This window comes from Serratia nevei, from assembly GCF_024160145.1.
GTDB lineage: Bacteria > Pseudomonadota > Gammaproteobacteria > Enterobacterales > Enterobacteriaceae > Serratia > Serratia nevei_A.
On record NZ_JAMYWQ010000006.1, the window covers coordinates 1 to 55,121 of the forward strand.

The 55,121-nt window shown below is 61.8% G+C and carries 57 protein-coding genes and 1 pseudogene (1 of these 58 running past the window's edge); 42 read left to right on the plus strand and 16 right to left on the minus strand.

The window, feature by feature from the left end; genetic code table 11:
• Positions 1 to 149 (plus strand): transposase (locus tag M6G53_RS06345; RefSeq protein ID WP_253330089.1); only part of this gene is annotated, 149 nt, incomplete at its 5' end.
• Between the two features lie 53 nt (positions 150 to 202).
• On the opposite strand, the gene fadL is transcribed toward M6G53_RS06345, so the two are convergent.
• On the minus strand, positions 203 to 1,525 hold the full coding sequence (gene fadL / locus M6G53_RS06350; protein WP_253329892.1) for a long-chain fatty acid transporter FadL: 1,323 nt from the start codon (positions 1,523 to 1,525) through the stop codon (positions 203 to 205).
• Between the two features lie 404 nt (positions 1,526 to 1,929).
• Between fadL and M6G53_RS06355 the strand changes: the two genes are divergently transcribed.
• From M6G53_RS06355 to fadJ, 3 genes are all read left to right on the plus strand, one after another.
• Positions 1,930 to 2,226 (plus strand): YfcZ/YiiS family protein, encoded by a 297-nt coding sequence (locus M6G53_RS06355; protein WP_197658651.1) that lies wholly within the window; start codon positions 1,930 to 1,932, stop codon positions 2,224 to 2,226.
• 198 nt (positions 2,227 to 2,424) lie between these two features.
• Positions 2,425 to 3,735, plus strand: a complete 1,311-nt coding sequence (gene fadI, locus M6G53_RS06360; protein ID WP_033653729.1) for an acetyl-CoA C-acyltransferase FadI — start codon at positions 2,425 to 2,427, stop codon at positions 3,733 to 3,735.
• Entirely contained in the window at positions 3,735 to 5,900 is a 2,166-nt protein-coding gene (fadJ, locus tag M6G53_RS06365) for a fatty acid oxidation complex subunit alpha FadJ (protein WP_253330092.1), read from the plus strand. Before fadI ends, fadJ begins: the two co-directional genes overlap by 1 nt.
• A gap of 22 nt (positions 5,901 to 5,922) precedes the next feature.
• Here fadJ and M6G53_RS06370 read toward each other — a convergent pair whose 3' ends face one another.
• A complete protein-coding gene (locus M6G53_RS06370) occupies positions 5,923 to 6,159 on the minus strand; it encodes a hypothetical protein (protein WP_253329894.1) in 237 nt (78 codons plus the stop codon).
• A gap of 129 nt (positions 6,160 to 6,288) precedes the next feature.
• Here M6G53_RS06370 and sixA point away from each other — a divergent pair, with 129 nt between their 5' ends.
• Positions 6,289 to 6,771, plus strand: a complete 483-nt coding sequence (gene sixA / locus M6G53_RS06375) for a phosphohistidine phosphatase SixA (protein WP_004936230.1) — start codon at positions 6,289 to 6,291, stop codon at positions 6,769 to 6,771.
• 68 nt (positions 6,772 to 6,839) lie between these two features.
• Here the strand turns inward: sixA and smrB are convergent, their stop codons facing one another.
• A complete protein-coding gene (smrB, locus tag M6G53_RS06380; RefSeq protein WP_253329896.1) occupies positions 6,840 to 7,370 on the minus strand; it encodes an endonuclease SmrB in 531 nt (176 codons plus the stop codon).
• 170 nt (positions 7,371 to 7,540) lie between these two features.
• Here smrB and prmB point away from each other — a divergent pair, with 170 nt between their 5' ends.
• From prmB to M6G53_RS06410, 6 genes are all read left to right on the plus strand, one after another.
• Positions 7,541 to 8,473 carry a 50S ribosomal protein L3 N(5)-glutamine methyltransferase gene (gene prmB / locus M6G53_RS06385; protein ID WP_025160157.1) on the plus strand — a complete coding sequence of 311 codons (933 nt, stop codon included), beginning with the start codon at positions 7,541 to 7,543 and terminating at the stop codon, positions 8,471 to 8,473.
• A 65-nt stretch (positions 8,474 to 8,538) separates the two neighbouring features.
• Positions 8,539 to 9,624, plus strand: coding sequence for a chorismate synthase (aroC, locus tag M6G53_RS06390; RefSeq protein ID WP_033635387.1), 1,086 nt, complete (start codon positions 8,539 to 8,541; stop codon positions 9,622 to 9,624).
• Positions 9,625 to 9,629: 5 nt separating this feature from the next.
• Positions 9,630 to 10,457, plus strand: a complete 828-nt coding sequence (gene mepA / locus M6G53_RS06395; protein WP_038876512.1) for a penicillin-insensitive murein endopeptidase — start codon at positions 9,630 to 9,632, stop codon at positions 10,455 to 10,457.
• A 3-nt stretch (positions 10,458 to 10,460) separates the two neighbouring features.
• Positions 10,461 to 11,267, plus strand: coding sequence for a sulfite exporter TauE/SafE family protein (locus M6G53_RS06400; RefSeq protein ID WP_253329898.1), 807 nt, complete (start codon positions 10,461 to 10,463; stop codon positions 11,265 to 11,267).
• Positions 11,268 to 11,367: 100 nt separating this feature from the next.
• Positions 11,368 to 11,916 carry an elongation factor P hydroxylase gene (locus M6G53_RS06405; RefSeq protein ID WP_162215436.1) on the plus strand — a complete coding sequence of 183 codons (549 nt, stop codon included), beginning with the start codon at positions 11,368 to 11,370 and terminating at the stop codon, positions 11,914 to 11,916.
• A 32-nt stretch (positions 11,917 to 11,948) separates the two neighbouring features.
• Complete coding sequence (locus M6G53_RS06410) at positions 11,949 to 12,230, plus strand: YfcL family protein (protein ID WP_197827778.1); 282 nt, start codon at positions 11,949 to 11,951, stop codon at positions 12,228 to 12,230.
• Between the two features lie 41 nt (positions 12,231 to 12,271).
• Here the strand turns inward: M6G53_RS06410 and mnmC are convergent, their stop codons facing one another.
• Entirely contained in the window at positions 12,272 to 14,293 is a 2,022-nt protein-coding gene (gene mnmC / locus M6G53_RS06415) for a bifunctional tRNA (5-methylaminomethyl-2-thiouridine)(34)-methyltransferase MnmC2/FAD-dependent 5-carboxymethylaminomethyl-2-thiouridine(34) oxidoreductase MnmC1 (RefSeq protein WP_253329900.1), read from the minus strand.
• Between the two features lie 170 nt (positions 14,294 to 14,463).
• On the opposite strand from mnmC, the gene fabB reads away from it, so the two are divergent.
• Both fabB and M6G53_RS06425 read left to right on the plus strand, forming a co-directional pair.
• Positions 14,464 to 15,684, plus strand: a complete 1,221-nt coding sequence (gene fabB, locus M6G53_RS06420; RefSeq protein ID WP_123892230.1) for a beta-ketoacyl-ACP synthase I — start codon at positions 14,464 to 14,466, stop codon at positions 15,682 to 15,684.
• Positions 15,685 to 15,898: 214 nt separating this feature from the next.
• The gene (locus tag M6G53_RS06425; protein WP_253329902.1) at positions 15,899 to 16,120 is read left to right on the plus strand and encodes a putative periplasmic lipoprotein; all 222 of its coding nucleotides are present in this window, start codon (positions 15,899 to 15,901) and stop codon (positions 16,118 to 16,120) included.
• Positions 16,121 to 16,182: 62 nt separating this feature from the next.
• Here the strand turns inward: M6G53_RS06425 and apbE are convergent, their stop codons facing one another.
• Entirely contained in the window at positions 16,183 to 17,214 is a 1,032-nt protein-coding gene (gene apbE / locus M6G53_RS06430; RefSeq protein WP_253329904.1) for an FAD:protein FMN transferase ApbE, read from the minus strand.
• 154 nt (positions 17,215 to 17,368) lie between these two features.
• Here apbE and M6G53_RS06435 point away from each other — a divergent pair, with 154 nt between their 5' ends.
• The gene (locus tag M6G53_RS06435) at positions 17,369 to 18,481 is read left to right on the plus strand and encodes an SLC13 family permease (RefSeq protein ID WP_253329906.1); all 1,113 of its coding nucleotides are present in this window, start codon (positions 17,369 to 17,371) and stop codon (positions 18,479 to 18,481) included.
• Here M6G53_RS06435 and pepT read toward each other — a convergent pair.
• Entirely contained in the window at positions 18,478 to 19,725 is a 1,248-nt protein-coding gene (pepT, locus tag M6G53_RS06440) for a peptidase T (RefSeq protein ID WP_253329908.1), read from the minus strand. The genes M6G53_RS06435 and pepT overlap by 4 nt on opposite strands.
• 217 nt (positions 19,726 to 19,942) lie before the next feature.
• On the opposite strand from pepT, the gene M6G53_RS06445 reads away from it, so the two are divergent.
• Both M6G53_RS06445 and M6G53_RS25575 read left to right on the plus strand, forming a co-directional pair.
• Complete coding sequence (locus M6G53_RS06445; RefSeq protein WP_253329909.1) at positions 19,943 to 20,839, plus strand: endonuclease/exonuclease/phosphatase family protein; 897 nt, start codon at positions 19,943 to 19,945, stop codon at positions 20,837 to 20,839.
• Between the two features lie 33 nt (positions 20,840 to 20,872).
• A pseudogene (locus M6G53_RS25575) lies at positions 20,873 to 20,959 on the plus strand (rhodanese-like domain-containing protein); the annotation flags it as partial.
• Between the two features lie 4 nt (positions 20,960 to 20,963).
• Here the strand turns inward: M6G53_RS25575 and flk are convergent.
• Positions 20,964 to 21,992, minus strand: a complete 1,029-nt coding sequence (gene flk, locus M6G53_RS06450) for a flagella biosynthesis regulator Flk (RefSeq protein WP_253329911.1) — start codon at positions 21,990 to 21,992, stop codon at positions 20,964 to 20,966.
• 205 nt (positions 21,993 to 22,197) lie between these two features.
• Here flk and M6G53_RS06455 point away from each other — a divergent pair, with 205 nt between their 5' ends.
• Genes M6G53_RS06455 through M6G53_RS06470 form a run of 4 tightly spaced genes read left to right on the plus strand, consistent with a single transcriptional unit; the run spans position 22,198 to position 25,852 of the window.
• Positions 22,198 to 22,560, plus strand: coding sequence for a hypothetical protein (locus tag M6G53_RS06455; protein ID WP_047730175.1), 363 nt, complete (start codon positions 22,198 to 22,200; stop codon positions 22,558 to 22,560).
• Positions 22,561 to 22,609: 49 nt separating this feature from the next.
• Positions 22,610 to 24,643 (plus strand): protein-disulfide reductase DsbD family protein, encoded by a 2,034-nt coding sequence (locus tag M6G53_RS06460; RefSeq protein WP_253329913.1) that lies wholly within the window; start codon positions 22,610 to 22,612, stop codon positions 24,641 to 24,643.
• Positions 24,643 to 25,359: a DsbA family protein gene (locus M6G53_RS06465; RefSeq protein WP_253329914.1), complete on the plus strand. Its 717-nt coding sequence runs from the start codon at positions 24,643 to 24,645 to the stop codon at positions 25,357 to 25,359. The genes M6G53_RS06460 and M6G53_RS06465 overlap by 1 nt, the downstream gene beginning before the upstream one ends.
• The gene (locus M6G53_RS06470; RefSeq protein ID WP_253329915.1) at positions 25,352 to 25,852 is read left to right on the plus strand and encodes a protein disulfide oxidoreductase; all 501 of its coding nucleotides are present in this window, start codon (positions 25,352 to 25,354) and stop codon (positions 25,850 to 25,852) included. Before M6G53_RS06465 ends, M6G53_RS06470 begins: the two co-directional genes overlap by 8 nt.
• Here the strand turns inward: M6G53_RS06470 and pdxR are convergent.
• Positions 25,849 to 27,315 (minus strand): MocR-like pyridoxine biosynthesis transcription factor PdxR, encoded by a 1,467-nt coding sequence (gene pdxR / locus M6G53_RS06475; protein ID WP_253329916.1) that lies wholly within the window; start codon positions 27,313 to 27,315, stop codon positions 25,849 to 25,851. The two genes, M6G53_RS06470 and pdxR, sit on opposite strands and share 4 nt — an antisense overlap.
• A gap of 173 nt (positions 27,316 to 27,488) precedes the next feature.
• Here pdxR and M6G53_RS06480 point away from each other — a divergent pair, with 173 nt between their 5' ends.
• Positions 27,489 to 28,484 (plus strand): DMT family transporter, encoded by a 996-nt coding sequence (locus tag M6G53_RS06480; protein ID WP_253329917.1) that lies wholly within the window; start codon positions 27,489 to 27,491, stop codon positions 28,482 to 28,484.
• 156 nt (positions 28,485 to 28,640) lie between these two features.
• On the plus strand, positions 28,641 to 29,270 hold the full coding sequence (locus M6G53_RS06485; RefSeq protein ID WP_253329918.1) for a CatB-related O-acetyltransferase: 630 nt from the start codon (positions 28,641 to 28,643) through the stop codon (positions 29,268 to 29,270).
• A gap of 34 nt (positions 29,271 to 29,304) precedes the next feature.
• Here the strand turns inward: M6G53_RS06485 and M6G53_RS06490 are convergent, their stop codons facing one another.
• Genes M6G53_RS06490 through M6G53_RS06500 form a run of 3 tightly spaced genes read right to left on the minus strand, consistent with a single transcriptional unit; the run spans position 29,305 to position 32,261 of the window.
• Entirely contained in the window at positions 29,305 to 30,822 is a 1,518-nt protein-coding gene (locus M6G53_RS06490; RefSeq protein WP_253329919.1) for a tripartite tricarboxylate transporter permease, read from the minus strand.
• A gap of 11 nt (positions 30,823 to 30,833) precedes the next feature.
• A complete protein-coding gene (locus M6G53_RS06495) occupies positions 30,834 to 31,265 on the minus strand; it encodes a tripartite tricarboxylate transporter TctB family protein (RefSeq protein ID WP_049200155.1) in 432 nt (143 codons plus the stop codon).
• Positions 31,266 to 31,280: 15 nt separating this feature from the next.
• Positions 31,281 to 32,261 carry a Bug family tripartite tricarboxylate transporter substrate binding protein gene (locus M6G53_RS06500; RefSeq protein WP_253329920.1) on the minus strand — a complete coding sequence of 327 codons (981 nt, stop codon included), beginning with the start codon at positions 32,259 to 32,261 and terminating at the stop codon, positions 31,281 to 31,283.
• A gap of 308 nt (positions 32,262 to 32,569) precedes the next feature.
• Between M6G53_RS06500 and tctD the strand changes: the two genes are divergently transcribed.
• Positions 32,570 to 33,244, plus strand: a complete 675-nt coding sequence (gene tctD, locus M6G53_RS06505) for a transcriptional regulator TctD (RefSeq protein ID WP_253329921.1) — start codon at positions 32,570 to 32,572, stop codon at positions 33,242 to 33,244.
• Positions 33,231 to 34,649 carry a sensor histidine kinase gene (locus M6G53_RS06510; protein WP_253329922.1) on the plus strand — a complete coding sequence of 473 codons (1,419 nt, stop codon included), beginning with the start codon at positions 33,231 to 33,233 and terminating at the stop codon, positions 34,647 to 34,649. Before tctD ends, M6G53_RS06510 begins: the two co-directional genes overlap by 14 nt.
• Here the strand turns inward: M6G53_RS06510 and M6G53_RS06515 are convergent.
• Positions 34,646 to 35,566, minus strand: coding sequence for a DMT family transporter (locus M6G53_RS06515; protein WP_253329924.1), 921 nt, complete (start codon positions 35,564 to 35,566; stop codon positions 34,646 to 34,648). The two genes, M6G53_RS06510 and M6G53_RS06515, sit on opposite strands and share 4 nt — an antisense overlap.
• Before the next feature lie 117 nt (positions 35,567 to 35,683).
• Between M6G53_RS06515 and M6G53_RS06520 the strand changes: the two genes are divergently transcribed.
• The 15 genes from M6G53_RS06520 (at position 35,684) to hisP (ending at position 49,996) form a co-directional block, all read left to right on the plus strand.
• A complete protein-coding gene (locus M6G53_RS06520) occupies positions 35,684 to 36,457 on the plus strand; it encodes an AraC family transcriptional regulator (RefSeq protein ID WP_253329926.1) in 774 nt (257 codons plus the stop codon).
• Between the two features lie 53 nt (positions 36,458 to 36,510).
• Positions 36,511 to 37,632, plus strand: a complete 1,122-nt coding sequence (gene pdxB / locus M6G53_RS06525) for a 4-phosphoerythronate dehydrogenase PdxB (RefSeq protein WP_253329928.1) — start codon at positions 36,511 to 36,513, stop codon at positions 37,630 to 37,632.
• Between the two features lie 110 nt (positions 37,633 to 37,742).
• On the plus strand, positions 37,743 to 38,753 hold the full coding sequence (locus M6G53_RS06530) for an aspartate-semialdehyde dehydrogenase (protein WP_253329930.1): 1,011 nt from the start codon (positions 37,743 to 37,745) through the stop codon (positions 38,751 to 38,753).
• Entirely contained in the window at positions 38,753 to 39,574 is an 822-nt protein-coding gene (truA, locus tag M6G53_RS06535; protein WP_253329937.1) for a tRNA pseudouridine(38-40) synthase TruA, read from the plus strand. The genes M6G53_RS06530 and truA overlap by 1 nt, the downstream gene beginning before the upstream one ends.
• Positions 39,575 to 39,652: 78 nt before the next feature.
• The gene (locus M6G53_RS06540; RefSeq protein ID WP_253329938.1) at positions 39,653 to 40,315 is read left to right on the plus strand and encodes a DedA family protein; all 663 of its coding nucleotides are present in this window, start codon (positions 39,653 to 39,655) and stop codon (positions 40,313 to 40,315) included.
• A 232-nt stretch (positions 40,316 to 40,547) separates the two neighbouring features.
• The gene (gene accD, locus M6G53_RS06545; protein WP_253329939.1) at positions 40,548 to 41,456 is read left to right on the plus strand and encodes an acetyl-CoA carboxylase, carboxyltransferase subunit beta; all 909 of its coding nucleotides are present in this window, start codon (positions 40,548 to 40,550) and stop codon (positions 41,454 to 41,456) included.
• Positions 41,457 to 41,647: 191 nt separating this feature from the next.
• Positions 41,648 to 42,913, plus strand: coding sequence for a bifunctional tetrahydrofolate synthase/dihydrofolate synthase (gene folC, locus M6G53_RS06550; protein ID WP_253329940.1), 1,266 nt, complete (start codon positions 41,648 to 41,650; stop codon positions 42,911 to 42,913).
• On the plus strand, positions 42,914 to 43,666 hold the full coding sequence (gene dedD / locus M6G53_RS06555) for a cell division protein DedD (protein ID WP_253329941.1): 753 nt from the start codon (positions 42,914 to 42,916) through the stop codon (positions 43,664 to 43,666).
• Between the two features lie 234 nt (positions 43,667 to 43,900).
• Entirely contained in the window at positions 43,901 to 44,401 is a 501-nt protein-coding gene (gene cvpA / locus M6G53_RS06560) for a colicin V production protein (protein ID WP_004936119.1), read from the plus strand.
• Positions 44,402 to 44,422: 21 nt separating this feature from the next.
• On the plus strand, positions 44,423 to 45,940 hold the full coding sequence (purF, locus tag M6G53_RS06565; protein ID WP_019453742.1) for an amidophosphoribosyltransferase: 1,518 nt from the start codon (positions 44,423 to 44,425) through the stop codon (positions 45,938 to 45,940).
• Between the two features lie 132 nt (positions 45,941 to 46,072).
• A complete protein-coding gene (locus tag M6G53_RS06570) occupies positions 46,073 to 46,645 on the plus strand; it encodes a UbiX family flavin prenyltransferase (protein ID WP_253329943.1) in 573 nt (190 codons plus the stop codon).
• Positions 46,646 to 46,948: 303 nt separating this feature from the next.
• On the plus strand, positions 46,949 to 47,731 hold the full coding sequence (gene hisJ / locus M6G53_RS06575; RefSeq protein WP_253329944.1) for a histidine ABC transporter substrate-binding protein HisJ: 783 nt from the start codon (positions 46,949 to 46,951) through the stop codon (positions 47,729 to 47,731).
• An 82-nt stretch (positions 47,732 to 47,813) separates the two neighbouring features.
• Complete coding sequence (locus M6G53_RS06580; RefSeq protein ID WP_253329945.1) at positions 47,814 to 48,500, plus strand: histidine ABC transporter permease HisQ; 687 nt, start codon at positions 47,814 to 47,816, stop codon at positions 48,498 to 48,500.
• Entirely contained in the window at positions 48,497 to 49,201 is a 705-nt protein-coding gene (locus tag M6G53_RS06585) for an ABC transporter permease (protein WP_253329946.1), read from the plus strand. Before M6G53_RS06580 ends, M6G53_RS06585 begins: the two co-directional genes overlap by 4 nt.
• A 21-nt stretch (positions 49,202 to 49,222) precedes the next feature.
• Positions 49,223 to 49,996 carry a histidine ABC transporter ATP-binding protein HisP gene (hisP, locus tag M6G53_RS06590; RefSeq protein WP_253329947.1) on the plus strand — a complete coding sequence of 258 codons (774 nt, stop codon included), beginning with the start codon at positions 49,223 to 49,225 and terminating at the stop codon, positions 49,994 to 49,996.
• Between the two features lie 7 nt (positions 49,997 to 50,003).
• Here hisP and M6G53_RS06595 read toward each other — a convergent pair whose 3' ends face one another.
• The 3 genes from M6G53_RS06595 to yfcG form a co-directional block, all read right to left on the minus strand.
• The gene (locus M6G53_RS06595; protein ID WP_253329948.1) at positions 50,004 to 50,918 is read right to left on the minus strand and encodes a TIGR01777 family oxidoreductase; all 915 of its coding nucleotides are present in this window, start codon (positions 50,916 to 50,918) and stop codon (positions 50,004 to 50,006) included.
• A gap of 16 nt (positions 50,919 to 50,934) precedes the next feature.
• Complete coding sequence (gene folX, locus M6G53_RS06600) at positions 50,935 to 51,306, minus strand: dihydroneopterin triphosphate 2'-epimerase (RefSeq protein ID WP_025303682.1); 372 nt, start codon at positions 51,304 to 51,306, stop codon at positions 50,935 to 50,937.
• A gap of 111 nt (positions 51,307 to 51,417) precedes the next feature.
• Complete coding sequence (yfcG, locus tag M6G53_RS06605) at positions 51,418 to 52,047, minus strand: GSH-dependent disulfide bond oxidoreductase (protein ID WP_048234482.1); 630 nt, start codon at positions 52,045 to 52,047, stop codon at positions 51,418 to 51,420.
• A gap of 234 nt (positions 52,048 to 52,281) precedes the next feature.
• Between yfcG and yfcE the strand changes: the two genes are divergently transcribed.
• Together yfcE and yfcD are read left to right on the plus strand one after the other, a co-directional pair.
• On the plus strand, positions 52,282 to 52,833 hold the full coding sequence (yfcE, locus tag M6G53_RS06610; protein WP_253329949.1) for a phosphodiesterase: 552 nt from the start codon (positions 52,282 to 52,284) through the stop codon (positions 52,831 to 52,833).
• A 99-nt stretch (positions 52,834 to 52,932) separates the two neighbouring features.
• Positions 52,933 to 53,478 carry an NUDIX hydrolase YfcD gene (gene yfcD, locus M6G53_RS06615; RefSeq protein WP_253329950.1) on the plus strand — a complete coding sequence of 182 codons (546 nt, stop codon included), beginning with the start codon at positions 52,933 to 52,935 and terminating at the stop codon, positions 53,476 to 53,478.
• A 54-nt stretch (positions 53,479 to 53,532) separates the two neighbouring features.
• Here yfcD and M6G53_RS06620 read toward each other — a convergent pair whose 3' ends face one another.
• Positions 53,533 to 54,552, minus strand: coding sequence for a LacI family DNA-binding transcriptional regulator (locus M6G53_RS06620; RefSeq protein ID WP_055317046.1), 1,020 nt, complete (start codon positions 54,550 to 54,552; stop codon positions 53,533 to 53,535).
• 310 nt (positions 54,553 to 54,862) lie between these two features.
• Here M6G53_RS06620 and M6G53_RS06625 point away from each other — a divergent pair, with 310 nt between their 5' ends.
• Positions 54,863 to 55,121 carry the 5' portion of a PTS sugar transporter subunit IIA gene (locus tag M6G53_RS06625; RefSeq protein ID WP_253329951.1) on the plus strand. Its footprint extends 185 nt past the window's final position, so only the first 259 of its 444 coding nucleotides appear in the window; it begins with the start codon at positions 54,863 to 54,865; its stop codon lies off the right edge, out of view.

Sequence of the window (55,121 nt, forward strand, 5' to 3'; positions counted from 1 at the left end):
TCGCGAGTGCCAGACACCGGTTGAATACCAGCGTGCTGGAAGGGATGAACAATAAGATAAAGGTGATGAAGCGGATGGCTTATGGATACCGGGATAACGCTTACTTCTTCCTGAAAATCAAAGCAGCATTCCCCGGTAAAACGCGATGAACCAAAAAAAAGCGCCCCGGAGGGCGCTTTGGCATCCATATCAAACCGCGAGATTAGAAGCGGTAGTTGAAGTTGGCGCCGTACAGCCAGGCTTTACCTTCGGATCTGAAGGTGTATGGGCCTTCGTTGATGGTCACTTTCTGGCCGTGCATGTAGGAAACACCGACGTCAACCGAGGCGTCTTTGTTGAACGCGTAGGAAGTACCGGCGCTCAGCCACAGACGATCCTGATCCGGGATGGAGATCGAGCGGTTCTGGGCCGGTACCGGGCTGTCATCGAAGGCGATACCGCCGCGGAAGGTCCAGTTGTCGTCATAGAAGTAGGTGGTGCCCAGTGCGATGCGGTAAGCGTCACGGAAGCCTTCATGCTTCTCGAACAGGGTTTTACCGTTGCTGCCGGTCGCTTTCAGCTGTTGGAACTGGCTCCAGGTCGTGTAGGCCAGGCTGTAGTGAATGGCCCATTTTGGCGCAACCTTGTTGTAACCCGACAGTTCCCACATTTCCGGCAGGTTCAGGTCCAAAGAACCTGGGATGGTGTTACCGTTGGTGCCTAAAGGCAGACCGTAGGAACCCAGCAAGTCGTTGTAGGCCGATGGCAGGCTGCTTTTGTAATCGCCGTCAAACTTGATTTTGACTTCGGAGCGATAGGTGAAGCCGTAACGGTTGTTTTCGTCCACTTCATACAGGATGCCGGCGTTCCAGCCGTAACCCCATTTGTCGCCTTTCAGATGCGAAATCTGGGTATCGGCCGGGATCTGTGAAACCGGGCCGACCAACGGCGTCGGCAGCTTACCTGAACCGGCAAGCAGCTGCGGCAATTCGCCAGCGTAGCGTTCCAGTTTGGCTTTGGCGTACACCGCATCGAAGCCCAGACCGAAGCTAAAGTGCTGATTCAGGCGGTAAGCGCCGCTCAGGTTCAGGTTCACCGTTTGCAGATCGGTTTTACCGCCATAAGCGCCGGCGGTGTAACCGTCGTTGAATTCGGTCGCCAGACCGAAGTTGCTGGTGACCGAGGCGCCAACGGCGAATTGGTCGTTAAGAGGTTGCACATAATGCAGGTTCGGCACCCAGGCGGTCGGCGCGATGTTTTTCGCATCCAGGCTGGCCCCCGAAGGGGATTTGCCGGAAATGTCTACGTCCGGATCGATAAAGACCGCCCCGATCGAGAGTTCCGGGCGGGTATACATCGTCAGGAGGGCTGGGTTGCGGCTGGCGGAAGCCGCCGTATCCGCCATGGCGCCTTCGCCAGAATACGCACGCCCTAAACCAGCTGATGAAAACTCATTCAGCTGGAATCCTGCGGCAGACACGTTTGAAGAAATAATTGCCACTGCAGCTGCGAGAGCTGATTTAGTGAATAGGTTTTTCTGGCTCATGACCAAAACCTCATTATGTGTTTATTATTTAAACTATGTTACGCAAAGTAACAAGGAGCGCGGGATTGTAGGGTCCGTTATCATTCAGACAAATCAGACCAGTGGCTGAAGTATAGGTCTGACCTGTGAAAATGTTGCAAGTTTGTTTTTGAAATATTTCCGCTCTGATATCAAAAAAGAGATCTGCTTAACAAAAAGCCGACGGAGAATAACAAAATTCTGACTGTTTCTTAGCAGGCGCACATTTTTATTTGTGATTTCCATCACTTAAAGTACCCATTAAAAGTAAGTGCTAGTGATCGCCGGTGCGGCAGAGTAAAATACCCGCAGAATTTTGTGGCTTTGTGCCGGTGAGTAAAACGGCAATCTGGGCTGATAACCGAGGCCCTTGAGGAGAACTAATCATGTCAGATGCAATTAATAAATGCAGTGCCCAGGAAACGGCCGCGTGCTGTTGCGTGGATGTCGGCACCGTGATGGATAACACCGATTGCACCGCGTCCTACAGCCAGGTGTTCAGCAATCAACAAGATGCGCAAGCGATGCTGGCGGCCCTGAGCGAAAAGGCGCGTGCGGTAGAATCCGATCCCTGTGACATCAGCAGTAGCATTAAACCGGTTGACGGCGGCGTGCAATTGGAGGCCGATTTCACCTTCGCTTGTCAGGCGGAAACTCTGATCTTCCAGCTCGGCCTGCGTTAACTCCCCGTTTTATCCCCCGGCGCCGCCTGCCGCGCGCCGGGGATGACCTTCCCCACACCGCCTCCGATAGAAAGTGCGCCTGCTCGCAGTTTTGATCTCTGCCGGTTTGCCAAATGTAACCGTTTGGTTAACAATGACCTCATCAGGTCAGACCTCTTTCTGCCCATTGCGCTGACGTTATTTTCTTCAGGAGCATTTATGAGTAAGGCACTGCCGTTGGTGACCCGTCATGGTGACCGCATTGCGATTGTGAATGGACTGCGTACCCCCTTTGCCAAACAGGCGACTGCCTACCACGGCATTCCGGCGGTGGATTTAGGGAAAACGGCGGTGAGCGAGCTGTTGGCGCGCAGCGGCATCGATCCACAGCTTATCGAACAGCTGGTGTTCGGCCAGGTGGTGCAAATGCCCGAGGCGCCGAACATCGCGCGTGAAATCGTGCTCGGCACCGGCATGAGCGTCCATACCGACGCCTACAGCGTATCGCGCGCCTGCGCCACCAGCTTCCAGGCGATCGCCAACGTGGCGGAGAGCATCATGGCCGGCAGCATCAGCGTCGGCATCGCCGGCGGCGCGGACTCTTCTTCCGTCTTGCCGATCGGCGTCAGCAAGGCGCTGGCGCGCACGTTGGTGGACGTCAACAAGGCGCGCACGCTGTCGCAGCGTCTCAAACTGTTCAGCCGGCTGAAGTTCCGCGATCTGATGCCGGTGCCGCCGGCGGTAGCGGAGTATTCCACTGGCCTGCGCATGGGCGATACCGCCGAACAGATGGCGAAGAGCCACGGCATCACCCGCGAGGCGCAGGATGCGCTGGCGCACCGTTCCCATGAGCTGGCGGCCAAGGCCTGGCAGCAGGGGTGGTTGCGCGATGAGGTGATGACCGCCTACGTGCCGCCTTATCGCGCGCAGCTTTCTGAAGACAACAACATTCGCAAAGACTCCAGCCTGGCTTCCTACGCCAAGCTGAAACCAGCGTTCGATCGCAAGCACGGCAGCGTTACCGCAGCCAACAGCACGCCGCTGACCGACGGCGCGGCGGCGGTATTGATGATGAGCGAATCGCGCGCCAAAGAGCTGGGGCTGCAGCCGCTGGGCTATTTGCGCAGCTTCGCCTTCGCCGCCATCGACGTATGGGAAGACATGCTGCTGGGGCCATCTTACGCCACGCCGCTGGCGCTGGATCGTGCCGGCATCGGCCTGGCCGATCTGACGCTCATCGACATGCATGAAGCCTTCGCCGCGCAAACGCTGGCCAACCTGAAGATGTTCGCCAGCGAAGAGTTCGCCCGCGAGAAGCTCGGCCGCAGCCAGGCGATCGGCGAAGTGGACATGGACAAATTCAACGTCCTGGGCGGTTCTATCGCCTATGGCCACCCGTTCGCCGCCACCGGCGCGCGCATGATCACTCAGACGCTGCATGAGCTGAAACGGCGTGGCGGCGGGCTGGGCCTGACCACCGCCTGCGCCGCCGGCGGATTAGGGGCCGCGATGATCGTGGAGGTGGAATGATGAGCTTTGAAAACGCATTGCATGAACAGCGCGCCAAACCGTCGGCCTTTCAACTGACGATTCGCCCCGACAACATCGGCGTGATCACCATCGACGTACCGGGCGACAAGGTGAATACGCTCAAGGCCGAGTTCGTCGAACAGGTGAACGACGTGCTGATCCGGGCGCAGCAGCATACTGCGCTGGAAGGGGTGGTGATCGTCTCCGGCAAGCCGGACTCGTTTATCGCCGGCGCCGACATCACCATGATCGCTGCCTGCACCAGCGCCAAAGAGGCGGAAACGCTGGCCAAAAAAGGGCAGAGCACGCTGGCGCAGATCGCCGCTTTCCCGGTGCCCGTGGTGGCGGCCATTCACGGCGCCTGCCTGGGCGGTGGCCTGGAACTGGCGCTGGCCTGCCACGGCCGCGTCTGTTCGCTGGATGACAAAACCGCGCTCGGCCTGCCGGAAGTGCAGCTGGGCCTGCTGCCGGGCTCCGGCGGCACGCAGCGCCTGCCGCGTCTGATCGGCGCCGCCAAGGCGCTGGACATGATCCTGACCGGCAAGCACATTCGCGCCCGCCAGGCGCTGCGCATGGGGTTGGTGGACGACGCCGTGCCGCAGTCGATTTTGTTGCAGACCGCCATCGAGCGGGTGAAACAGGGCTGGAAACACCAACGCGTGCTGCCGTGGCAGGATCGCCTGCTCAACGGCCCGCTGGGCAGAAATCTGCTGTTCAGCATCGTGCGCAAGAAAACGTTGGCGAAAACCCACGGCAACTACCCGGCGGCGGAGCGCATCATTCAGGTGGTGCGCTCCGGGCTGGATCACGGCAGCGCCAGCGGTTATGAGGCTGAAGCGCGCGCCTTCGGCGAACTGGCTATGACGCCGCAGTCGGCGGCGCTGCGCAGTCTGTTCTTCGCCTCCACCGCGCTGAAAAAAGAGCGGGGCGGCAATGCGCAGCCGCGCGCCCTGCATCGCGTCGGCATTCTCGGCGGCGGCCTGATGGGCGGCGGTATCGCCTGCGTCACCGCCACCCGCGGCGGTTTACCGGTTCGTATCAAAGACATCAATGAAACCGGCATCAATCACGCGCTGAAATACAGCTGGGACGTGCTCGGCAAGCGGGTACGCAGCAAGCGCATGAGCCCGGCGGAGCGGCAAAAACAGATGATGCTGATCTCCGGCTCTACCGATTACACCGGCTTTGAACAGGTGGATATCGTGGTCGAGGCGGTGTTCGAGGATCTGGCGCTGAAGCAGCAGATGGTGGCCGAGGTCGAAGCGAACTGCGCGGCGCATACCGTGTTCGCCTCCAACACCTCCTCGCTGCCTATCGGCCGCATCGCCGAAAAGGCCCAGCGGCCGCAGCAGGTGATCGGCCTGCACTACTTCAGCCCGGTGGACAAAATGCCGTTGGTGGAAGTGATCCCGCATGCCGGCACCAGCGAAGAGACCGTTGCCACCACCGTGGCGCTGGCGCACAAGCAGGGCAAGACCGCCATTGTGGTGGGCGACAGCGCCGGTTTTTACGTCAACCGCATCCTGGCGCCTTACATCAACGAAGCGGCGCGCTGCCTGCTGGAAGGCGAGCCGATTGAGTCGCTGGACAAGGCGCTGGTGGACTTCGGTTTCCCGGTCGGCCCGATCGCCCTGCTGGATGAAGTGGGCATCGACGTCGGCACCAAGATCATTCCGGTTCTGGTCGAGGCGCTGGGGCCGCGTTTCGCCGCGCCGGCCGCGTTCGATGCGGTGCTGAAAGACGGGCGCAAAGGGCGCAAGAACGGCCGCGGCTTCTATCTCTACCCGAGCGAGGGGCAGCAGCGGCAGCGGCGCAAACGTGCGGACACTTCATTGTATACGCTGCTCGGCGTTACGCCGAAGGCGCACATGCTGCCGGCGACCATCGCCCAGCGCTGCGTGATGATGATGCTGAACGAAGCGGCCCGCTGCCTGGATGAAGGTGTGATCCGCAGTGCGCGCGACGGCGATATCGGCGCGGTGTTCGGTATCGGCTTCCCGCCGTTCCTCGGCGGCCCGTTCCGCTATATGGACGAGCTCGGTGCCGAGAAAGTAGTGAAGACGCTGGAATACCTGCGCCAGCAGCACGGCGAGCACTTCGCGCCGTGCGAACGCCTGCAGCGCATGGCGCGGCAGGGCGAACGTTTTTACCCGCTGGGGAGCTGAACGCAGGGCGGCCCGATTTGCACTATAGTTGCAACAGGGCCGCGTTGTGATCGCCATCACTCCTTGCAACAGCTTCAGCCGGTGAGGCTGTACAGCGAGGCAGCGGCAGCGGTAAGTTAGCTTGACCGTCATCAATAAATTTCATGGCGGCAAGGTTAAAATTTAACCCGTTGAATTGCTTGTTCTGTGAGCAATCGAGGTTTGCGTGGGGAGGATTGCTGTAAAAAACAGCGTTTTCTTTAGGTAAACTTTCAGGCAAAATGCCCGGCCGCCATAAAGAGACGGCGCGTTATCGTTTTAAAGCTTTGGCTTTGGGTTGTAAAACTCGGCGGTACAGCACGCACGGCGTTTCTGTATAGCGTTACTTTGTCAACAACAGCGGTGCAATATGCAAGTTTTGATTATGCGTCACGGAGAGGCGGCGCTCGAGGCAGCCAGCGATGCGGTAAGGCCCCTTACCCTGTGCGGGCGCGACGAGTCCCGTCAGATGGCGGCCTGGTTGAACACCAAGTCTGTGGATATTGAACGCGTGCTGGTCAGCCCCTATCTGCGGGCTGAACAGACGCTGGCGACGGTGCGTGAAGCCTTGACGCTGCCGGAGGGCGAAGAAGTGCTGCCCGAGCTGACGCCGGGCGGCAACGCCGAACAGGTCGGCAGCTATCTGCAGGCGCTGGCGATGCAAGGGGTGAGCTCGGTGCTGATCGTGTCGCACCTGCCGCTGGTGGGGTATCTGGTGGCCGAACTGTGTCCGGGCGAGTGCCCGCCGATGTTCGCGACCTCAGCGATTGCCAACGTCGATCTGCCGGCGGACGGCAGCTACGGCAAGTTTGAATGGCAGGTCAGCCCGTCGCAGGTGATGGCCAAAGTGTGAACCGCAGATTCGCTGCGGAATAAACTCAGGGCGATGTCTGACATCGCCCTGAGTCGTTTCTGCGACGGCTATTCGGCCAGCTCTACCAACAGCAGGATGGCGGCGTTGCCGCCCCATTCCTTCGGCGCCTGGTGGAACGCCAGCACGTCGGGATGCTGCGCCAGCCACAGCGGCGTTTGCTGTTTGAGGATGTGCTTGCCGTGCCCGTGCATCACGCAGGCGCAGTGCACGTGTTCGCGTTTGCAGGCGGCGATCAGCGCCCCCAGTTCCTGCTTGGCCTGCAGCTGGGTCAGGCCGTGCAAATCGAGAAACAGCTCCGGCGAATAATCGCCGCGCCGCAGCTTCTTCAGCTCATAAGGGCTGCTGCCGGGGCGTATGTAGCGCGTCGGGCCTTCCTCTTCCAGCTGCGGCTGGTATTCATCTGAAAAATAATAGCTGGCATCGACCTGCTCCTGCAGCAGCCGCTGCGGGGCAATCTGTTTGACCTTGGGCTTCGGCGGGCGGTGGACGATGGTGTCCTGGCGCAGTTTTTTCGCGCCCGCCACCGACTCTCTGAAGAGCTGTTGTTCGTCTTTGCTCAGAGGGGGCTTGTTCTTCATGCTGCATTCACCGGAAATCGTTTATTTCGCTAGTTTACCTTGTGAATGCGCGCTGTCGACGCAAAACTCGGGCCAGAGTGAAAAGCGCGAGGGGCAAGCGTGATTTGTCGCGGGCTTCATGGCAAACTAGGCGGCTAAATCATGAAACACAGCGCCTGCCGGAGGGCAAATTGGACAAAATTTTCGTCGACGAAGCAGTGAATGAACTGCACACCATTCAAGATATGCTGCGCTGGACGGTAAGCCGCTTCAACGCCGCCAATATCTATTATGGTCACGGAACCGACAATCCGTGGGACGAAGCGGTGCAATTGGTGCTGCCAAGCCTGTTCCTGCCGTTGGACATTCCGGAGGACATGCACACCGCCCGTCTGACCTCCAGCGAGCGTCATCGCATCGTTGAACGCGTGATCCGCCGCGTCAACGAGCGCATCCCGGTCGCCTATCTGACCAATAAGGCCTGGTTCTGCGGCATGGAATTCTACGTCGACGAGCGCGTGCTGGTGCCGCGTTCGCCGATCGGCGAGTTGATCAACGATCGCTTCAGCGCGCTGATCCCGCATCCGCCGCGTCATATCCTCGACATGTGCACCGGCAGCGGTTGCATCGCCATCGCCTGCGGCTACGCTTTCCCGGAAGCGGAAGTGGACGCGGTGGACATCTCCAGCGAGGTGCTGGCGGTGACCGAGCGCAACATTCAGGCGCATGGCGTCGAACACCAGGTGATCCCGATCCGTTCCGATCTGTTCCGCGACGTTCCCGCGATCCAGTACGATCTGATCGTCACCAACCCGCCGTACGTCGATGCGGAAGACATGTCCGATCTGCCGCAGGAGTTCCGCTTCGAGCCGGAACTGGGCCTGGCAGCAGGCAGTGACGGCCTGAAACTGGTGCGCCGCATCCTGGCCTGCGCGCCGGATTACCTGACCGACGACGGCGTGCTGATTTGTGAGGTGGGCAACAGCATGGTGCATCTGATGGAGCAATATCCGGACATTCCGTTCACCTGGCTGGAGTTCGAAAACGGCGGCGACGGCGTGTTCATGCTGACCAAACAGCAGTTGGTGGATTGCAAGGATCACTTCAGCCTCTATCGCAGCTAAACCGCATTTCCAGGGCCCGCACGGCGGGCCTGATAACGATAAAAGACTAACGGTAAGGAGCCGTGATGGCAGGAAACAGTATTGGGCAGATTTTCCGCGTCACCACCTTCGGTGAATCTCACGGGGTGGCGCTGGGTTGTATCGTCGACGGCGTGCCGCCCGGCATCCCGCTCACCGAAGCCGACTTGCAACACGATCTGGACCGCCGTCGTCCGGGCACCTCGCGCTACACCACCCAGCGTCGCGAACCGGATCAGGTGCGCATTCTCTCCGGCGTATTCGAAGGCGTGACCACCGGCACCAGCATCGGGTTGATCATCGAAAACACCGATCAGCGCTCACAAGACTACAGCGCCATCAAAGACGTGTTCCGTCCGGGGCATGCCGACTACACCTACGAACAAAAATACGGCCTGCGCGACTATCGCGGCGGCGGCCGCTCTTCGGCGCGTGAAACCGCCATGCGCGTCGCGGCGGGCGCTATCGCCAAGAAATACCTGCAGCAGAAGTTCGGCGTGCAGGTGCGCGGCTATCTGGCGCAGATCGGCGACGTGACCTGCGAGCTGAAAGACTGGGATCAGGTCGAGCAAAACCCGTTCTTCTGCCCGGACCCGGACAAGCTGGAAGCGCTGGACGAACTGATGCGCGCGCTGAAAAAAGAGGGCGACTCCATCGGCGCCAAGGTCAGCGTGATCGCTGAAAACGTGCCGGTTGGCCTGGGCGAGCCGGTGTTTGACCGCCTCGACGCCGATCTGGCGCACGCGCTGATGAGCATCAACGCGGTAAAAGGCGTGGAGATCGGCGACGGGTTCGCCGTGGTGACCAAACGCGGCAGCGAAAACCGCGATGAAATCACCCCGGAAGGCTTCCAGAGCAACCATGCCGGCGGCATTCTCGGTGGTATCAGCAGTGGCCAACCGGTGGTGGCGCATCTGGCGCTGAAGCCGACCTCCAGTATCATGGTGCCGGGCCGCACCATCAATCGCCAGGGCGAAGCGGTGGAAATGGTCACCCGCGGCCGCCACGATCCGTGCGTGGGCATCCGTGCCGTGCCGATCGCCGAAGCGATGATGGCGATCGTGCTGATGGATCACCTGCTGCGCCAGCGTGCGCAAAACGGTGATGTGGTTTCCGACGTGCCGCGCTGGTAATCGCCATGAAAAACTGGATGTTGGGCCTGGTGGCCCTGACGGCTTCGGCCTCCGCCATGGCGCTGACGCCGTGGCAGAAAATCGATCACCCGGTGGCCGGCGCGCCGCAGGCGGTGGGCGGCTTCGCCAACGGCTGCATCATCGGCGCGCAGCCGTTGCCGCTGAACTCACCGAACTACCAGGTGATGCGTACCGACCAGCGCCGCTATTTTGGCCACCCGGATCTGCTGGCGTTCATTCAGCGTCTCAGCAGCCAGGCGAACCAGAAAGCGCTGGGCACGGTGCTGATCGGCGACATGGCGATGCCGGCCGGTGGGCGCTTCAGCAGCGGCCACGCCAGCCACCAGTCAGGGCTCGACGTCGATATCTGGCTGCAGCTGCCGCGCCAACGCTGGAGCGCGCAGCAATTGCTGAAGCCGCAGCCGATCGACCTGGTGTCAGGGGACGGCAAGCAGGTGGTGGCCAGCCAATGGCAGCCGCAGATTGAGTCGCTGATCAAGCTGGCGGCGCAGGATGCGGAAGTGACGCGCATCTTCGTCAATCCGGCGATCAAGCAGCGGTTGTGCCTGGATGCCGGTGCCGATCGCGCCTGGCTGCACAAGGTGCGTCCGTGGTTCGGCCACCGGGCGCACATGCACGTGCGCCTGCGTTGCCCGGCCGGCAGCCTGGAGTGCCAGGAGCAGGATACGCCGCCGCCGGGCGACGGCTGCGGCGCTGAGCTGGCGAGCTGGTTCGTGCCGCATCAACCGAACGCCAAGCCGGGCAAATCCGTGCCGCCGCCGTTACCGCCGACCTGTCAGGCATTGCTGGATCACCATTTCTCCGCGGAATAACACATGGACTGGTTCGTCATCGGCCCCGAGATGCTCGGGGTGTTGTTTGCGGTAGCGCTGTTGGCGGGGTTTATCGACTCCATCGCCGGCGGCGGCGGCTTGTTGACGGTGCCGGCCTTACTGGCGGCGGGAGTTCCCCCCGCGCAGGCGCTGGCGACCAACAAACTGCAGTCGGTCGGCGGCTCCTTTTCCGCCAGCCTGTACTTTATTCGCCGGCGCGCGGTGAACCTCAACGATCAGAAGCTGACGATATTTCTGACGCTGATCGGTTCGATCGTCGGGGCCATACTGGTGCAGCACATGCGCGCCGATTTGCTGCGGCAGATGCTGCCGCTGCTGGTGATCGGCATCGGCCTCTATTTCCTGCTGATGCCGCGGCTGGGTGAGGAAGATCGTCAACGCCGCCTCGGTGCCTTGCCGTTCGGGCTGGTGGCCGGCGGCTGCGTCGGATTTTACGACGGTTTCTTCGGCCCCGGTGCCGGGTCGTTCTACGCGTTGGCCTATGTGACGCTGTGCGGCTTCAACCTCGCCAAGTCCACGGCGCACGCCAAGGTGCTGAACTTCACCTCCAACGTCGGCGGGCTGGCGCTGTTCATCATCGGTGGCAAAGTGGTGTGGAGCATCGGTCTGGTGATGCTGGTGGGGCAAGTGCTGGGGGCGCGTCTGGGGGCGCACATGGTGCTGACCCGCGGGCAGAAGCTGATTCGGCCGATGATCGTGATCGTCTCGCTGGTGATGAGCCTCAAGCTGCTGTACGACAACCACGGCGCGGAAATTCAGCAGTGGTTGAGCGCTCTGGTGCACGGTTAAAGGTGAAGAGGGGGTGCCGCTTACGCGCCCCTGTCTCCTCATCGGTTATCGGGTATAATGGCCTCTTTATTTTTGTGGTTATCGAGTTTTTATGTCAGACATGCAGACCCGTCATCGCTATGAACAGCTGATCGAGATCTTCAATCAGTGCTTCAGCGATGACTACAACACCCGCCTGGTGAAAGGCGACGACGAGCCGATCTACCTGCCGGCCGACGACGAGCTGCCGTATCACCGCATCGTGTTCGCCCACGGCTTTTACGCCAGCGGCCTGCACGAAATCTCGCACTGGTGCATCGCCGGCGAAGCGCGACGCCAGCTGGTGGACTTCGGTTATTGGTATTGCCCGGATGGGCGCGACGCGCAAACCCAGAGTGAATTCGAAGCGGTAGAGATCAAACCGCAGGCGCTGGAGTGGATGTTCTGCGTGGCGGCCGGTTTCCCGTTTAACGTCAGCTGCGACAACCTGAACGGCGACTGCGAGCCGGATCGCATCGCGTTCCAGCGCAAGGTGCGCGCCCGGGTATTGGCGCTGCTGGAGCAGGGAATACCCACACGGCCTGCGCGCTTTATTCAGGCGTTGCAATCGTTCTACAATACGCCACCGTTGGCGGCCGAGCATTTTCCGTACCCGGAAGATCTCAACTGACGCCACAGCCCGTTATTTAATGAGGAAATTTGATGATCGCAGAATTCGAAGCGCGCATTTTGGCGCTGATTGATGACATGGTAGAGCACGCCAGCGATGATGAACTGTTTGCCGGTGGCTACCTGCGCGGTCATCTGACGCTGGCGGTGGCCGAAGCGGAAGAGCAGGGTGAGCACACTGCCGAAGCGCTGAAAGCGCGGGTGGAAGAAAGCCTGCACAAGGCGATCGCCGCCGGGGAACTCTCGCCGCCGGATCAGATCCTGGTGCGCGGCATGTGGGAAAACCTCTATCAGGCTGCCATCCCAGCCGCCTGACCGCCATGCCGGGGCGCATCGCGGCGCCCCTCATCCATGAATTAAACCGCACGTCCTTTCAGCAGTTTCCGCACCCACATCCGATTCGGATTCAGCGCCGCCAGCAGGCGCGCATCGCCCGGCAACGGTTCGCCGAACAGCTGCGCCGCCAGAATTTCCGCTGCCAGCGGCGCCGAGCACAGCCCGCGCGATCCCAACCCGCCGATAGCGAACAGACCGGGATAGACCGGTGCATCGGCGACGGTTTCACCGCGCTGGTTCTGCCGCTGCAAATCCTGATACTGCGTCACCGTGGCCTGATAATCCGGCAGCGCGCCGACCATCGGCAAATGATCGCGGGTGGCGCTGCGCACGCCGCAGCGCGCCAGGTGAGCGCTGACGTCCACCTGCTGCGGCCAGGCCTGTTCCGGCAGGCAGCGCAGCAGGCGCTCGCGGTTCTCCTGTTGCTCCTGCTCGCGGTAGTCGGTGGCGGTGTCGCCGCGCTGGTAGCTGGCGCCGATGCAGTGCTGGCCGTTGTTGGTGTTGACCGGCGTCAGGTAGCCGTCGTAGCACAACACTTGCTTCAGTTGGCCGAGCGCCGGTGAGGTCGGGATATGCGACACCTGCCCACGCACCGAGTACAGCGGCAGGGCTTGCGTCGGCGCCAGCTCGGCCAGCCGGTGGCCGTTGGCCAGGATCACCGTCGCATGGCGGCGGCTTTCACCGTGGGCGAAGTCGATGCGCCAGCCGTTTTCTTCACGCGTCAACGCCTGCGCCTCGTGGCGGTAGCGGCAGACCAGACCCTGGCGCTGCGCCAGCGCGATAGCGCCACGCGTCAGCTCGGCCGGGCAGAGCCAGCCGCCCTGCGGGTAGGTGATGCCGCCAAAGCCGGTATCGACGCCGCACAGTTCGCTGAGCGTCTCGCGGTCGGCCGCCATCGCCAGCGCCGGCGGCCAGTCGGTTTTCAGCATATTGGCGATCTTGGCGCCGCTCTTGTCGTCATAGGCCAGTTGGCTGACGCCGCACCACTGGTGATCAAAGGCGACGCCTTGCTGCAACAGGGCGTCGTAGTGGCGACGGGCGAAGGGAAACGCGGCGCTGAAGAAACTTTCCAGTGCGTCGCCGCTGCCGTTCAGTAGGGGATAAATCGCCCCCTGACGGTTGCCGGAAGCCCCTTCAGCCGCCTGCTCGTCGGCGCAGTAGAGCGTGACGGTAGCGCCGCGCCGCAGCAGGGCCAAGGCGGTGAGCGCGCTGGCGACGCCGCCGCCGATCAGCGCGATGTCGGCGGTGTTGTCCGCTGCCGGACGCCGGTACCAGGGCGCCGGGTGGGGCGTGGGTTGCGCATCGCCCGGCAGACCGCCGGCGAGCATCTCACGCTTTTGGCCGAAACCTTTGCAACGGTTGACCTGGAAACCGGCCTGTTGTAAGCCACGGCGCACGAAGCCGGCGGCGGTAAAGGTGGCGAAGCTGCCTTCCGGGCGGGCGAAACGCGCCATGGCGGCGAACAGTTGCTCGGTCCACATGTCGGGGTTTTTGGCCGGTGCGAAGCCGTCGAGGAACCAGGCATCGACCTGGTTATTCATGCTGGCGTCGAACTGAGGCAGCAGTTCGTTGACGTCGCCGAACCACAGATCGAGCGTAATGCGGCCTGCGGCCAACAGCAGGCGGTGGCAGCCCGGCAGCGGCAGCGGCCATTGGGCGCGCAGCTCGTCGGCATAGGGCGCCAGCTCCGGCCAGCGCGCATGCGCCGCCGCCAGATCGGCCTGCTGCAGGGGGAATTTTTCAAAGCTGATAAAGTGCAGGCGTTGCAGCGCGGCGTTCGGCTCGGCCTGGCGGAAGCCCGCGAAGGCCTGCCACAGCGTAAGGAAATTGAGCCCGGTGCCGAATCCGGTTTCCGCCACCACCAACAGCGGGCGTGAATGAGTGGCGAAACGCTGCGGCAGCCGGTTGCCGTGCAGGAAGACGTAGCGGGTTTCTTCCAGCCCATCCTGATTGGAAAAATAGACGTCATCAAACTGTTTCGAAACAGGTGTACCCTGTTCGTTCCAGGTTAGCGTTGCGGTTTGGATGGGGGCGTGGTTCACGGTCAATAGCTCGAAATTCAAGGGATGCCGCGAATTCTAACGGCGCTGGCGTCCTGGCGCAAACTGGACAACAATAAAGCTGAAAAACGCTGATCGGACTTGTTCGGCTTACATCTGTACGCTAAAGTGCGATGCAAAATCCCGTAGGTAAATAGTGGAAGAGGTATTGAATGAAACGTGCAGTGATTACTGGCCTGGGAGTTGTCTCCAGCATTGGTAATAACCAGCAGGAGGTCCTGGCGAGCCTGCAGGAAGGACGTTCTGGGATCACTTTCTCCCAGGAACTGAAAGATTCCGGCATGCGTAGTCACGTATGGGGGCAAGTTAAGCTCGACACTACCGGCCTGATCGACCGCAAGGCGGTGCGTTTCATGAGCGATGCTTCCATCTATGCCTTCCTGGCGATGCAAGAAGCGATCGCTTCTTCCGGCCTGAAGGAAGAAGAGTATCAAAACAACCCGCGCGTGGGCCTGATCGCCGGTTCCGGCGGCGGTTCTCCGCGCTTCCAGGTATTCGGCGCCGATGCGATGCGCAGCCCGCGCGGCCTGAAAGCGGTTGGCCCGTACGTGGTCACCAAGGCTATGGCTTCCGGCGTTTCCGCCTGCCTGGCCACGCCGTTCAAAATCCACGGCGTGAACTACTCCATCAGCTCTGCTTGCGCGACCTCCGCACACTGCATCGGTAACGCGGTTGAGCAAATCCAGCTGGGCAAACAGGACATCGTATTCGCCGGCGGCGGCGAAGAGCTGTGCTGGGAAATGGCCTGCGAGTTCGACGCGATGGGCGCGCTGTCCACCAAGTACAACGACACGCCGGAAAAAGCCTCCCGCACCTACGACGCCGATCGTGACGGTTTCGTCATCGCCGGCGGCGGCGGCATGGTGGTGGTTGAAGAGCTGGAGCACGCGCTGGCGCGCGGTGCGCACATCTACGCAGAGATCGTTGGCTATGGCGCCACGTCTGACGGCGCCGACATGGTTGCGCCATCGGGCGAAGGCGCGGTGCGCTGCATGAAAATGGCGATGCAGGATCTGGATACGCCTATCGACTACATCAACGTGCACGGCACCTCCACGCCAGTAGGTGACGTGAAAGAGCTGGGTGCCATTCGCGAAGTGTTCGGCGACAATACCCCGGCTATCTCTTCCACCAAGGCGATGACCGGCCACTCGCTGGGCGCCGCGGGCGTGCAGGAAGCGATCTACAGCCTGCTGATGCTGGAGCACGGTTTTATCGCGCCGAGCATCAACATCGAAACCCTGGATGAGCAGGCGGCCGGCATGAACATCGTGACTCAGCCGACGCAGCGCGAGCTGACCACCGTGATGTCCAACAGCTTCGGCTTCGGCGGCACCAACGCCACCCTGGTGATGCGCAAACTGGCGAAATAATTCCGCCTGAGCTTCACCAAGCTATCAAGCCCGCGTTTTCGCGGGCTTTTTACTGCCCGAAGGCCCGCCGCCGATGGCGCTCGGAGTTTTCCTAAATCACATCCCCTGACACATCATTACCGCGTCATTACATACTTTGGGCATACAATACTCATGTAGCGTAGTTATCGCTCGGCGTAGCTTCCCAAAGTGATAGAACATCGAGGCAAGAAGTATGAAAAAGTTAATTGCGGTTGGGTTACTGTCGGCCGTGTTGGCAGGATGCGCCACCGATTCCCCCTGCGTTCCGGTCTATGATGACCAGGGGCGCCTGGTGCACACCAACACCTGCATGAAGGGCACCACTCAGGATAACTGGGAAACTGCCGGCGCCATCGCCGGCGGCGCGGCGGCGCTCGCCGGTCTGACCCTCGGCATCATCGCGTTGACTAAATGATCGGCGCGGCGCCTGCGGGCGCACGAAACAAGCCCGGCCGTTAAACGCCGGGCTTTTTTGCGTTATTGCACCAAAAACGCCTTGAACTGCGGCGTCATCACGGCGCTAAAGCCGTCGTCGGTTTTACTGATCAGGTAGACCGCCAGCCCTTTTTCTTCCGCCAGCTTCAGCGCCTTCTCGGTGCCCAGCACCATCAGGCCGGTATCCCAGCCGTCGGCTTCGAGCGCGGTCGGGGCGATCACCGTGGCGGAAACCAGCCGGTGGTTGATCGGCCGGCCGGTGGCCGGATCGATCACATGGGAGTAACGCTGGCCGTTCTGTTCGAAGTAGTTGCGATAGCTGCCAGAGGTGCTGATGCCGTAACCGTGCAGGTCTACCAGCGCCTGTACGGCGTTTTCACGGTCGGTCGGCTTCTGGATCGCCACCCGCCAAGGCTTGCCCTGGCCGTTGACGCCGCGCGAAGAGACCGCGCCGCCGACCGAGACCAGATAGTTGGTGATACCGTTACGGTTCATCAGGCGTACCAGCTCATCGGCGCCATAGCCTTCACCCAGCGTCGAGAGATCGACATACATGTCCGGCAGATCTTTCTGCAGCCATTCGCCTCGATTGTCGCTGATCAGCTTCAGGTGCTGCAGGCCGATGCGCTGCTTCGCCGCGTCGATCTGCGCCTGTTCCGGTACCTTGACCGGGTGTTTGTCGGGGCCGAATCCCCACAGGTTCACCAGTGGGCCGACGGTGATGTCCATTGCGCCGCCGGTATCGCGGCCGATGCGCTGGGCCATCAGCACGATGTCCGCCATGCCGCGCGGGATTGGCTGAGGTTCGAGGCTGGCGTTGCGGTTAAATCGCGACAACACCGAATCGGCGCGGTAGGTAGAGATATCGTCGTTGGCCCGTTCGAGCACCGCGTCGATCTGCCGCTGCAGTTCTTGTTTGCCGACAGCGACGTCCCCGCTGACTTTAACGCTGTAGAAGGTGCCCATCGTTTTGCCGTCGATATCGATTTGCGGGCGGGAGGAGGCGTCGTCGCAGGCAGCGAGCAGGGTACACAGGGCGCTCAACAACGCCCCTTTGGCGAACAGGGAAGCCATAATATGTCCTTTGAAACCGAGAAAGCCGCTACAAATAAAGTAAAGCGCGGCAAATGAAAAGCGGATAAAGGTAAAATAGCATTTTGCTGGCGTTGCGGCGGGGCCTGCGCTAACGTCTCGCTCATGCTTTTCGCTGAGGTTTCAAGCTGCCACCATGAGTGCAACCGCCCTTTCCCGGCTTATCCATCCCTTTGTCAAAGACCGTTTCCTGCATGCGTTGCTGCTGGCCGGCGCGGCGATGTTCGCCTTGTACCCGCAGCCGCTGGCAGCGCTGGGCGGTTTTATCGACGGCCGCACCCTCATCATCCTGTTGGGGCTGATGCTGCTGACCAAAGGCGTTGAGGTCAGCGGCTACTTCGACTTTGTCGGCCGCAAGATCATCAACCGGCTGCACAGCGAACGGCGGCTGGCGTTGTTCCTGGTGTTTTCCGCCGCGCTGCTGTCGTCGTTTCTGACCAACGACGTGGCGCTGTTTATCGTCATTCCGCTCACCATCACGCTGAAAAAGCTGTCGGCGCTGCCGGTTGGCCGTTTGATCATCTTTCAGGCGCTGGCGGTGAACGCCGGTTCGCTGCTGACGCCGATCGGCAACCCGCAAAATATCCTGCTGTGGAGCCGCTCCGGTCTTTCTTTCCTCGGTTTCATCGGCCAGATGGCGCCGTTTGGCGCCGCGATGATGCTGAGCCTGTTGGCGTTGACCTGGTTCAGCTTCCCGGCGCGCGATATCGTGAAAACGCCGAATACCGAGGGCTACCCCTATCAACGGCCGCTGTTGCTGAGCTGCGCAGGGCTGTATGCGATCTTCCTGCTGTGCCTGGATATCGGTCTGCCGCTGTATGGGCTGTTGGCGGTGTTCGCCGGCTTTTTGTTGCTGGCGCGCCGGGTGCTGTTGCAGATCGACTGGAGCCTGATTTTCGTGTTCGCCGCCATGTTTATCGATGTCGGCCTGTTTACCCGCCTGCCGCCGCTTCAGCCGGCGTTTGCCGCTATCGCCGGGCTGAGCGACGGTGGGGTGTATGCGCTGGGCGTCGGGTTGTCGCAGATCGTCAGCAACGTGCCGGCCACTATTTTGCTGCTCAACTATGTGCCCGCCAGCGCACAGTTGGCCTATGCGGTCAATGCCGGTGGCTTCGGGTTGGCGATCGGCTCGCTCGCCAACCTGATTGCGCTGCGCATGGCGGGGGAGCGCAAAATCTGGCTGCGCTTCCACTGTTACTCGCTGCCGCTGCTGGCGTGGGCCGCGCTGGTCGGCTGGCTGTTGAGCTAACCCTGATTACCGCTCTGCCGGGCGGCCAGCAGGCAAATGCTGCGGGTCACCTGGTAGGATTTCACGAAGGCGCTGACGGGTAAAAACTCGAAGCGCGAGTGGAAGTTATGCGCGCCGGTAAAGTAATTGGGCGTCAGGATGCCGCGGCTGGAGAGCGCCGCGCCGTCGGTGCCGCCGCGCATCGGGATCACCTTTGGCGGGATGCCGTGGGCGGCAAGGGCGCCGAAGATCAGATCGATGGCGCGCCGATCTTCGCCGATGGCGTTGCTGATGTTGCTGTAGATGTCGCTGACGCGGCAGCTGACGTTAGCACGCGGATAGTTGGCCGCCACCTGACGCACCGTTTCCTCCAGGCGGGTTTTGCGCGCTTCGAATGCCGCCCGATCGAAGTCGCGAATCGACACCTTCAACGTCGCCTGATTGGCGTTGGCGGCCAGATCCGTGAACCAGAAATAGCCCTCGCGCCCGTCGGTGTGTTCCGGGGTATCCTGCACGTCGAAGCGGTTGATGATGTCGTTGGCGATGCGTATCGGGTTGATTAACACGTTTTTCGCCGACATAGGGTGCGCGGTCACTCCCTCGATGCGGATCTCCGCCGCCGCCGCGTTGAAATTTTCATACACCACTTCACCCAGCTCGCAGCAGTCGATGGTGTAGGCGAAATCGACGGCGAAACGCTGTAAATCCAGCGCCTTGGCGCCGCGCAGGCCGATCTCTTCATCCGGCACGAACGCCACCACGATATCGCCGTGGCGATCGGCGGCGGTCAGGTTGGCCAGCAGCGTCATCACCACGGTGACCGCCGCCTTATTGTCGGCGCCCAGCACGCTGGTGCCGTCGCTGAACAGGATCTCTTCGTTCCGGTAGGGCAGGATCTCCGGGTGCTCGGCGGTGCGCAGCCAGATGTCCTGCTCGGCGTTCAGGCATAAATCTTCGCCGGTGAAGCGCAGGCGCTGCGGGCGAATCTCGGGCGACAGGCCGACGTCCACGGTGTCGATATGGGTGATGAAGCCGATGCGCGGCGCGCCGGGCTGGGTGCCGGGCTTGCGGGCAGTGACGGTGGCGTGGTCGTCTATCAGCACGTCGGCCAGGCCGAGCCGGCGCAGCTCTTCCGCCAGCAGCTGCGCCATCTCATGCTGCCCCGGCGTGCTGGGCAGGGCGGTTGCGGCGGGATCGCTCTGGCTGGTCACCGCCAGGTAGCGGAAGAAACGTTCGGTGAGCTGTTCGGCAATCGGGCTGGTCATCGGCACTCCTCGCGGTTGGCAATCTTCCGGTTTTAAAACGAAATCAGCCGTTTGTCCAACGCTGCAATATGCAAACCGCCAGAATGCGAAGCATCGCGCAGAAACGAAAAATAGCGGAGCAACCAGGCAATCGTCGCAGGTTTCTGCGGCAAAATCGGTGTTAGCCGTGGGCCGGGAAGCGCCCGCCTAACACTTATCTGTCCCTCAAGGAGAATTCATGCACACCGGTCACGCTCTGCTTATCACCTTACTGTCCCTTGGCCTCTCTCACAGCGCCTGGGCCTCCGCCGATACCGGGCATGCCAACAGCAACGCCAACAGCCGCGAAGTGGCCAGCGCGCTGGGCGGCCTGAAAAACAAAACCTACGAACTGGAACAGGCGCCGAAGATCCGCGTTGCCAGCTTCAATATCGCCGCCGGCAAGGTCAGCGACATGACCGCCATCGCCAAGGCGATTCGCGCGATGAACGTCGATGTGGTGGCGCTGCAAGAGGTGGATAAGCTCACCGCCCGCAGCGGCCGCGTCGATCAGGCGGCGGAGCTGGCGAAGCTGACCGGCATGCAGGCGGTGTTCGGCCGGGCGATCGATTACGACGGCGGCGAATATGGCCTGGCGTTTCTCTCAAAATATCCGTTGCGCGATGCCGTGATCTATCCGCTGCCATCCGGCCAGCGCGAACAGCGCATCGCCTTCAGCGCCAAGGTCGACGTGCCGGCGTTCCCGGCGCCGATCACCCTGTTCAACACCCACCTCGATACCAAGGAAGATCCGACGATGCGCCTGGATCAGGTGCGGGAGCTGAACGATCGCACCATCGAAGTGCGCGGTATCAAGCTGCTGTTCGGCGACATGAACGATGTGCCGGGCAGCGTGACCTGGCTGGAGCTGAGCCGCTATTGGAACGACATCATGCCTAACGGGCAGGATGGCCGCAGCTGGCCGGCGGAAAACGCCGAGATCAAGGTGGATTACCTCTTCACCGGCAACGCGCAGCGCTGGCATCTGGACAGCCTGACGGTACCGAACGCCAGCGGTGACTGGAACGGCGTGCATTGGCCGGCGGTGAGCGACCACCTGCCGCTGGTGGCGGAAATGCGCCTGACCGAGCAATAAGCCAGGCCTGCGTTTGTTGTGTTTTTGTCCCGGCTGCGCGACGGCCATCCGTTGGCCATCGGCGAGCAGCCGGGATCGCTGCGCGATCGGGCGGCTGCTGAGGACTGCGGCTGCGCCTGAGGCGTTAAAACACCAGCGCCAGTACCACCGCCAGCGCTAGCAGCAGCAGGATCAGCGCAACGGCGGATTTGCTGAGCGCTTTTTGCAGCGGCAGCGGCAGGGCGGCGATCAGCGGGTTGAGCAGCGGCTGCGGATCGACAGGATGGCTGACGATAGGCTGGGCCTGGCCGGCTTTTTCCAGGCGGCGGGCAAACAGCTGATGAATGGCATCGCTCATTTGCGGATGCGTCAGCGGCGCATTGGCGCCGCAGTTGAAGCGGGCCTGGCAGTAGTCGTTCATCTGCTGTAGCTCTTGCTCGTCTGCCGGCTGCTTGAGCGCCGCCAGCAGATTGTTCAGCGTCGGCGCGCTCTGCGGGCTGAGTGCCACCTTCACCTGCAAAAACTGGTTCAGCAGCTGGAAGTGGCGCGCCGGGAGCGGATCGTTGGTTTTCACGCCCGCCAGATCAAACAGCGTTTGCCAGATTTTAGCCGGCGCTTCGCCGGTGGCCGCGCTAAGTTTGGTGACCTGCTGCTGCAGGCTTTGATGCTCTGCGGGCAGCAGCGGGCGATCGCTGGTGGCGGTTTGCTGCGGCTGAGGAATGGTCAGGCCGCCGGTCTGCAACAGATTCAGCACCTGCTGCAGCTGCGGTGGGCTCAGCTGGCTCAGTACCGTGTGGCCGAACTGCTGGCGAATAAAGTCGCTCACCGCCTGGCGGTTGTTGCCCTGCGGCAGTAATTCGGCCAGCTGTTGCAACAGCTGACGGCCGGCGTGGTTTTGCTGCGCCTGCGTCAGGCGCGTTTGCAGCAGCTGTTCCGCCGGTTGAAAATGACGCGCCAGCAGTTCACCGCCGGTGTCGGCGCCGAGATCGTGGCGCAGAGTCGCCCAGATCTCCGCCGATTTTGCCGGGCTGAGCGTCATGATTTTCACGATCAGCTTCTCCAGCGTCGTGCGCTGTGCCGGAGAAAGGGGTTGATCGTCAGTGGCCGCCGTTTTGCCCGGGGAGGGAGGGCGCTCGCCGGCGATTGGGGTGCCCGGCCCACTCAAAGGTTGCATATCACCAGTCCTTCGCTGTGTATCCCCGCAGTGTGCCTGGAGGAGAGAATCATCATCGTACCCGGCGAAAAGCGCAGGCTTACCCTCTATGATACCTGTAAATTGCCGCCATCAATACCGCCGCTCAGACATTTCTTTACCGACAAAACGTTGCTAATCGCGCCTGCGCCGCTAAGATAACCCCAGACCCGAACATGAGGATGGCATGGTTAAACGGCAGCGGATTGCAAAATGGTTTTTATGCCTGGCTTGCCTGGTGGTGCTGACGTGCATGACCCAGCGCATGGCGGGCCTGCATGCGCTGCAGCAAACGCTGGGGATCCCGGCCGCCACCGCCGTTCAGTCCAGTGACACCGCCGCCGAAGCGCAGCCGACGCCCTGTGAACTGAGCGCCAAGTCATTGCTGGCCGCACCGCCGGTGATGTTCGAAACCGTACTGTTCGGGCTGGGCCTGCTGCTGGCGCTGTTGGCGCCGACCATCGCCGCGCGCCTGCGTATTCCTCCTCCTCGCGCCATTTCACCGCCCACCCTCAGGGTGCACCTTCGATTATGCGTTTTCCGTGAATGAGTTAATCGCCCGTTTTTCGCGGTGAATTAATCATTTATGGAGAATTAACATGTTGAAAATTATCAGGCTGGCCTGCGCTTGCCTGTTTATGCTGTGGCAGCCTGTCCTGCAGGCGGCGGACAGCGGCTGGCTGCAAAATCCGGCCAACGATCATGCCAAGGTGCGGCTGCGTGCCGACACGTCGCAGCCGGGGGAGACCCGCCTGTTGCTGTCGGTCGAGCTGCAAAAGGGCTGGAAAACTTACTGGCGTTCCCCAGGCGAAGGTGGCATCGCGCCGGCTATCGTCTGGCAGGGCAACCCGCCACCCGCCACCTGGCACTGGCCGACGCCGCAGCGTTTCGAGGTGGCCGGCATTTCCACCCAGGGCTATCACGATCGGGTCACGCTGCCGATCGTGATGTCAGGCCAGGTATCCGGCCCGCTGGCGGGGACCCTGACGCTATCCACCTGCAGCAACGTCTGCATTCTGACCGACTACCCGTTCAGCCTGGATCTGACGACGCCGAACGATCCGCAGTTTAACCACGACTTCGCGCAGGCGATGGGGCAGGTGCCGATCGCCGCCGGAGTGGCGGAGAGCGTCAAGGCCGGTTACCGCAACGGCGAGCTACAGATCGCCGCCGAACGCGCCGCCGGCTGGCAGCAGCCTGCGCTGTTCTTCGATACGCTGGCGGATGCCGATCTCGGCAAGCCGCAGGTCGAGACCGACGGCGCGCAGCTGTTGGCGCGAGTGCCGGTCAGCGACGGCTGGGGCGATGCGGCGCCGGATCTGCGCGGCAAAACGCTGACGCTGGTGATCGACGACGGCGGCATGGCGCAGCAGATTACGCTGCCGATTGGCGATCCGTTGGCCGCGCCCGCCGGTGTGGCGTTCCCGTTATGGCAGGCGGTATTGATGGCGCTGGCGGGCGGGTTGATCCTCAACCTGATGCCGTGCGTGCTGCCGGTGCTGGGCATCAAGCTCGGCGCCATCCTGCAGGTGGAGCGGCGCGATCGGCGCAGCGTGCGTTTGCAGTTCCTGGCATCGTCGTTGGGTATCGTCGCCTCGTTTATGGCGTTGGCCTTGCTGATGACGCTGCTGCGGCTCGTCAACCATGCGCTCGGCTGGGGCATTCAGTTCCAGAATCCGTGGTTTATCGGCTTTATGGTGCTGGTGACGCTGCTGTTCAGCGCCAACCTGTTTGGCCTGTTCCATCTGCGCCTCTCGTCCGATCTGAATACGTCGCTTGCCACCCATAACGGGCACGGTCTGAGCGGCCATTTCTGGCAGGGCGCGTTCGCCACGCTGCTGGCGACGCCGTGCTCGGCGCCGTTTCTCGGCACGGCGGTGGCCTTCGCGCTGGCGGCGTCGCTGCCGGTGCTGTGGGGCATGTTCATCGCGCTCGGTATCGGCATGAGCCTGCCGTGGCTACTGATCGCCGCCTGGCCATCGCTGGCGCTGCGCTTGCCGCGCCCCGGCCGCTGGATGAATACCGTCAAGCTGGCGATGGGGCTGCTGATGCTGGCGTCGTCGCTGTGGCTGCTGAGCCTGCTGAGCAATCATATCGGCGTGCAGGCCACGCTGTGGCTGGGGGCGTTGGCGCTGCTGGCGTTGCTGCTGGCGGTGTGGCGTCAGCAGGGCGCACGCTTGGCGGCCAAGCTGGCGGCGGGCACGTTGGTGCTGGCGGGCGTGGCCTTGCTGGCCGGATCGCTGACCGCCGGCCTGTGGCGCCAGCCGTTGCAGGATCGGGTGCAGTGGCAACCGCTGAGCGAACAGGCGATTACCGAGGCGCTGGCCCAGCATAAGCGGGTGTTCGTCGACGTGACCGCAGACTGGTGTGTGACCTGTAAAGCCAACAAATTCAATGTGCTGCTGCGCGATGACGTACAGCGCGCGCTGAGCGCCGACGACGTGGTGGCGCTGCGCGGCGACTGGAGCCGCCCGTCGGCCGACATCAGCGCCTTCCTGCAAAAGCGCGGCAGCGTCGCCGTGCCTTTCAACCAAATCTATGGCCCCGGCAGCCCGGACGGCGAGGTGTTATCCCCGCTGTTGACCCGTGACGCCGTGCTGCAAACGCTTTCCCATGCCAAAGGAACCGAATAATGAAAAAGCTACTGATGTTACTGATGATCATCGCCGCCCCGGTGTGGGCCGCCGAGCCTTTCACCCCGGCACAAGAGGCGCGTATCAAAGAGATGATCCGCGAAACGCTGGTATCCAACCCGGACATTCTGGCGCAGGCGGTGGACGCCTGGCAGCAGCAAACCGCCGGCCAGCAAATCAGCCAGGCTATCAAGCAGAACGCCAAAACGCTGTACCAGGATCCGGCCAGCCCGCGCCTCGGCGCCGCCAACGCCAAACTGACGCTGGTGACCTTTACCGACTATAACTGCCCGTACTGCAAGCGTTTTGATCCGATGCTGGAGAAGATCGTCAAGCAATACCCGGACGTGGCGCTGGTGGTGAAACTGCTGCCGTTCAAGGGCGAAAGCTCGGTCAGTTCGGCGCGCGTGGCGCTCACCACCTGGCAACAGCACCCGGATCAATTCTGGGCCCTGCACCAGCGGCTGATGGCGAAAAAGGGCTTCCACGACAACGCCAGCATCGCCGCTGCGCAAGAGAAAACCGGCGTCAAGGCGGTGGCGCCCAGCGAACAGAGCATGACCACGCTGCGCACCAATATGGAACTGGCGGAGCAACTGGGCGTGCAGGGAACACCGGCGACGCTGATCGGCGATCGGATGCTGCCGGGGGCGGTGTCGTATGAAGAGCTGGAAGCGATGGTGAAACAGCAGCTGGCGAAGGCCAACAATGGCTAAGCTCAAGCGCTGGGGGCGCGAGCTGCTGCTGCTGGCGCTGATCGCGCTGGCGGTGGTGACGGTGATGGATTGGCTGAACGCGCCGCAGGCGCCGCCGGCCTTCGATGCTCAGACGCTGACCACGCTGGACGGCGAACGCGTGTCGTTGGCGCAGCTCAGCCATGAGCGGCCGCTGCTGGTTTACTTCTGGGCCAACTGGTGCGGCGTCTGCCGCTTCACCACGCCGGATGTCGCCCGTTTGCAGGCGGCGGGCGGCAACGTGCTGACCGTCGCGCTGCGCTCGGGCGATGATACCCAGGTGAAGCAATGGCTGGCGCGCAAACGGCTGGCGCTGCCGGTGGTCAACGATCCGGCCGGTATGCTCTCGGCGCAGTGGCAGATTGGCGTGACGCCGACCTTCGTGGTGGTCTCGCAGGGCAAGGTGGTGCAGAGCACCACCGGCTGGACCAGCTACTGGGGGATGAAGCTGCGGCTGTGGTGGGCCGCCGTCTAACCGGCGTTTTTCTCCGTTATCACCTGCTCAATCGCCCGGCACAGCCGGGCGATACCTTCTTCAATCTGCGGCGGCGAGTTGGCGGCGAAGTTCAGCCGCAGGCCGTGCGCGCCCAGCTGTTCCTGCGCATAAAAGCATTCGCCGCGCGCGAAGGTCACTCCGTATCGCCAGGCGATCGGCATCAGCTCGGCGGTGGTTACCGCCGCCGGCAGCGTCAGCCAGATAAACAAGCCTCCCTGCGGCGTTTCGAAGCGGCACCCCGGCGGCAGCCGCCGTTGCAACGCGTCGGTCATCACCTCCAGATGGCGGCGGTAGACGCGCCCGGCGCGCCGCAGTTGCTTGTCGTAACGGCCGACGGTGACGAACGCGTCCAGCGCCCGCTGGATCAGGCTGGAGCTGGTGAAGCTGTCGACGTGTTTCAGCCGCGCGAAGCGCTGATAGTGTTCGCTGTCCGCCACCAGATAACCGATGCGCATGCTGGGCAGCAGCATCTTGGAGAAGGTGCTGACGTAGATCACCGCGCCCGGCTGCGCCAGCGCGCGTAGCGACGGCAGCTGTTTGCCCTGGTAACGCAGATCGCCGACGAAGTCGTCTTCCAGGATCACCACGCCGGCCTGTTGGGCGACAGTCAGCAGGCGTCGCCGCCGCGCTTCGCTCAGGCAGCGGCCGGTCGGGTTGTGGAAATTGGGGATGGTGTAGATCAGTTTAGGGCGGTGGCGCGCCAGCAGTTCAGGCAGGCGTTCGACCAGCATGCCGTGGCGGTCGCCCGGTACGGTGACGATATTGATGTGGTGCTGGCGCAGCAAACCCAGCGCTTCGGCGTAGGTCGGCTCTTCGACGATCACCGTATCCCCCGGCGCCAGCAGGCTTTGCACCACCAGGCTGATGGCGTGCTGCGAGCCGTTGGTGATAAGCACCTGCTCCGCCTGCGTAGGGATGCCCTGGGCGCTGAGGATGCGGCTCAGCGTATCGCGCAGCGGGTAGTAGCCGCAGTATTCGCCGTAGCTGAAGGCCTCTTCCGCGTGGCGGCTGAGCACCGACAGCAGCACTTTGCGAAACGCCTCCAGCGGAAACACCTTAGGGCTGCCGACGCCGGCGGCAAAGTTGATCAGCCCCTCCGGCAGCGGGGCGTCGGCGTAGCCGTCCAGCCGCGAGGTGAGGGTGGTGAAGCTCTCCAGCGGGAATGGGGCATCGCTGCTCGGCCGGGCCGGGCGCGCCTGCGCTTGCGGGTGCGCGACATAGGCGCCGCTGCCGCGGCGCTGGTGCAAAAAGCCCTTGGCCGCCAGTTCGGCGTAGGCGTTATCCACCGTTAAACGGCTGACCGCCAGTTCGGCCGCCAGCGTGCGCGTCGAGGGCAGTTTGTCGCCCTCGACGAACACGCCGGTGAGGATGGCGCGCCGCAGCGCTTCTTCGATCTGTAAATAGAGCGGAACGTCCTGCTCGCGATCCAACGGGATGTGCATGCGAAATTGGCCCGGTTAAGGAGAGGGGGTTTTTACTATACCCCATGTAAACAGGGCTTCAAGCGCAGAAAAGTGGCCTGCATGACAACGCCGTAAAGTGGCTATAGTGAGAAAAAATGGCCGCGTTACACTGTGTGCCTGAGCATTCATGTCGCCATTTTTCCGAGGATCTCATGTCATTACCGTCAGGCGTTTCCGCCCGGCCGGCGCTGCCCGGCGCGCGCCTCTTTCAGGGCAGCAGCCAGGGTTACGTCATCGCCATTATCAGTGCCATGCTGCTGGCCTTTACCGCCATCATCATCCGCGCGCTGACCGAATACTATCACCTGCCGACCTTCGTGCTGGCGTTCTGGCGCGCGGCGCTGGTGGCGCTGGTGCTGTTGCCGCTGCTGTTGCTGGTGAAACCGCAGTGGGCGCGCCTGCGCCGTGAACAGGTGGTGTTCTACGCGCTTTACGGGCTGCTGCTGGCGCTGTTCAACAGCCTGTGGACGCTGTCGGTGGCGCTGAACGGCGCGTCGGTGGCGACCATTCTGACCTACTGCTCGGTGGGCTTTACCGTGTTCCTCGGCTGGGTGATGTACAGCGAACGCCTGACGCTGCGCCAATTGCTGGTGATCGCCATCAGCCTGGGCGGTTGCTTCCTGGTCAGCAACGGCGACAGCATGGGAAACAGCCACTTCGATCTGCTGGGGCTGCTGGTAGGGATGCTGTCGGGCATCGGTTATACCCTGTACACCCTCGGCGGGCGGGTGGCCAGCGAACGCGGCTATCCGGTGTGGAACACCATCCTGTACGTGTTCGGCTTTTCGGCGCTGTACCAGCTGGCGTTCAACGCGGCGTTGACGGCGTTCCCGCTGGCGGCGTTCCACGGTATGGCCGGCTCTCTGTGGTTCCTGTCGCACGGCGCGCAGGGCATCCAGTGGAGCGGCTGGCTGTTGCTGCTGGCGCTGGCCGCCGGGCCGACATTGCTGGGCTTCGGGCTGTACAATATCAGCCTGAAAACGCTGCCGCTGGCGGTGGCCAACCTGATCCTGTCGCTGGAGCTGGTGTTCACCGCGGTGATCGCCTATTTCCTGCTGGGGGAAAGCATGAATCAGTTGCAACTGCTGGGCAGCGCGCTGGTGATGGGCGGGGTGTTGCTGTTGAAAAGCAAGACCACCGAGGCGTGATCGGCTACCATTATGCCTCGCAAGAGAGGCCGTAATGATGAATAACCCGAGATTGAAACGAGCGCTTATCGCTTGAATGGCCGTGTTGAGTGAACGACAACACGGCCACAGACATTCCGTTCCGTGGCTTTTATTCCCGTAACCAGAGAATACGCCATGTCCGAAAAACACTGGTCCAAAACCGAGCTGCTGCATCAGACGGTGACCAACCCGAATATTATCGTCAAAGGCACCCACAGCTACTACAGCGACTGCTGGGATAACGGCTTCGAGCGTTCGGTAGTGCGCTATCTGCACGGCGACGCGGTCAGCCGGCAATGGCAGCCGCTGGGCGAAATAGACCGCCTGCTGATCGGCGATTACGTGTGCATCGCGGCCGAAGCGGTGATCCTGATGGGCGGCAACCATACCCATCGCATCGACTGGCTGAGCCTGTATCCGTTTATGGCAACCATCAAGCGGGCGTACCGCCCCAAAGGCGATACCCGGCTGGGCGACGGTTGCTGGATCGGCATGCGGGCGATGCTGATGCCGGGGATCTCGATAGGTGAGGGGGCGATCGTCGCCGCTGGCAGCGTGGTGGCCGGCGATGTTGAGCCTTATGCCATCGTCGGCGGTAATCCCGCGCGGTTTATCCGTTGGCGGTTTGCGCCGGAGGTCATCGCGCGTTTGCTTGCCTTGCGTATCTATGACTTGTCCGAAGCGGACGTTGCGGTGATCCAGCCCCTGCTGGTTGATGACGATATCGGAGCGCTGGAAAGGGGAGTGGCGGCGCTACGCCGTTAAACACAACGGGCGGGGGATCCCCGCCCGTTTTGCGTTACTCGGCTTTGGCCTCGGCCGCCGGTTGGCGGCGTTTGCGCATCAGGCGCAGCAGCGGCGGCAGCGCCAGTACCGCCACCGCCAGCACCAGCAGCGTTTGCGCGATGCTGCTGCTCCACAGAATGCCGAACTCGCCGTTGCTGATAGACAGCGCGCGACGCAGATTCTGCTCCAGCATCTCACCCAGCACGAAGCCCAGAATCAGCGGCGACATCGGGAAGTGCATTTTGCGCAGGATGTAGCCGAACACGCCCAACCCGACCATCAGCAGCAGGTCGAAGGTGGTGCTGTGCACCGCATAAACCCCCACCGCCGAAACCGCGGCGATCGCCGGCACCAGGAACCACAGCGGGATGGTCAGCATGCGGGTGAACAGGCCGACCAGCGGCAGGTTCATGATCAGCAAAATAACGTTGGCGATCAGCAGCGCGGCGATCAGCCCCCAGACGATATCCGGCTGTTCGGTGAACATCGCCGGGCCGGGGGTGATGTTGTACAGCGTCAGCGCCCCCATCATCACCGCCGTGGTGCCGGAACCCGGCACCCCCAGCGTCAGCATCGGAATGAACGAACCGCAGGCCGAGGCGTTGTTGGCCGCTTCCGGCGCCGCGACGCCGCGGATGTCGCCCTTGCCGAAGGTGTCGCTGTTGCCGCTGATTTTTTTCTCCGTCATGTAGGTCAGCGCACTGGCGATAGTGGCGCCGGCGCCCGGCAGAATACCGACGAAGAAGCCGATCACCGACGAGCGCAGGGTAGGGCCTGCGCACTGCGCCGCCTCTTTGCGGTTGAACAGCAACCGGCCGGTTTTACGCACCAGCTTTTGCCCGGTGCTGGTGCTTTCCAGCATCAGCAGGATTTCGCTGACCGAGAACAGGCCGATCACCACCACGATAAACTGCACGCCGTCGGAGAGGTGCACGCTGTCGAAGGTAAAGCGGTAAACGCCGGTGTTGGCGTCGACGCCCACCGTCGCCAGCCCCAGGCCGATCAGCGCCGCCAGCAGCGATTTCAGCGGGTTCTGGCTCATCATGCTGCCGAGGCAGGCAATGGCGAACACCATCAGGGCGAAATACTCTGCCGGGCCGAAGGCCAGCGACCAGCGGGCCAGCAGCGGCGCGAACAGGATGATGCCGCCGATGGCGATCATCGATCCGACGAACGAACTGACCGCCGAGATGGATAGCGCTACGCCGGCGCGCCCCTGCTGCGCCATTGGGTAGCCGTCCAGCGCGGTCATGATCGCCGCCGCGTCGCCCGGTACGTTGAGCAGAATCGACGAGATGCGCCCGCCGTACTCGCAGCCGATATACACCGTCGCCAGCAGGATCAGCGCCGATTCGGCCGGCAGCTTGAGGGCAAACGCCAGCGGCAGCAGGATCGCCACGCCGTTGATCGGCCCGAGGCCCGGCAGCAGGCCGACGATGGTGCCGACGAAGCAGCCGATCAGGGCGATAATCAGGTTCTGCGGCACCAGCGCCACTTCGAACCCTTGGGTCAAATACATCCAGGTATCCATCATCGCTCCCGTTAGCTCAGCCAGGCGCCGAGCGGCAGTGTGACATCGAGAAGACGGTCAAAGGCGTAATACAGCGCCGCGCCCATGACCACGCCGGAGATAGCCGCCGCCGGCAGGCTGGCCTGAAACAGCAGGCCGATGCTGAACGTCAGCAGCGCGGTCGCCAGCGGGAAGCCCAGCCATTCAAAGCCCCAGGCATACAGCACCAGGGTGATCACCAGCACCAGCAGCCGCTGCAGCACCTTATTGTGCGGCCACTCCACCGCCTGCGGGCGGCGCAGCAACAGCAGGGCCGCGCACAGCGCCATCAGGCTGAGGATCGCCAGCGGGAACGGGCGCGGCCCCAGCGGTTCATAGCTGTATTCGCTTTGGATGCCCCAGCCGATGAACAGCCCGCCGATACACAGCAGCAGCCAGAAGCCGGCAAAAATACGATCGCTCATGGTTTTCCCCTGCGGTTATTTGGCCAGGCCGAACACTTTTGCCTGCTCACGGTATTGGGCAACCTGATTTTTCACGTAGGCATCCAGCTCTTTGCCGGTCATGTTGAATTCGAACAGGCCGCGCAGATCGCGCTGCTGCTTGAATTCGTCGGTCGCCATCATTTTCTGGAAGGTGTCGATCCACCACTGATACTCTTCATCGCTGACTTTCGGCCCGACGTAGAAGCCGCGAATGATCGGCCACACCAGGCTGTATCCCTGCTCTTTGGCGGTCGGAATGTCGGCCAACTGGCCCGGCAGGCGCTGTTCGGAGTACACCGCCAGCACGCGGATCTTGTCGCCCTGCAGGTAAGGCACCATCTCGCTCAGGTCGCCGGAGACCGCCTGGATGTGGTTGCCCAGCAGCGCGGTGACCGGTTCGCCGCCGCCTTCGAACGCCACGTAGCGCATCTTGCGCGGATCCACGCCGACTTCGCGCGCCAGCAGCGCGGTTTTCATCCAGTCCTGGCTGCCGATGGAGGCGCCGGCGCCGAACACCACGCTATTGGGATCCTTTTGGAAGGCGTCCATCAGCTCTTTCAGGGTTTTGTATGGCGAGTCGGCGCGCACCGCGATCATGCCGTAGTCGGTACCGACCGCCGCCAGCCATTTCACGTCGTCCACGTTATAGCGGCCGAACTTGCCCTGGGAGAGGTTGAGCAGTGAGCCGCCGGAGAAGGCCACCACGGTGCCGAACTCCGCCGGGCGCTGCGCGACGATGGCGTTGTAGGCCACCGCGCCGACGCCGCCGGGCATATAGGTGACGCGCATCGGTTTATCGATGGCTTTGGTGTCCTGCAGCGACACCTGAATCAGCTTGCAGGTCAGATCGAAACCGCCGCCGGGTTTGGCCGGCGCGATGCATTCGGTGCGTTTGGGTGCTTCCACGGCAAAGGCCTGAGTGGCCGCCAGCAGCAGGGCGGCGGCGGTAAAGGTGCGGGTCATTATTTTTTTCATTGTGGCTTGCCCTCGGTATTGTTCTGGTTGTGGATCCCGCCGGGTGCGGTTGCATGATTGTTAAAACAACAACCTTTCATTTACCTTTCAGCGGCCGGAAAAGTTTCCAGTCTGTGATAGGGGTCTCTCGATCAAGCTGAAACAGCGGGGGCCGCGCGCGGTACACCACATAATTGTGTGCCAGCTCCCAAAACTGGCGGCGCGGCGCTCTTTTATCCCCTTATTTTCCATGCCATCCTCTGTTATCGGCCTGTTAACCGGCGCCGCATCGGCGCCAGGTTGTTCAGGTAAATCAATGGAATGGGAACATGCGACTGTTATTGGTTGAAGATCACCCCGAGCTGTCTCACTGGTTGCAAAAGGCGCTGACCGGCGCCGGGTTTGCCGTCGACGTTGCCCCGGATGGCCTGGCGGCGGATCACCTGCTGCTCAACGAACGTTATGCGCTGGCGGTGCTGGACGTGGCGCTGCCGCGTTTGAACGGCCTGGATTTGCTGGCGCGCCTGCGCAAGCGCGGGCAGGATCTGCCGGTGCTGCTGCTGACGGCGCGCACCGACGTGAGCGATCGGGTGAAAGGCTTGAATCTGGGGGCGGACGATTACCTCACCAAGCCGTTCGAGCTGGACGAGCTGGAGGCGCGCATTCGGGCGCTGCTGCGCCGCAGCGTCGGCGCCGCGCAGCCGGCGTTGCAGTACGGCGTGCTGACCTATCACGACGAGGGCTATTTCCTGCTGGAAGGCAAGCCGCTGGGGCTGACGCCGCGTGAGTTGGCGGTGCTGACCGCGCTGATGCACCGGCGTGGGCGCCCGGTGGCCAAGCAGCAGCTGTTTGAGCAGGTGTTTACGCTGTCCGATGAGGCCAATCCGGAGAGCATCGAGCTTTATGTCCACCGCTTGCGGAAAAAGCTGCAGGGCAGCGATGTGGCGATCGTCACGCTGCGCGGTCTGGGTTACAGCCTGGAGCTGTGCAATGCGGTGGTTTAACGCGCCGCGGTCATTGTTTTATCAACTGCTGCTGTTTTTTGGCCTGCCGCTGCTGGCGTTGGGCGGCATCTCTATCTACACCCACTATTTTAGCGCCATGAGCGCCGCCACCCTGGCTTACGACCGCACGCTGCTGGCGTCGGCGCGCACCGTAGCGGAGCGGCTGGTGGTGCGCGAAGGCAAGCTGGCGGTCGATGTGCCCTATGTGGTGCTCGACAGCTTCGAGCGCAACATGAACGATCAACTCTATTACGAGGTGATCTCGCCGCAGGGGAAAAGCATCTCGGGCTATGATGATTTGCCGCCTTTGCCGCCCCATATCCCGCGCTCCACGCTCTACCCGGCGCTGGTGCATTTCTACGATGCGGAATACCTCGGCCGGCCGATCCGCGTGGCAGCGCTGTTTCAACCGGTCAACGAGTCGGGCGTGAGCGGCATGGCGACCATTCTGGTGGCGGAAACCCTGGAATCACGCCGCTATCTGGCGCGGCAAATGATGCTCGCGGCGCTGTTGAGCCAGGGTACGGTGGTGGTGTTGACGTTGATCCTGGCGTTCGTGCTGCTCAAACGGGTGTTGAAGCCGATGCGTAAACTCTCCGGCATCATGCTGCGGCGCGATCCCGGTGAGCTGACGCCTTTACCGCCGGTTCTGCCGTGGTCGGAGATGCAGCCGCTGCTGGTGGCCTTCAATCGCTATATCGAACGGCTGCGGCTGATGGTAGCGCGTCAGGAACGTTTCAGCGCCGACGCCTCGCACCAGCTGCGCACGCCGCTGGCGGTGTTGAAGACCCAGGCCGGGGTGGCGCTGGCCAGCGACCAGCCGCAGCAGTGGCGCGAAAGCCTGTTGGCGATGAGCGCCACGCTGGACAGCACCGTAGCGCTGACCGACCGCCTGCTGCATCTCTCACGCCTGAAGGCCAGCGAGCACCAGGCCGATCGCAAGCTGCAGCCGGTCGATCTGGCGCAGGTGCTGCGCGATGCCTGTTTTTCACGCCTGCCGCAGGCGCGCAGCAAGCAGATCGATCTGGGCTTTGAAGGCGAAGCGGCGTGTCAGGTGGCGGGCGAACCGCTGCTGTTGGCCGAACTGTGCGCCAACCTGCTGGACAACGCGCTGAAATACACGCCGCGCCAGGGCATGGTCACCGCCCGATTAATGCGGGACAAGGCGGCGGGCGAGGGCGTGCTGGAGATTGAGGACAGCGGCCCCGGTATCGCCCTGCAGGACAAGGCGCTGGCGCTGCAGCCGTTTCATCGGCTGGACAACGTGGGCGATCAGCCGGGGGCCGGTCTGGGATTGGCGCTGGTGAAGGATATTACCGTTTATCACGGCACCCGCCCGGAGCTGCTGAGCTCCGCCGCGCTGGGCGGCCTGTTGGTACGGGTGCGTTTCAGGCTGCTGCCCTAAGCCTGTTCTTTGCAGGACTCGGCGTGGGCCGCCGGGGTTTTGGCTTTACGCGTCAGCGGCGTGCGCAGCCGCTGCGACAGGATCACCCCCAGCAGGGTGATGCCACCGCCGATCAGGTGGTAACCGTGCAGCTGTTCGTGCAGGAACAGCACGGCGATGGCGGCGGTAAACACCGGCGACAGGTTCATGAAGATGGACGTGGTGTTGGCGCCCAGCCGCATTACGCCCTGGATCCACAGGAACGGCGCGATGATCGAGGCCGGGATGCCGGCGAACAGCACCAGCGGCAGGTTGTGGCCGTTCAGCGTCACATCCTGCGCCATCAGAAAGTTAGGCAGCAGCAACAGCACGCCGAACAGGATCTGCATATACAGAGATTGCCAATTCGGCAGCGCGATGGCCCAGCGTTTGGTCAGCACGCCATACAGCGCGTAAGAAGCGGCTGCGGCCAACATCATCAATTCCCCCTTGCCGATGCCGTGCTCCAGCAGTGACCCCGGCTGCCCGCCGCTGACCAGCCAGATTAAGCCGCCGAGGGATAAAACGCTGCCGAGGGCGATGCCGACGGTGGGTGCGACGCGCAACAGCACGATGCTGATCAGAATGGTCAACAGCGGGATCAGGGAGCCGATAATGCCCATAAACAGCGCGCTGACGCTGTGCGCGGCGTAATAGGCCAGGCTTTGGTACATCACCATGCCCAACAGGCCGAGAATGATCAGCCGCCACCAATTGGCGCGCACCTGCGCCCGGTTGCGGATCACCGCAGGCAGCACGAACGGCGTCAGGACGATCAGCGCGATCAGCCAGCGGTAGAGCGAAATGGCCGCCGGATCGATGGCGGTGGCGGAGAGTTTGCTGACGACGGCGTTAATCGACCAAATCAGCACGGCCAACAGCGGGAAGAGCATATTCATGATAATTATTCTCAATAACGTCCAACATGCTGGCTAGTCTACGCGTGTCCGGTTTATCATATATAACGATATCCAGACAAAAAACGGCGTAAACAAGACAAATCACGGGACGAAACCATGCCAGAAATCCGCCATTTCCCCGAGTCGCTGATCCCGGCGCCGAATCCGGTGCAGTTCCGCTGCGAGGAGTTTAACGCCCGCACTGAATTCCAGCCGCACAGCCATACCTGGGGCCAGTTGATGTGGGTAAAAGCCGGGGTGATGGTGCTGCGCATCGGCGGGCAGCGCTTTCTGGCGCCGCCGGAGTTCGTGCTGTGGGCGCCGGCGGGCATCGAACACTCCTGTTACAACCAGCGGTTGGCGCAGTGCCGCATGGTGGACATCACGCCGGCGCTGTGCGCCGGCATGCCGGCCGACCCTTGCCTGGTGAGCGTGACGCCGATATTCCGTGCCATCGCCGAGGATTTCTATGCGCGCAAGCAGTACATTCCGCAGGCGGAGACGGATTTGCGCCTGTGCCAGGTGCTGATCGATCAGCTGCGCCTGTCGCCGCGTCAGCAAACCTATCTGCCGTCGTCGGACGACAAATTTTTGGCGCCGGTGCTGGAAGCGCTGGAGCACTGCCCGGCGGACAACACCTCGCTGGCGGCGTGGGCCGGCCGGGTCTACACCACCGAGCGCACCTTGTCGCGCCGCTGTCAGCAGGATCTGGGCATGTCGTTCAGCGAATGGCGCCAGCGCCTGCGCTTCCTGCACGCCGTGTCGCTGCTCGAGCAGGGCAAAACCGTGCAGGAAGTGGCGCTGGACGTCGGCTACAGCTCTGCGTCGGCCTTTATCGTCATGTTCCAGCAGATCGCCGGCACCACCCCTGAGCGCTTTCGCCGTGCCTGATTCAGTGGCACACTATTTCGCAGACAAATAGCCGTAAACCCTCGGAGAACGCAGTGAAAATTCTGGTTGATGAAAATATGCCGTACGCGGCCGAACTGTTCAGCCGCCTGGGCGACGTGCAGGCGGTGCCGGGCCGTCCGATCCCGCGCGAGGCGCTGGTGGATGCCGACGCGCTGATGGTGCGTTCGGTCACCCGGGTCAATGAAGAATTATTGACCGGCAGCCGCATCGGTTTTGTCGGCACCGCCACCGCCGGCACCGATCATGTCGATGACGACTGGCTGCAACGGCAGGGCATCGGGTTTTCCGCCGCGCCGGGTTGCAACGCCATCGCGGTGGTCGAGTATGTGTTCTCCGCGTTGATGCTGCTGGCCGAACGCGACGGCTTCCACCTGCGGGATAAAACCGTCGGCATTATCGGCGTGGGCAACGTCGGTTCGCGTCTGGACGCGCGCCTCAACGCGCTGGGCGTGCGCACGCTGCTGTGCGATCCGCCGCGCGCCGATCGCGGCGACGCCGGAGAGTTTTGGCCGCTGGAGAAGCTGGTTGCCGAGGCTGACGTGCTGACCTTCCATACGCCGCTGAATAAATCCGGCCCATACCATTCGCTGCATCTGGCGGATGCCGACCTGTTGGCGGCGTTGCCGGACAACCGCATTCTGATCAACGCCTGCCGCGGGCCGGTGGTGGATAACGCCGCGTTGTTGCAGGCGCTGGAAAAGGGCAAAAAGCTGAGCACGGTGCTGGACGTGTGGGAACCGGAGCCGGATCTCTCCTTGCCGCTGCTGGCGCGGGTGGATATCGGCACCGCGCACATCGCCGGCTATACGCTGGAAGGCAAGGCGCGCGGCACCACTCAGGTGTTCGAAGCGTTCAGCCGCCATCTGGGGCAGCCGCAGCAGGTGGCGCTGGCCTCGCTGCTGCCGGTGCCGGAGTTCAGCCAGATCCGCCTCAACGGGCCGCTGGATGAAGCGCGGTTAAAACGATTGATGCACTTGGTGTATGATGTGCGCCGCGATGATGCGCCGCTGCGCAAAGTCGCCGGGCAACCGGGCGAATTCGATCGCCTGCGCAAGCACTACCAGGAACGCCGCGAGTGGTCTTCGCTGAGCGTGCAATGCGATGACAGCGCCAGCGCCGAGCTGCTCGGCAAGCTGGGCTTCAGCGTGGCATAGCGCGTAAGGTTGCCTTAAGCCAACGCCGCTACGGTGAGCGGCAAAGATTATCGGGCGGTGGCTGCACTGCCCGTCTGCTTTTATGAATCAAATACTCTGGAGAAAACCCGATGTCTGACGGCTGGAATATCGCGCTGCTCGGCGCCACTGGCGCGGTAGGTGAAGCGTTGCTGGAATTGTTGCAGGAACGCCAGTTCCCGGTGGGTGAGCTCTATCCTCTGGCAAGCGAACGCAGCGCGGGCGCCAACGTGCGCTTCAACGGCAAGTCTCTTCTGGTGCAAAACGCCGCAGAGTTCGACTGGTCGCAGGCGCAGCTGGCCTTCTTCGTCGCCGGCAGCGAGGCTTCCGCGCGCTATGCCGAAGAAGCCGGCAACATGGGCTGCCTGGTGATTGACACCAGCGGCCTGTTCGCCATGGAGCCGGATGTGCCGCTGGTGGTGCCGGGCGTTAACCCGCAGGTGCTGGCGGATTACCGCAACCGCAATATCGTGGCGGTGGCCGACAGCATGGTCAGCCAGCTGCTGACGGCGATCAAGCCGCTGACCGAACAGGCGGGGCTGTCGCGTCTGCACGTTACCACGCTGATGTCGGTATCGTCGCGCGGCAAGGTGGCGGTGGACGACTTGGCCGGCCAGAGCGCGCGTTTGCTGAACGGCATCCCGGCCGAGGAAGGCGTTTTCGGCAAACAGCTGGCGTTCAACCTGCTGCCGCTGATTGCCGACGAGCAGGGCAGCGTGCGCGAAGAACGCCTGATCGTCGATCAGGTGCGCAAGGTGCTGCAGGACGAAGGGCTGCCGATTTCGGTGAGCTGCGTTCAGTCGCCGGTATTTTACGGCCACGCGCAGGTGGTGCACCTGGAAGCGCTGCGCCCGCTGTCTGCCGAAGAGGCGCGCAGCGAGCTCGAAGAGGTCGAGGACGTTCAGCTGAGCGAGGAAGACGATTACCCGACTCAGGTCACCGATGCCTCCGGCAGCGATGCGCTCAGCATTGGGTGTCTGCGTAACGATTACGGTATCCCCGAGCTGCTGCAGTTCTGGACGGTGGCGGACAACGTGCGCTTCGGCGGCGCGTTGATGGCTATCGAAACCGCCGAGCGTCTGGTGCAGGAGCAGATGTACTGATGTCTGAGGTGGTCTCGCCCGCTCAGCCGACGCTGAAAATTGCGCTGGGCATCGAATATGACGGCAGCCGGTACTACGGCTGGCAGCGGCAGCAGGAAGTGGCTAGCGTGCAGGCGCGCCTGGAGCAGGCGTTGAGCAAGGTGGCGGATGCGCCGATTACCGTGCTGTGTGCGGGGCGTACCGACGCCGGGGTGCACGCCACCGGGCAGGTGGTGCATTTCGAAACCACCGCGCACCGTAAGGACGCCGCCTGGACGATGGGGGTGAATACTCATCTGCCGCCGGACATCGCGGTGCGTTGGGTCAGCCCCGTCGCCGACGATTTTCACGCGCGTTTCAGCGCCACCGCGCGCCGCTACCGCTATATTATTTTCAACCATCGCTACCGGCCGGCGGTGCTGCAACAGGGGGTGACGCATTTTTATCACCCGCTGGACGCCGAGCGCATGCACCGGGCGGCGCAGGCGCTGCTGGGCGAAAACGACTTTACCTCGTTCCGCGCGGTGCAATGCCAGTCGCGCACCCCGTGGCGCTGCGTAAAACACGTTAAGGTTACGCGCTACGGCGAATATATTGTGGTAGATATCAAGGCGAATGCGTTCGTGCATCACATGGTTCGCAATATCGTCGGCAGCCTGATGGAGATCGGCTGCGGCAATCAGGATGAGAACTGGATGGCCGAGTTGCTGGCGCTGAAAGATCGCAATTTGGCGGCGGCGACGGCGCGGGCAGAGGGGCTGTATCTGGTTGCCGTGGATTATCCCGATCGCTTTGGCCTACCGCGGCCGCCGATGGGGCCGCTGTTTTTGCCCGACGATTAAACGCCGGCACGCCTGAAAGCGTCGCTCCCTTGTGCTTCTGCCGGGTGACTGAAACACCCGGCATCAATGAGAGAATTTATGGACATCATCAAGTTTATTATTGATTTCATTCTGCATATTGATGTGCATTTGGCCGAACTGGTCGCGCAATACGGCATGTGGGTCTACGCTATTCTGTTCCTGATCCTGTTTTGCGAAACCGGTCTGGTGGTGACGCCGTTCCTGCCGGGGGATTCTTTGCTGTTTGTCGCCGGCGCGCTGGCGGCGTTGCCGACCAACGATCTGAACGTGCATACCATGGTGGCGTTGATGGTGGTGGCGGCGATCCTCGGCGATGCGGTGAATTATACGATCGGGCGGCTGTTCGGCGAGAAGCTGTTCAGCAACCCGAATTCGAAAATTTTCCGTCGCAGCTATCTGGACAAGACGCACCAGTTCTATGAGAAACACGGTGGGAAAACGATTATTCTGGCGCGATTCGTGCCGATCGTGCGTACTTTTGCGCCGTTCGTCGCCGGTATGGGGCATATGTCCTATCGCCACTTCGCTGCCTACAACGTGATTGGCGCACTGGTTTGGGTGCTGCTCTTCACTTATGCTGGCTACCTGTTCGGCGATCTGCCGGTGGTGCAGGAGAACCTGAAACTGCTGATCGTCGGGATCATCATCGTTTCGATTCTGCCGGGCGTGATTGAAATTTGGCGTCACAGGCGCGCGGCCGCCCGCCAGCAAAAACAGTAAAAACATCGCTTAACCTGTCGGTTCGACCAGTTTTTTGTCCACAGCGTCGGGCCGATATGGTTTAATGAGCGACATTATGGTCTGTTCCTGCGAACAACCCTGAAGCCGATGCCTCAGTCGCCGCGCTTGCCGCGCCGCGAACGGGCATTTTTTCATTGGGGTGTTTTCGGGGGGATTGTTAAAGCATGAACAGCGGACTGGCGTGTGCCAGGTTCAAACAGAAAGGTCATCGATGAGCTGGATTGAACGAATTCTTAACAAGAGCAATATCACACAAACCCGTAAGGCGAGCATTCCTGAAGGGGTCTGGACCAAATGCGACAGCTGCGGCCAGGTTCTCTACCGCGCCGAGCTGGAGCGTAATCTGGAAGTGTGTCCGAAGTGCGACCACCACATGCGTATGGGCGCGCGCGCGCGTCTGCATACCCTGCTGGACGAAGGCAGCGAAGTGGAGTTGGGCAGCGATCTGGAGCCGAAAGACGTTCTGAAATTCAAGGATTCCAAGCGCTATAAAGATCGCTTGGTCGCCGCACAGAAAGCGACCGGCGAGAAAGACGCGCTGGTGGTGATGAAGGGCACGCTGTACGGCATGCCGATCGTCGCTGCGTCCTTCGAATTCGCCTTCATCGGCGGCTCGATGTCTTCCGTGGTCGGCGCGCGTTTCGTGCGTGCGGTTGAGCAGGCGCTGGAGGACAACTGTCCGCTGGTGTGCTTCTCCGCCAGCGGCGGCGCGCGCATGCAGGAAGCGCTGATGTCGCTGATGCAGATGGCGAAAACCAGCGCGGCGTTGGCCAAAATGCAGGAGCGCGGCTTGCCGTATATCTCCGTGCTGACCGACCCGACCATGGGCGGCGTTTCCGCCAGCCTGGCGATGCTGGGCGACATCAATATCGCCGAGCCGAAAGCGCTGATCGGTTTTGCCGGCCCGCGCGTCATCGAGCAGACCGTGCGCGAGAAATTGCCGCCGGGCTTCCAGCGCAGCGAGTTCCTGATCGAAAAAGGCGCGATCGATATGATCGTTCGCCGTCCGCAAATGCGCCAGACGTTGGCGAGCATTCTGTCCAAGCTGACCAACCAGCCGCAGCCGCATTTCGATGAGGCCGCGCCGGTCATTGAGCCGGAGCAGCAGGCCGACGCCTGAGGCAAAGACAGATCCCGCCCGGGTTCAGCCGCCACTTTGTGGCTAAGTGACGGCTGATGCCCGTTCCCTGCCGGCCGCAGCCCATCTCGCTGCGGTTTGCAGGCTGGCGGCAGTCACGAAGCGCATCGCCTTTACCGCGGTGAGGGTGGTGCCCTGATGGATTAATGAACCCAAGTTCAGTGATGGGACTCATGCAAAACCACCAAATTCCCCAAGCCACGTCGCCATTGAGCTCGTGGCTTTATTATCTGGAACGTCTGCATAGCCAGGCGATCGAACTCGGCCTTGAGCGCGTACAGCGCGTCGCGGCACATCTGGATTTACTGACCCCCGCTCCCACGGTGTTCACCGTTGCCGGCACCAACGGCAAAGGCACCACCTGTCGCACCCTTGAAGCCATTCTGCTGGCCGCCGGCCTGCGCGTCGGCGTCTACAGTTCGCCGCATCTGGTGCGCTATACCGAACGCGTGCGCATTCAGGGGGAAGAGCTGAGCGAAGCGGAGCACAGCCGCTCGTTCGCCGCCATTGAAGCCGGCCGCGGCGAAACGTCGCTGACCTATTTCGAATTCGGCACCCTGTCGGCGCTGCAGCTGTTCAAACAGGCGCGGCTCGACGTGGTGATCCTGGAAGTGGGCCTGGGCGGGCGTCTCGACGCCACCAACATCGTCGATCCGAGCGTGGCGGTGATCACCAGCATTGCGCTCGATCACACTGACTGGCTGGGCAACGATCGCGAAAGCATCGGCCGCGAGAAGGCCGGTATCTTCCGCAGCGGCAAGCCGGCGGTGGTGGGCGAACCCGACATGCCGGACAGCATTCGTCAGGTTGCCGAAACGCTGGGCGCGCCGCTGTATCGCCGCGACGAAGCCTGGAGCTTCAGCGAGCAGGGCGATCGCTGGCAGTGGCAGGGCGGCGACACGCTGCTGACCGATCTGCCGACGCCGAACGTACCGCTGGCCAACGCCGCTACCGCGCTGGCGGCGCTGAACTGTTCCTCGCTGGAAATCGACGAGCGCGCGATCTTTACCGGGCTGCAGCAGGCGACGCTGCCGGGGCGTTTCCAGATCGTGCGGCGCGAGCCGACGCTGATCCTCGACGTGGCGCACAACCCGCACGCCGCCGGCTATCTGGCCGGGCGCCTGGCCAGGCTGCCGCGCGACGGCGGCAAGGTGCGCGCGGTGGTGGGCATGCTGTCGGACAAAGACATCGCCGGTACGCTGGCCTGCCTCAGTGAGCAGGTGGATGAATGGTACTGCGCGCCGCTCGACGGGCCGCGTGGCGCCGGCGTCGAACAGCTGGCGCAACATCTGACGGAACCGCGCCGCTTTAATGATGTCGAAACTGCCTGGCGGCAGGCTATGCAGGATGCTGATAAACAGGATATTGTGATCGTCTGTGGATCGTTCCACACCGTGGCGCAGGTGATGGCGGCGTTAGACGAGATGCGGGGAGTGTGAGTGGCGAGTAAATTTCAGAACCGACTGGTCGGAACCGTGATTCTGGTGGCGCTGGGGGTAATCATCCTGCCAGGGTTGCTGGACGGCAAAAAGAAGCATTACGAGGATGAATTCGCGGCCATTCCGTTGGTGCCGAAGGCGGGCGACGTCGAGGAGAACGATGTGCTGCCGCCGGTGACGCAACCGCTGCCGGCACAGCCGCCGGAAGGGGCGGGCGCGCTGGTCGAGCAGCAGGCGGCCAACGAAGCGGCGGCGCAACAGGCGGCGCGGCAGAGCGCTCAGCAGCCGACGCAGGTGGCACCGCCGCCGGTCGAGACGCGCCCTCAGCCGGTGCCGCAGCCCAAGCCGAAACCGGTAGAAACCAAACCGGTGGAAGTGAAACCGAAACCGGCGCCGCAACCGAAGCCGGTGGAAGTGAAGCCGGCGCCGAAGCCGGAACCGAAACCGGTGGAAGTGAAGCCGGTGCCGAAGCCGGAACCGAAACCTGAACCGGCGGAAGAAAAAGCGCCGGCCGGGCAGGCTTATGTCGTGCAGCTCGGGGCGCTGAAGAACGCCGCCAAGGCGAACGAGATTGTCGCCTCGCTGCGCCTTTCGGGCTATCGCGCCTTTACCGTGCCGTCAACGCCGGTGCAGGGGCAGATCACCCGCATCTACGTCGGCCCGGACGCCTCCAGGCAGAAACTGCAGGCAGCGCTGCCGTCGCTGAACTCGATCAGCGGGCTGAGCGGGCAGGTGAAGCCGTACGGCCGTTAAACCCCGCGGGGGCGCAGCACGATGCGCCCCTGAATTAAGGAATGGTGGCGAGAAAGCGAGAAAAACCGCGCCTTTTACAGGCGAAATCACCTATGTAGGCGCGGCGATTGGGAATTTTTTGATCGCCGCTTTTTATTTGTAACGTGGTAGGAAATCCCCTACGCAAACGTTTTCTTTTTCTGTTAGAATTCGCCGCGAATTGGATGCAGGGGCGATTCATCATTGGAATAGTTCATGGTCTGGATTGATTACGTCATTATAGCGGTGATTGGATTTTCGGCTCTGGTGAGCCTGATCCGAGGGTTTGTTCGCGAAGCATTGTCACTTGTGACATGGGGATGTGCGTTTTTTGTTGCCAGCCATTTCTACTCTTACCTTGCGGTCTATTTCACTCGTTTTGAAGATGAACTGGTGCGAAACGGCATCGCGATCGCGATTTTGTTCATCGCGACCTTGATCGTAGGGGCTATTGTTAACTATGTGATTAGCTCACTGGTAGAGAAAACCGGGTTGTCGGGCACCGACCGCGTGTTAGGCATCTGCTTCGGCGCGCTGCGCGGAGTGTTGATCGTCGCGGCGATCCTGTTCTTCCTGGATACCTTTACCGGCTTCTCACAAAGCGCCGACTGGAAACAGTCGCAGCTCATTCCCCAGTTCAGTTACGTCATCAGGTGGTTCTTTGACTACCTGCAGAGCACGTCGAGTTTCTTGCCGACCCAATTGCCGGGGCGGTAGCGCTGATGAGGAAAAGACAACATGTGCGGTATTGTCGGTATCGCCGGTTTTATGCCGGTAAACCAGTCGATTTATGATGCGCTGACGGTGCTTCAGCACCGTGGCCAGGATGCCGCAGGCATCGTCACCATTGACGCCCACAACGGGTTCCGTTTGCGTAAAGCCAACGGCCTGGTGAAAGATGTGTTTGAGGCGCGCCATATGCAACGCTTGCAGGGAAACATGGGCATTGGCCATGTGCGTTACCCGACGGCCGGCAGCTCGAGCGCCTCTGAGGCCCAGCCTTTCTACGTCAATTCGCCGTTCGGCATTACGCTGGCCCACAACGGCAACCTGACCAACGCCCATGAGCTGCGCCAAAAGCTGTTCGAAAGCGGCCGCCGCCATGTCAACACCACTTCCGATTCGGAAATCCTGCTGAACGTGCTGGCCAGCGAGCTGGACCGTTTCCCGCACTACCCGCTGGAGGCCGACAACATCTTTACCGCTGTCGCCGCCATGCATCAGCAACTGCGCGGCGCCTACGCTTGCGTGGCGATGATCATCGGCCACGGCCTGCTGGCGTTCCGCGACCCGAACGGCATTCGCCCGCTGGTGATCGGCAAGCGCACGCTGGAGGATGGCCGCAGCGAGTACATGGTGGCCTCCGAGAGCGTGGCGCTGGATACCCTGGGCTTTGAGTTCCTGCGCGACGTAGCGCCGGGCGAAGCGGTGTACATCACCACCAAGGGCCAGCTGTTCACGCGCCAGTGCGCTGAGAACCCGAAAACCAACCCGTGCCTGTTCGAATACGTCTATTTCGCGCGCCCGGACTCCTTTATGGACAAGATCTCGGTCTACAGCGCCCGCGTGCGCATGGGCCAGAAGCTGGGTGAGAAGATCGCCCGCGAGTGGGAAGATCTGGACATCGACGTGGTGATCCCGATCCCGGAAACCTCCTGCGACATCGCGCTGGAGATCGCGCGCATTCTCGAGAAGCCATACCGCCAGGGCTTTGTGAAGAACCGCTACGTCGGCCGCACCTTCATCATGCCGGGCCAGCAGGCGCGCCGTCAGTCGGTGCGCCGCAAGCTGAACGCCAACCGCGCCGAGTTCCGCGACAAGAACGTGCTGCTGGTGGATGACTCCATCGTGCGCGGCACCACGTCGGAACAGATCGTCGAGATGGCGCGCGAAGCGGGTGCCAAGCGCGTGTACCTGGCTTCCGCCGCGCCGGAAGTGCGTTTCCCGAACGTCTATGGCATCGACATGCCGAGCGCCAACGAACTGATCGCCCACGGGCGTGAAGTGGATGAAATCCGCCAGATCATCGGTGCCGACGGGCTGATCTTCCAGGACCTGGACGATCTGATCGAGGCGGTGCGCGAAGAGAACCCGGACATCACCCAGTTCGAATGCTCGGTATTCAACGGCATCTACGTGACCAAAGACGTCGACCAAAGCTATCTGGAATACCTGGAGTCGCTGCGCAGCGACGACGCCAAGGCGCTGCGGGTGCAAACCGAAGCGGAAAATCTGGAACTGCACAACGAAGGCTAACCGCCCTGCGTTGCTCCCTCAAGGTGCATCGCCGCGTCTGCGGCGGTGCGCCTTGCTCCTGTGACTTGCTTATCCCTCGCCGTTGCGGCAAAGTCTGCCTGATCTTACTTTTTACGGCAGAGGCCATTTCCCATGAAACGACTCATCATCGGCATTTCCGGTGCCAGCGGCGCCATCTACGGCGTGCGCCTGTTGCAGGTTTTGCGCGACGTCGCCGAGGTGGAAACCCATTTGGTGATGAGCAACGCGGCAAGACAGACGCTGGCGCTGGAAACGCCGTACAGCCTGCGTGAAGTGCAGGCGCTGGCCGACGTGGTGCACGATGCGCGCGACATTGCCGCCGGTATCTCCTCCGGCTCCTTCAAAACCCTGGGTATGGCGATCCTGCCATGCTCGATCAAGACCCTGTCCGGCATCGTCAACAGCTACAGCGACGGGCTGCTGACCCGCGCCGCCGACGTGGTGCTCAAAGAGCGCCGCCGTTTGGTGCTGTGCGTGCGGGAAACGCCGCTGCATCTGGGGCACCTGCGGCTGATGACCCAGGCGGCGGAGATGGGGGCGGTGATCATGCCGCCGGTGCCGGCGTTTTACCACCAGCCGAAAAGCGTGCAAGACATCATCGATCAGACCGTCAATCGAGTGACTGACCAGTTTGATATCGAACTGCCGACCGACCTGTTCACCCGCTGGCAGGGTGCTAGTTAACAGTTTTATCCCTAAATTGGTACATTTGTGCAACACCGCACTGAATTGGGGCGGCGTATGCACCATAATGATCCCACTTCATCACGCTCACTGTTTCATGGCGCCGCCTCGTCGCGGCTGCCAGTGGCGCGGCCCCGACCGGCCGATTTAATTTTGCGGTTATCGTCCCAGGAAACAGTATTGTGAAGGCCGGAGCCGTTCCCTCCGTCCGTAGCACCTAATGTGGCACGATTACTGCAAATTGATTTGGTGGGGAAAGTAATGCCCGTAGTGGCATCAAAAAAATCAATTTGAGGGTAATTTATGAAAAAGCGGGTTTTGATTTTGCCGTTAGTTCTGGCTTTGAGCGCCGCCAGCAGCGCCTTGGCCGCCATTCCTTCCACGCTGAAGATTGGCACCGATCCGACTTACGCACCGTTTGAATCCAAAAACGCCAAAGGCGAATTGGTCGGCTTTGACATCGATTTGGCCAAAGAGCTGTGCAAACGCATCAATACCCAATGCACCTTCGTGGAGAGCGACTTCGACGCGCTGATCCCATCCCTCAAGGCGAAGAAAATCGACGCCATCATCTCTTCGCTGTCCATCACTGAAAAACGCCAGCAGGAAATCGCCTTTACCGACAAGCTGTATGCCGCCAACGCGCGTCTGATCGCGCCGAAGGGCTCCAAACTGCTGCCGACCGCAGAATCGCTGAAAGGCAAGAGCGTGGGCGTGCTGCAGGGCACCACCCAGGAAGCTTACGCCAACGCCATGTGGCAGCCGAAAGGGGTGACCGTGGTGCCTTACCAGAACCAGGATCTGGCTTATGCCGACCTGGCCTCCGGCCGTATCGACGCCGCCTTCCAGGATGAAGTGGCGGGCAGCGACGGCTTCCTGAAACAGCCGCCGGGCAAAGACTATGCGTTCGCCGGCGAATCGGTGAAGGATGACAAGTTCTTCGGCGTTGGTACCGGCATGGGGCTGCGCAAGGACGATACCGAGCTGAAAGCGGCGCTGGACAAGGCCTTCGCCGAGATGCGTAAAGACGGCACCTACGACAAATACGCGAAAAAGTACTTCGACTTTGACGTCTACGGCGGCTAATCCGCTTCCCGTTCCATGCTGTGACTGCGGGGCCGGTGCGCCGGCCCCGATGGTTCGGATCCTAGACCACAGGGTGAAGTAGATGCTGCAAGGCTATTCCCAACTGATTTTCGAGGGGGCTCTGGTGACGCTGGAGCTGGCCCTCAGTTCCGTGGTGCTGGCGGTGGCGATCGGTCTGATCGGCGCCGGCGGCAAACTGTCTCATAACCCCTTTATCTCCGGTCTGTTCGGCGCCTATACCACGCTGATCCGCGGTGTGCCCGATCTGGTGCTGATGCTGCTGATCTTTTACGGTTTGCAGATCGCGTTGAACAACATCACTACGCTGCTGGGCTTCGCGCAGATCGATATCGATCCGCTCGGCGCCGGCATTATTACCCTCGGCTTTATCTACGGCGCTTATTTTACCGAGACCTTCCGCGGCGCCTATCTGGCGGTGCCGAAAGGGCAGATCGAGGCGGCGACGGCCTACGGCTTCAGCGGTGCGCAGATCTTCCGGCGCATTCTGTTCCCGGCGATGATGCGTTTCGCGCTGCCGGGCATCGGCAATAACTGGCAGGTGATCCTGAAGGCGACGGCGCTGGTGTCGATCCTCGGCCTGAACGACGTGGTGAAAGCCACACAGCTGGCGGGGAAAGGCACCTATCAGCCGTTCTTCTTCGCCATCGTGGCCGGCGTGGTATACCTGATCTTCACGACCGTTTCCAACGGCGTGCTGCTGTGGCTTGAACGGCGTTACTCACTGGGCGTCAAGAGGGCCGAACTATGATAGATATCCTGCAACAGTATTGGCAGTCGCTGCTGTGGAGCGACGGTTACCGCTTCACCGGCGTGGCGATCACGCTGTGGTTGCTGATCGCTTCGGTGGTGATGGGCGGGCTGCTGGCGATCCCGATGGCGGTGGCGCGCGTCTCCTCGATTCGCTGGGTGCGTTTCCCGGTGTGGCTCTACACCTATGTGTTTCGCGGCACGCCACTGTACGTGCAGCTGCTGGTGTTCTACTCCGGCATGTACAGCCTCGAGATCGTGCGCGGCAGCGAGTTTCTCAATGCGTTTTTCCGCAGCGGGCTCAATTGCACCATCCTGGCGCTGACGCTCAACACCTGCGCCTATACCACCGAGATCTTCGCCGGGGCGATCCGCTCGGTGCCGCACGGTGAAATCGAAGCCGCCAACGCCTATGGTTTTTCGCGCTTCAAGATGTATCGCTGCATCATTTTGCCTTCGGCGCTGCGCACCGCACTGCCGGCTTACAGCAACGAAGTGATCCTGATGCTGCACTCTACCGCACTGGCGTTTACCGCCACCGTGCCGGATCTGCTGAAGATCGCGCGCGACATCAACGCCGCGACCTATCAGCCGTTCTACGCCTTCGGCATTGCGGCGGTGCTGTACCTGATCATCTCCTACGTGTTAATCAGCCTGTTCCGCAAAGCTGAAAGACGCTGGATGGCACACGTTAGTCACTGATAAATGACGGGAAGAAAAACCATGCCTGAAAATAAATTAGCCGTCACGGAACTGCATAAACGCTATGGCGACCACGAAGTGCTGAAGGGCGTCTCGCTGGCGGCCAACGCCGGGGATGTGATCAGCATCATCGGCTCCTCCGGCTCCGGCAAAAGCACCTTTCTGCGCTGCATCAACTTCCTCGAGAAGCCGAGCGAAGGCTCGATCAGCCTGAACAACGAAGACATTCGCATGGTGCGCGACAAAGACGGCCAGCTGAAGGTGTTCGACAAGAAGCAGCTGCAACTGCTGCGCACCCGCCTGACCATGGTGTTCCAGCATTTCAATCTGTGGAGCCACATGACGGTGCTCGAGAACGTGATGGAGGCGCCGGTGCAGGTGCTGGGGCTGAGCAAGGCCGAAGCGCACGAGCGCGCGGTGCGCTATCTGGACAAAGTGGGCATCGATGAGCGGGCGCGTGGCAAATACCCGGTGCATCTGTCGGGCGGCCAGCAGCAGCGCGTTTCTATCGCCCGCGCGTTGGCGATGGAGCCGGAAGTGTTGCTGTTTGACGAACCGACGTCGGCGCTGGATCCCGAGCTGGTGGGCGAGGTGCTGCGCATCATGCAGAAGCTGGCGGAGGAGGGGAAAACCATGGTGGTGGTGACGCATGAAATGGAGTTTGCACGCCACGTTTCCAACCACGTGATCTTCCTGCACAAAGGGTTGATTGAAGAGCAGGGGCCGCCGGCCGAGCTGTTCGGCAACCCCAAAAGCCCGCGCCTGCAGCAGTTCCTGTCCGGTGCGTTGAAGTAACTGCAGATCAGCGGGCTGCGGCCCGCTGATTGAGAACGTCATCCAACGCCTGTTCCAGTTCCAGATAGCGGAAGTGGAAGCCAGCCTGCTCCAGCCGCTTCGGCACCGCCCGCTGGCCGCCGAGCACCAGCACCGCCGCTTCCCCCATCAACAAACGCATCACGAACGCCGGCACCCGCAGAAACGCCGGGCGATCGAGCACGTTGGCCAATTGGGCGGCGAACTGCTCGTTATGCACCGGATAGGGAGCGACCATGTTGAACGGGCCGGTCAGAGTGGTGTGATCCAGCAGATAAATAATGCCGTTGACCATGTCTTCGAGATGGATCCACGGCAGGTATTGGCGGCCGTCGCCGATCGGGCCGCCCAGGCCGAAACGGAACGGCGGCAGCATTTTGGCCAGCGCGCCACCCTGTGGCGCCAGCACCACGCCGGTGCGCAGCAGGCAGACGCGGGTGGCGTCGCTCTGCGCCTGCAGCGCCAGCGCTTCCCAGCGTTGGCACAGCCGGTGGGTGAATTCGTCGTGTGGCGGCTCCTCTTCGGTCACCACCGCCTGGCCCTGATCGCCGTAGTAACCGACGGCGGAACCGGAAATCAGCACGCCGGGCGGCGCGTTGCCGGCCTTGATAAGCTGCGCCAGCCGTTCGGTCAGATCCCAGCGGCTGCGGCACAGCCGCTCTTTCTGCTGCGTGCTCCAGCGCTTGTCGGCGATAGGTTCGCCGGCCAGGTTGATCACCGCGTCGAATTCGTCCAGCGATTGCCGGTCGTCCAGCGTTTGCCAATAGCTCGGGCGGTCGCCCAGCCTGGCTCGGGCTCGCCGCTCGTCGCGGGTCAGCACTGTAATGTGGTGAGAAAGTTCCAGCAGCTTCTCCGTCAGGCTGCTGCCTATCAATCCCGTTGCGCCGGTGATCAGGATCCGCATGGTCGACCTCCCTGAGTTAGTCCCGGCGGTAGCTCATGGTCATGGAAACCGAATCGGCGTAGCGCAGGGCCAGAAGTTTATCTATCTCCACTTCAGCATAGGTCACCCAGGCGTGTTCTTTTACGATATCGAGCACATCCTGCGTTAATTTTTCCAGCAGCGCGAAACGGTTATCTTCCACATGGCGGATGATCGCTTTGGTGATGGTGCGGTAGTTGAGCGCGTCGGCGATGTCTTCGCTGTTGCGCGCCTTGTCCGCCGGGTAGTGGATCACCACGTTGATCAGGACGTCCTGCCGGTTGTTGATTTCCTCTTCCTTGATACCGATGAACGTGCGCAACCGCAGATTTTTAATGCGAATAACGGCGTCGGGTTGACTGAAAGACATCAGAGATTCTCCATAGGTCTGATTATTGGCGTTCAGAATACACGGAAAGTAGGGAAATGATAACGCAGGGACGATGTGACTCCCCGGCCGGCGGGGAGTCGGGGGACGCGCTTAACCCTGTTCGGCCAGCTTGTAGGCGCGCTCGGTCGCCGGGCGGTTGCTGATGCGCTCGAACCAGTTGCGCACCGCCGGGTAATCCGCCAGATCGATGCGCTGGCGCGGATGCGACACCACCCACGGGTAAGTGGCGATATCGGCGATGCTGTAGTTGTCGCCGCCCAGGTAGGGGTGTTTTTGCAGTTCGGCTTCCAGCACGCCGTACAGCCGTTTGGTTTCCAGCTGGTAGCGCTCGATGGCGTAAGGCACCGGCTGCGGCGCGTAGTGGTTGAAGTGGTGATTCTGCCCGAGCATTGGCCCGAACCCGGCCACCTGCCAGAACAGCCACTGCAGGGTGGCGGCGCGTTCGCGCAGGCCCTTGCTCAGCAGCTTGCCGGTTTTCTCCGCCAGATACAGCAGGATTTCCCCGGACTCGAACAGGCTGATTGGCGTGCCGCCGTCCACCGGTTGCTGATCGACGATCGCCGGGATTTTGTTGTTGGGAGAAATGCTCAGAAAGTCCGGTTTGAACTGCTCGCCGGCGCTGATGTTTACGCGATGGATACGGTAGGGTAAGCCGACCTCTTCCAAAAACAAGGTGATCTTGTGACCATTGGGAGTAGGCGCGTAATACAGGTCAATCATATTGCCTCCTGCGGTAAGGTGATCTGTAATTCATTACACGTTGCTGCGGTCTTCGCCGCGCACAAAGGTATATCAAAGATCCAACAATAGCAGCTAAGGATAGCAGGCTATGTGGGATTCGTCCGATGCTATCTGCGCGGCGGAGGTCACAATTATTCATCTGTGCGGGCGGCGGTTTGCCGCACGGCGCCGGCGCGGTAAAATGGCGCTTATTTCCCTAGATAGGACAAGGTTATGAAGCTGATGTTCGCCTCGGATATCCACGGATCGCTGCCGGCAACCGAACGCGTGCTGGAAAGGTTCGAACAAAACGGCGCCGACTGGTTGATTCTTCTGGGCGATTTGCTGAATCACGGCCCGCGCAACGCGCTGCCGGCCGGCTATCAGCCCGCCCGGGTTGCCGAACGATTGAACCGCTATAGCGACAAGATCATCGCCGTTCGCGGCAATTGCGACAGTGAGGTCGATCAGATGCTGCTGACGTTTCCCATCGAAGTGCCCTGGCAACAGGTTTTACTGCAAAAAAGACGATTGTTTTTGACCCACGGTCACCTTTATCATCCCTCGGCACTGCCGCCGTTATCCCGCGGTGACGTCCTGGCCTACGGCCATACGCATCTGCCGCAGGCAGAGCGGCAGGGGGAGATCTATTGCTTCAATCCAGGCTCGGTCAGCATCCCGAAAGGGGGCTTTCCGGCCAGCTACGGCATGTTGGATCGGGACACTTTGCGCGTGCTGACGCTCGACGCCGGCAAGGTCGTCGTGGAGGTGGCGTTAACACGCTAAACGCACTAATTTATACACACACAATAAAAATCTTTGAAAAACACTCATTGATTAACCAGCGCGCGGGATGCATCGCGCCAAAATAGAAGGTTTTAGAGGATGGCGGAACAGGGTCAGGCTGCAGATACCGAATGGGTTGATATCGTCGACGAGCAAAACGAGGTGATCGCGCAATCCAGTCGTCAACAGATGCGGGCGGAGCGGCTGCGCCATCGTGCTACCTATATTGTGGTGCATGATGGGATGGGAAAAATTCTGGTGCAGCGTCGCACCGAGATCAAGGACTTCTACCCGGGCTGGTTGGACGCGACGGCAGGTGGCGTAGTGCAAAGCGGTGAAAACGTGCTGGATTCGGCGCGCCGTGAGGCGGAAGAAGAGCTGGGCATTGCCGGCGTGCCTTTCGCCGAACACGGTCTGTTCTACTTCGAAGAAGAGCAGTGCCGGGTGTGGGGCGCGCTGTTCAGCTGCGTATCGCACGGCCCGTTCGCGCTGCAGGAAGAAGAAGTGGTGGAAGTGTGCTGGCTGACGCCGGAAGAGATCACCGCCCGCTGCGACGAGTTTACCCCGGATTCGCTGAAGGCGCTGTCGCTGTGGCTGACGCGTAACAACGAACAGGATTACGGTAAGCCGCTCGACAGCCAGTGAGACGTCAACGCGTGAGAAAGCCGGTCATCGACCGGCTTTTTTTATGGCGCGGATTCAGCAGCTGTCGCGGCGGCACAGCGTGGCGGGCAGGGAGCCTGCCGGCAGCCAGGGCTGCTCGTTCAGCCGCGCCAGCAGCGCCTGGCCGGCCTGAATGCCGATATCGCGATGCGGGATGGTCATGGTGGTCAGCGGCGGCTGGCACACCCGGCTGAACTCGCTGTTGCCGAACCCCACCACCGCCAGATTGTCCGGCACCTTGATGCGCCGCCGCTGGCATTCATACAGCGCGCCGCCGGCCAGTTCGTCCGAGGCGCACACCAATGCGTCCAGCTCCGGCCAGGCCAGCAGGAATTCCGGCAGCTGCTGCGCGCCGGTGCTGAAGCTGGCGGGCTGCGCGGCGTTGATCACCCGATGCGGCGACATATGGTTGCGCAGCAGCGCCTTGTGCCAGCCCTGCAGGTGCTGCTGGAAAATCCACTGTTCCTGGTTGGCGCACAGCAGCCCGATGTTCTGATAGCCGCTGGCGATCACCGTTTGCGTCAGTTGATACATGGCCGCCACGTAGTCAATGCCGATGCTCATGTCGATCGGATCGGCGCGCACGGCGCCGATCTCCACCACCGGAATGTTGGCGGCGATCAGCGCGTTGCGGGTGTTTTGTGAATGCTCGACGCTGAGCAGCACCGCCGCCGCCAGGTTGTAAGAGAGCAGGGTCTCCAGCAGCTTTTCTTCGCGTTCCAGATGGTGCTGCGACTCCGCCAGCATGATGTGATAGCCGGCCGGTTGCAGCACTTTCTGCAGGCCGGCGAACATCTCGGCGCAGCCGGATTCGGACAGGCTGGGCACCACCATGGCGATAGTGTAGGACGAGGCCGACGCCAGCGAACTGGCGGCCAGGTTGGGCAGATACCCCAGCTCGCTTACCGCGGCTTCAATCTTCTCGCGCAGTTTGTCTGAAACCTGCTCCGGCGTGCGCAGCGCGCGCGACACCGTCATGGTGCCGACGCCCGCCAGCTGCGCTACGTCAGCCAACGTCACCCTGCCCGTGCTGCGGCGTTTTTTACCGATCGACATGCCTAATCCCGACTGAAATGCGCGCGCGGCGCATAAAAATGGTGAGGGCGGGAAGCCGGCGGCGCGGCTTCGACGATCCCCGTATGCGGCACATTCTACCCCGTTAGCCGAAAGAGCGAGAAAAAATTGTGGTTAACGCCATGCCGCGGCGCGTCGTTTTGATAGCGCTATCACAGATCTGCATGATAGCGTTTTGGTAGCGCTATCTTTGTGATATCCATCACTGTGTGGGCAGGAGGGGTTGATTAAAGTTTTAGCGTCGTCGGTGAATTAATCATCGGCCGAAACCATCAACGTTTGGGAGGGTAACGTGCTGAAAGAGTGGCTGACCGCCGATCATATACAGCTGTGCGAACGGGTGGAGGACTGGCGCCAGGCGGTAACGCTGAGCGCGCAGCCGCTGCTGCAAGACGGCGTGATCACGCCGAATTACCTGACGGCCATCTTTCATCAGCAGGAGAAGCTCGGCCCTTACTTTGTCCTGGCGCCGGGCATCGCCATGCCACACGCCCGGCCCGAAGAGGGTGCCAACGCGTTGGGATTATCGCTGTTGAAGATCCATCAGGGGG

Bases quoted from the DNA above. Each gene is read 5' to 3' on its own strand.
- fadL (WP_253329892.1), bottom strand. From the start codon at position 1,525: ATGAGCCAGAAAAACCTATTCACTAAATCAGCTCTCGCAGCTGCAGTG.
- M6G53_RS06355 (WP_197658651.1), top strand. From the start codon at position 1,930: ATGTCAGATGCAATTAATAAATGCAGTGCCCAGGAAACGGCCGCGTGC.
- fadI (WP_033653729.1), top strand. From the start codon at position 2,425: ATGAGTAAGGCACTGCCGTTGGTGACCCGTCATGGTGACCGCATTGCG.
- fadJ (WP_253330092.1), top strand. From the start codon at position 3,735: ATGAGCTTTGAAAACGCATTGCATGAACAGCGCGCCAAACCGTCGGCC.
- sixA (WP_004936230.1), top strand. From the start codon at position 6,289: ATGCAAGTTTTGATTATGCGTCACGGAGAGGCGGCGCTCGAGGCAGCC.
- smrB (WP_253329896.1), bottom strand. From the start codon at position 7,370: ATGAAGAACAAGCCCCCTCTGAGCAAAGACGAACAACAGCTCTTCAGA.
- aroC (WP_033635387.1), top strand. From the start codon at position 8,539: ATGGCAGGAAACAGTATTGGGCAGATTTTCCGCGTCACCACCTTCGGT.
- mepA (WP_038876512.1), top strand. From the start codon at position 9,630: ATGAAAAACTGGATGTTGGGCCTGGTGGCCCTGACGGCTTCGGCCTCC.
- M6G53_RS06400 (WP_253329898.1), top strand. From the start codon at position 10,461: ATGGACTGGTTCGTCATCGGCCCCGAGATGCTCGGGGTGTTGTTTGCG.
- M6G53_RS06405 (WP_162215436.1), top strand. From the start codon at position 11,368: ATGCAGACCCGTCATCGCTATGAACAGCTGATCGAGATCTTCAATCAG.
- M6G53_RS06410 (WP_197827778.1), top strand. From the start codon at position 11,949: ATGATCGCAGAATTCGAAGCGCGCATTTTGGCGCTGATTGATGACATG.
- fabB (WP_123892230.1), top strand. From the start codon at position 14,464: ATGAAACGTGCAGTGATTACTGGCCTGGGAGTTGTCTCCAGCATTGGT.
- M6G53_RS06425 (WP_253329902.1), top strand. From the start codon at position 15,899: ATGAAAAAGTTAATTGCGGTTGGGTTACTGTCGGCCGTGTTGGCAGGA.
- apbE (WP_253329904.1), bottom strand. From the start codon at position 17,214: ATGGCTTCCCTGTTCGCCAAAGGGGCGTTGTTGAGCGCCCTGTGTACC.
- M6G53_RS06435 (WP_253329906.1), top strand. From the start codon at position 17,369: ATGAGTGCAACCGCCCTTTCCCGGCTTATCCATCCCTTTGTCAAAGAC.
- pepT (WP_253329908.1), bottom strand. From the start codon at position 19,725: ATGACCAGCCCGATTGCCGAACAGCTCACCGAACGTTTCTTCCGCTAC.
- M6G53_RS06445 (WP_253329909.1), top strand. From the start codon at position 19,943: ATGCACACCGGTCACGCTCTGCTTATCACCTTACTGTCCCTTGGCCTC.
- flk (WP_253329911.1), bottom strand. From the start codon at position 21,992: ATGCAACCTTTGAGTGGGCCGGGCACCCCAATCGCCGGCGAGCGCCCT.
- M6G53_RS06455 (WP_047730175.1), top strand. From the start codon at position 22,198: ATGGTTAAACGGCAGCGGATTGCAAAATGGTTTTTATGCCTGGCTTGC.
- M6G53_RS06460 (WP_253329913.1), top strand. From the start codon at position 22,610: ATGTTGAAAATTATCAGGCTGGCCTGCGCTTGCCTGTTTATGCTGTGG.
- M6G53_RS06465 (WP_253329914.1), top strand. From the start codon at position 24,643: ATGAAAAAGCTACTGATGTTACTGATGATCATCGCCGCCCCGGTGTGG.
- M6G53_RS06470 (WP_253329915.1), top strand. From the start codon at position 25,352: ATGGCTAAGCTCAAGCGCTGGGGGCGCGAGCTGCTGCTGCTGGCGCTG.
- pdxR (WP_253329916.1), bottom strand. From the start codon at position 27,315: ATGCACATCCCGTTGGATCGCGAGCAGGACGTTCCGCTCTATTTACAG.
- M6G53_RS06480 (WP_253329917.1), top strand. From the start codon at position 27,489: ATGTCATTACCGTCAGGCGTTTCCGCCCGGCCGGCGCTGCCCGGCGCG.
- M6G53_RS06485 (WP_253329918.1), top strand. From the start codon at position 28,641: ATGTCCGAAAAACACTGGTCCAAAACCGAGCTGCTGCATCAGACGGTG.
- M6G53_RS06490 (WP_253329919.1), bottom strand. From the start codon at position 30,822: ATGGATACCTGGATGTATTTGACCCAAGGGTTCGAAGTGGCGCTGGTG.
- M6G53_RS06495 (WP_049200155.1), bottom strand. From the start codon at position 31,265: ATGAGCGATCGTATTTTTGCCGGCTTCTGGCTGCTGCTGTGTATCGGC.
- M6G53_RS06500 (WP_253329920.1), bottom strand. From the start codon at position 32,261: ATGAAAAAAATAATGACCCGCACCTTTACCGCCGCCGCCCTGCTGCTG.
- tctD (WP_253329921.1), top strand. From the start codon at position 32,570: ATGCGACTGTTATTGGTTGAAGATCACCCCGAGCTGTCTCACTGGTTG.
- M6G53_RS06510 (WP_253329922.1), top strand. From the start codon at position 33,231: ATGCGGTGGTTTAACGCGCCGCGGTCATTGTTTTATCAACTGCTGCTG.
- M6G53_RS06515 (WP_253329924.1), bottom strand. From the start codon at position 35,566: ATGAATATGCTCTTCCCGCTGTTGGCCGTGCTGATTTGGTCGATTAAC.
- M6G53_RS06520 (WP_253329926.1), top strand. From the start codon at position 35,684: ATGCCAGAAATCCGCCATTTCCCCGAGTCGCTGATCCCGGCGCCGAAT.
- M6G53_RS06530 (WP_253329930.1), top strand. From the start codon at position 37,743: ATGTCTGACGGCTGGAATATCGCGCTGCTCGGCGCCACTGGCGCGGTA.
- truA (WP_253329937.1), top strand. From the start codon at position 38,753: ATGTCTGAGGTGGTCTCGCCCGCTCAGCCGACGCTGAAAATTGCGCTG.
- M6G53_RS06540 (WP_253329938.1), top strand. From the start codon at position 39,653: ATGGACATCATCAAGTTTATTATTGATTTCATTCTGCATATTGATGTG.
- accD (WP_253329939.1), top strand. From the start codon at position 40,548: ATGAGCTGGATTGAACGAATTCTTAACAAGAGCAATATCACACAAACC.
- folC (WP_253329940.1), top strand. From the start codon at position 41,648: ATGCAAAACCACCAAATTCCCCAAGCCACGTCGCCATTGAGCTCGTGG.
- cvpA (WP_004936119.1), top strand. From the start codon at position 43,901: ATGGTCTGGATTGATTACGTCATTATAGCGGTGATTGGATTTTCGGCT.
- purF (WP_019453742.1), top strand. From the start codon at position 44,423: ATGTGCGGTATTGTCGGTATCGCCGGTTTTATGCCGGTAAACCAGTCG.
- M6G53_RS06570 (WP_253329943.1), top strand. From the start codon at position 46,073: ATGAAACGACTCATCATCGGCATTTCCGGTGCCAGCGGCGCCATCTAC.
- hisJ (WP_253329944.1), top strand. From the start codon at position 46,949: ATGAAAAAGCGGGTTTTGATTTTGCCGTTAGTTCTGGCTTTGAGCGCC.
- M6G53_RS06580 (WP_253329945.1), top strand. From the start codon at position 47,814: ATGCTGCAAGGCTATTCCCAACTGATTTTCGAGGGGGCTCTGGTGACG.
- M6G53_RS06585 (WP_253329946.1), top strand. From the start codon at position 48,497: ATGATAGATATCCTGCAACAGTATTGGCAGTCGCTGCTGTGGAGCGAC.
- hisP (WP_253329947.1), top strand. From the start codon at position 49,223: ATGCCTGAAAATAAATTAGCCGTCACGGAACTGCATAAACGCTATGGC.
- M6G53_RS06595 (WP_253329948.1), bottom strand. From the start codon at position 50,918: ATGCGGATCCTGATCACCGGCGCAACGGGATTGATAGGCAGCAGCCTG.
- folX (WP_025303682.1), bottom strand. From the start codon at position 51,306: ATGTCTTTCAGTCAACCCGACGCCGTTATTCGCATTAAAAATCTGCGG.
- yfcG (WP_048234482.1), bottom strand. From the start codon at position 52,047: ATGATTGACCTGTATTACGCGCCTACTCCCAATGGTCACAAGATCACC.
- yfcE (WP_253329949.1), top strand. From the start codon at position 52,282: ATGAAGCTGATGTTCGCCTCGGATATCCACGGATCGCTGCCGGCAACC.
- yfcD (WP_253329950.1), top strand. From the start codon at position 52,933: ATGGCGGAACAGGGTCAGGCTGCAGATACCGAATGGGTTGATATCGTC.
- M6G53_RS06620 (WP_055317046.1), bottom strand. From the start codon at position 54,552: ATGTCGATCGGTAAAAAACGCCGCAGCACGGGCAGGGTGACGTTGGCT.